Raw genomic sequence first — 57,671 nt, 5'->3', positions numbered from 1 at the left:
GCCGCGTGTTGTTCCGAAACACCCGTAACGGCGTGAAAGGCTTCCCGAAACGCGAGCTGCACACCATCAAACTGCCGCTGCCGACGCAGTACCAAACTGCGATCAAAGTGTCCGGCATCATGGGCGCGCGCAAAAGTGCCGAAGAGCGCGCACGCGACATGCTCTATCCGGAACAAATTTACCAGGAATTTGAAGGTGATACCGGAACCTGGTGGAACTTCGATCCGCGCGTTGAGTGGCTGATGGGCTATCTGACCGCTCACCGCTCACAGAAAGTGCTCGTGATTTGCGCCAAAGCGGCCACCGCACTTCAGCTTGAACAGGTGCTTCGTGAGCGCGAAGGCATCCGTGCCGCCGTGTTCCACGAAGGCATGTCCATCATCGAGCGTGACCGCGCAGCGGCCTGGTTCGGGGAAGAAGACAGCGGTGCGCAGGTGCTCCTCTGCTCCGAAATTGGTTCTGAAGGGCGTAACTTCCAGTTCGCCAGCCAGCTGGTCATGTTCGATCTGCCGTTTAACCCGGATCTGCTGGAGCAGCGTATTGGTCGTCTGGACCGTATCGGCCAGGCGCACGATATTCAAATTCACGTTCCGTATCTGGAGAAAACCGCCCAGTCCGTGCTGGTGCGTTGGTTCCACGAAGGTCTGGATGCGTTTGAGCATACCTGCCCGACCGGACGCACCATTTACGATCAGGTGTATAGCGATTTGACCGCGTTCCTCGCCTCTCCGGAAGAGACCGAAGGTTTTGACGAGCTGATTAAATCCTGCCGTGAGCAGCACGAGGCGCTGAAACTGCAGCTTGAGCAAGGCCGCGACCGTCTGCTGGAGATCCACTCCAACGGCGGCGAGAAGGCACAGCAACTAGCCGAAAGCATTGAAGAACAGGATGATGACACCAGCCTTATCAGCTTCGCCATGAACCTGTTTGATATCGTCGGTATCAATCAGGACGATCGCGGTGAAAACATGATTGTCCTGACGCCGTCCGATCATATGCTGGTCCCGGACTTCCCTGGCCTGCCGGAAGATGGCTGCACGATCACCTTCGAGCGTGACGTTGCGCTGTCGCGTGAAGATGCGCAGTTCATTACCTGGGAACACCCGCTGATCCGTAACGGTCTGGATCTGATTTTGTCCGGCGATACCGGCAGCAGCACCATTTCGCTGTTGAAAAATAAAGCCCTGCCGGTCGGGACGTTGCTGCTGGAGTTGATCTACGTGGTTGAAGCGCAGGCGCCGAAACAGCTGCAGCTCAACCGCTTCCTGCCGGCAACACCGGTGCGTCTGATGCTGGATAAAAACGGCACCAATCTGGCGGCTCAGGTTGAGTTTGAAAGCTTTAACCGTCAGCTCAGCGCCGTTAACCGTCACACCGGTAGCAAGCTGGTGAATGCGGTGCAACAGGACGTTCATGCCATTTTGCAGCAGGGTGAAGCGCAGATTGAGAAAGCCGCGCGAGCACTTATCGACGCTGCGCGCAGCGAAGCTGACGAAAAACTCTCGGCAGAGCTGTCGCGTCTGGAAGCCCTCAGAGCGGTGAACCCAAACATTCGTGACGATGAGCTGGCTGCGATTGAGAGCAACCGTCAGCAGGTGCTGGAAAGCCTGGATCAGGCGAGCTGGCGACTGGACGCGTTGCGTCTGATTGTTGTCACGCATCAGTAAACGGAGCGCGACATGATCATGGAAACCTACAATCCGCCAATGGAACCCTGGCTGGTCATTCTGTATCAGGATGAACACATCATGGTGGTCAACAAGCCCAGCGGCTTGTTGTCCGTGCCGGGACGTCTGGAGGAGCACAAAGACAGCGTGATGACGCGCGTCCAGCGCGACTATCCGCAGGCTGAGTCCGTGCACCGTCTGGATATGGCAACCAGCGGTGTGATTGTGGTGGCCCTGACCAAGGCGGCTGAACGTGAGCTGAAGCGCCAGTTCCGCGAACGTGAACCGAAGAAACAGTACATCGCACGGATCTGGGGACACCCGGAAAAAGCAGAAGGTCTGGTGGATTTACCGCTGATTTGCGACTGGCCTAACCGCCCGAAGCAAAAGGTGTGTTATGAAACCGGCAAGGCGGCGCAGACCGAGTATGAAGTGCTGGAATACGCGACGGATAATACCGCGCGTATTCTGCTCAAGCCGATTACCGGTCGCTCGCACCAGCTGCGCGTGCATATGCAGGCGATGGGCCATCCGATTCTGGGAGATCGTTTCTACGCGACGCCAGAGGCCCTGGCAATGGCTCCACGCCTGCAGTTACACGCTCAGATGCTGACGATCACTCATCCGGAGTTTGGCAATCTGATGACGTTTAAAGCGCCAGCAGATTTTTAACGTAGTGCCCGGCGCTTGCCGGGCTTACGATTACTTAAAGCCCTTCTGCTCTTTAATCAGCTCGTAGGCTTTCTGGATTTCCTGCGCTTTCTGCTTCGCCATTTCCATCATTTCCGGCGGTAACCCTTTCGCGACCAGCTTATCCGGGTGATGTTCACTCATCAGCTTGCGATAGGCGCGTTTAATGGTGGTCGCATCGTCAGTGGGTTTCACACCTAAAACATTACAGGCATCTTCCAGCGTTGGCCCTCGCTGCGCCTGCTGCCATCCCCCGCCTGATGATTGCTGCTGTTGATAGCCACCGCCAAATTGCGCGCCACCCTGCATCATGCGCAGGAACTGATCGAACTGCATGCGGGAAATACCCAGCTCTTCTGCAATCACATACAGAACATCACGCTCATTAGGATGCAGTGAACCATCTGCGAACGCCGCCTGAATCTGGATTTCAAGAAACATCCTGATTAAATCAAAGCGTCCGAAGCAGATGCTACGAAACTGACGCATTTTTTCACGCAGGGGATAGTTATCCGCTTTGCCGATCCGAAATGCGTTTTGCGCAGCGACTCGCGACTCGCCGTGCAGGCTCATCCGATCCATAAAGACGCTGGCGATTTGGATATCCGCTTCAGTGACTCTCCCCTTGGATTTGGTTAAATGCCCCATGACTTCAAAGGTGGTGGAGAAAAAGAGCGCCTGACGCTCGCGCTGGTTGGCAAACCAGGCCATCTTGCGGCTGCGAGCTTTATCAAACATATGCCCGATAATGAGGCCCAGCACGATGCCCCAGAATCCAGCGCCCATCATTAATGCGAACGCGACGCCAATAATTTTACCCCAATACTGCATATACTCCCCGTATGGTCATGTTCCAGGTATCGACGTAACTCCATCATCACAGTGGTCGAGCCACGGTCATTTGAGGGACATCGCCTATAATTTGCATTATCATACTCGTCATTCGATAGCGAGCCTAACACTCTGACTCGCAAACGGGCAGGATTAACGCTGGCACTGCGCTGATGAGTAAGATAGTCTCTGACCGTTTGTAAGCCGTAGCCACTGATGACGGAACACTAAATACAACGTATGAAAAAACGTATCCCCACCCTCCTGGCCACCATGATCGGCGCGGCTCTGTATAGCCAACAGGGAATGGCCGCCGATCTTGCCTCGCAGTGTAAGCTTGGCATCCCAAGTTATAATCGCCCGCTGGTACAGGGCGATCCCAACAGCTTGCCTGTGACGATTACTGCTGACCAATCAAAAGGTAACTACCCTGATAACGCCACTTTTACGGGCAACGTCGATATCAACCAGGGTAATAGCCGTCTGCAGGCAGATGAAGTTCAGCTGCATCAGAAACAACCAGAGGGCGCGGCGGAGCCGGTTCGTACGGTCGATGCACTGGGCAATGTGCACTATGACGACAATCAGGTCATCCTGAAAGGTCCGAAAGGCTGGGCAAACCTGAATACTAAAGATACCAACGTCTGGGAAGGTGATTACCAGATGGTGGGTCGTCAGGGCCGCGGAAATGCGGATCTGATGAAACAGCGTGGCGAAAACCGCTATACCATCCTTGAGAATGGTTCATTCACCTCGTGCCTGCCGGGTTCCGATACCTGGAGCGTCGTTGGCAGCGAAGTGATCCATGACCGCGAAGAGCAGGTCGCTGAGATCTGGAATGCGCGTTTTAAACTCGGGCCAGTGCCTGTTTTCTACAGCCCTTACCTGCAGTTGCCGGTCGGTGATAAGCGCCGGTCAGGCTTCCTGATCCCGAATGCCAGATACAGCACCAGCAACTATTTTGAGTTCTACCTGCCGTATTACTGGAACATCGCGCCCAATATGGACGCCACAATTACCCCGCACTATATCCATAAGCGCGGGAACATCATGTGGGAAAACGAGTTCCGCTATCTGACCAAAGCAGGCACTGGCCTGATGGAGCTGGATTATCTGCCGTCGGATAAAGTGTTCCAGGATGAACATCAGTCAGAAGGCGATCGCCATCGCTGGCTATATTACTGGCAGCATGCTGGGGTGATGGACCAGGTATGGCGTTTTAACGTCAACTACACCAAGGTTAGCGATCCTTATTATTTCAGCGACTTCGATACCAAATATGGTTCAAGTACTGATGGCTATGCGACGCAGAAATTCAGCGTCGGTTATGCCATTCAGAACTTCAACGCCACAGTATCTACGAAGCAGTTCCAGGTTTTCAGCAATCAGACCCGCAGCACTTACGGTGCTGAACCGCAGCTGGACGTGAACTGGTATCAGAATGACGTCGGTCCGTTCGACACCCGAGTGTATGCCCAGGCCGTGCATTTCGTGAATACCAATTCGGATATGCCGGAAGCGACGCGTCTTCACATTGAGCCGACGATCGACCTGCCATGGTCGAATGACTGGGCAAGTCTGGATACCGAAGCCAAGCTGATGGCAACTCACTATCAGCAGAAAAATATTGAAAATTACAACACTGATAATGACGCCGATCTGAAAGATTCCGTTAACCGTACTCTCCCGCAGTTTAAGATGGACGGTAAACTCATTTTCGAACGCGATATGAATCTGGCGGAGGGGTATACCCAAACGCTGGAACCACGTATGCAGTACCTGTACGTCCCCTATCGCGACCAAAGCCATATCAATAACTACGACTCATCGTTGCTGCAATCTGACTATAGCGGCCTGTTCCGTGACCGTACCTATGGTGGTCTTGACCGCATTGCTTCAGCTAACCAGGTTACAACAGGGGTCACATCCCGTCTTTATGATGAAGCTTCCGTTGAACGTTTTAACGTTTCCGTTGGTCAAATCTACTACTTCACCGAATCTCGTACCGGTGATGACAACATCAACTGGGAAAAAGATAACAAAACGGGATCGCTGGTGTGGGCGGGTGATACCTACTGGCGCATGACCGATCGCTGGGGTCTGCGTGGTGGTCTCCAGTACGATACGCGCCTGAATAATGTCGCGACAAGCAGTAGTGCTCTCGAATACCGTCGTGATGAAAATCGGATGGTACAGTTGACCTATCGCTATGCCAGCCCGGAATATATTCAGGCGACATTACCGAGCTTCACCGCCGAGCAGTATAAAGAAGGCATCTCACAGGTGGGTGGAGCTGCAAGCTGGCCAATCGCCGATCGCTGGTCAATTGTGGGCGCCTATTACTTTGACACCAATACCAGCAAGCCAGCGGATCAGATGGTTGGCTTGCAATATAACTCCTGCTGTTACGCGCTTCGCGTTGGCTACGAGCGCAAACTTAACGGCTGGGATACCGATAACAATCAGAGCAAATACGATAAGGTCATTGGCTTTAATATCGAATTACGCGGCCTCAGCTCTAACTATGGACTGGGCACTCAGCAGATGCTGCGTTCGAATATTCTGCCGTACCGTAGTTCCTTGTAATGAGCTTGATTTACAACGTAATCCGCTTTGCGGTTAATTGAAATGGAAAAAGTATGAAGAACTGGAAAACGCTGCTGCTCGGTATCGCCATGGTTGCGAACACCAGCTTTGCTGCGCCACAGGTTGTTGATAAGGTCGCCGCCGTTGTGAACAACGGTGTTGTGCTCGAAAGCGACGTTGATGGTTTGATGCAATCTGTAAAGCTCAATTCGGGCCAGGCAGGTCAGCAGCTTCCAGATGACGCTACGCTGCGTCATCAGATCCTCGAACGTCTGATCATGGATCAGATTGTTCTGCAGATGGGTCAGAAAATGGGTGTAAAAATCACTGACGAGCAGCTCGATCAGGCGATCGCCAATATTTCTAAGCAGAACAATATGACGCTGGATCAGATGCGCAGCCGTCTGGCGTACGATGGAATCAGCTACGCGACCTACCGCAATCAGATCCGCAAAGAGATGCTGATTTCTGAAGTGCGCAACAACGAAGTTCGTCGTCGCGTAACGATCCTGCCGCAGGAAGTTGATCAACTGGCGCAGCAGGTTGGCAATCAGAACGATGCCAGCACCGAGCTGAATCTGAGCCACATTCTGATCCCGCTTTCGGAAAATCCAACGTCCGATCAGGCTGCTGAAGCAGAAAGCCAGGCGCGCGCTGTCGTTGAGCAGGCACGTAAGGGCGAAGATTTTGGCAAACTGGCGATCACGTATTCTGCCGACCAACAGGCGCTTAAAGGTGGCCAGATGGGCTGGGGGCGTATCCAGGAGCTGCCATCGATCTTCGCTCAAGCGCTGAGTACGGCGAAAAAAGGCGATATCGTGGGTCCAATTCGTTCCGGCGTTGGCTTCCATATTCTGAAAGTGAACGATCTGCGCGGCCAGAGCCAGAGCATTTCCGTAACGGAAGTCCATGCCCGCCATATCCTGCTTAAGCCATCACCGATCATGACGGACGATCAGGCCCGCGTGAAACTGGAACAGATCGCAGCGGATATCAAGAGCGGCAAAACATCGTTCGCAAACGCAGCGAAAGAGTTCTCTCAGGATCCGGGTTCTGCCAACCAGGGCGGCGATCTTGGCTGGGCTGCTGCGGATATCTACGATCCGGCATTCCGCGACGCACTGATGAAACTGAACAAAGGCCAGATGAGTACTCCGGTACACTCTTCATTCGGCTGGCATCTGATCGAACTGATGGATACCCGCAACGTGGATAAAACTGACGCGGCACAGAAAGACAGAGCCTACCGTATGCTGTTCAACCGTAAATTCTCTGAAGAAGCGGCAACCTGGATGCAGGAACAACGCGCCAGCGCTTACGTGAAAGTACTGAGCAACTAATGAAACAACACCGTGTTGTTATCACTCCCGGCGAACCCGCCGGGATTGGTCCCGACCTCGTCGTCCAGCTCGCTCAGCGAAGCTGGCCGGTGGAACTGGTCGTCTGTGCTGACGCAACACTACTACAAGACCGGGCAAAATTGCTCGGTCTGCCTTTAACGCTCCTGCCGTATGATTCGAGCCAACATCCCGTTCCGCAGCCGCAAGGCACATTAACGCTCCTTCCGGTTCCCCTGCGAACAGCGGTCACGCCTGGTCAGCTCAGCGCTGAAAACGGCCTCTATGTCGTGGATACGCTGGCTCGCGCCTGTGATGGTTGCCTGAATGGCGAGTTTGCAGCGCTGATTACCGGCCCGGTGCATAAAGGCGTTATCAATGAAGCGGGTGTTCCCTTTACCGGACATACCGAATTCTTTGAAGAGCGTTCTCATAGCGACAAAGTTGTGATGATGCTGGCGACAGAAGAGCTGCGCGTTGCGCTTGTCACCACCCATCTGCCTGTCAAAGCGATTTCAGAGGCCATCACGCCCGCGTTGCTGCGTGAAATCATCACCATTTTGCATCACGATTTGCAAACCAAATTCGGTATCAAAGCGCCGCATGTGCTTGTCTGCGGGTTAAATCCGCATGCAGGCGAAGGCGGGCATATGGGTACTGAAGAGATTGATACCATCATTCCGGTGCTGGACGAAATGCGTGCCAAAGGGATGAATCTCAGCGGGCCCCTGCCCGCCGATACCCTTTTTCAGGCCAAATATCTTGATAGTGCCGATGCAGTGCTTGCGATGTACCACGATCAGGGCCTGCCCGTGCTAAAATACCAGGGATTTGGCCGCGCTGTGAATATCACGCTCGGTTTACCCTTTATTCGAACGTCCGTTGACCACGGTACTGCACTGGATCTGGCAGGAAAAGGCAAAGCGGATGTCGGCAGTTTTATTACGGCGCTTAATCTCGCCATCAAAATGATTATTAATACTCAATGAATACTAGAGTCCATCAGGGCCACTTAGCCCGCAAACGCTTCGGGCAAAACTTCCTTAACGATCAGTTTGTTATCGAAAGCATCGTTTCAGCTATTAATCCACAAAAAGGCCAGGCCATGGTCGAAATTGGTCCGGGTCTTGCCGCTCTGACTGAGCCTGTGGGTGAACGTCTTGACGAAATGACCGTTATTGAGCTGGACCGCGATCTGGCTGCTCGCCTGCAAACACACCCGTTCCTGGGGCCAAAGCTGACCATTTATCAGCAAGACGCCATGACCATGAACTTTGCCGAGCTGTCGGAGAAACTGGGTCAGCCGCTGCGCGTCTTTGGTAACCTGCCGTATAACATCTCTACGCCGCTGATGTTCCATCTGTTTAGCTATACTGATGCCATCGCCGACATGCACTTTATGCTGCAAAAAGAGGTCGTCAACCGACTGGTTGCAGGGCCGAACAGTAAAGCGTATGGTCGATTAAGCGTCATGGCGCAGTACTACTGTCAGATTATCCCGGTGCTTGAAGTGCCGCCAACGGCCTTTACTCCAGCGCCGAAAGTGGATTCTGCGGTCGTTCGTCTGGTACCACACGCTGTGATGCCGTACCCGGTCAAAGAGCTGCGCGTACTGAGCCGCATCACCACCGAGGCCTTTAACCAGCGCCGTAAAACGATTCGTAACAGCCTTGGTAACTCGTTTAGCGTCGAGGTGTTGACCGAATTAGGTATCGATCCGGCAATGCGTGCGGAAAACATTTCCGTTGAGCAGTATTGTAAGTTAGCTAATTACATCAGCGATAACGCGCCGCCCAAGGAGTAAGCCATGATTGATTCGCCCCGCGTATGTGTTCAGGTGCAAAGCGTCTATATCGAGTCTCAGTCCACCCCGGACGACGAACGTTTTGTTTTTGCCTACACCGTCACTGTTCGCAATCTGGGGCGGATGCCTGTACAACTCATCGGGCGCTATTGGCTGATTACTAACGGCAATGGCCGTGAGATCGAAGTCCAGGGTGAAGGTGTGGTCGGAGAACAACCCCACATCGCCCCTGGCGAAGAGTTTCAATACACCAGCGGTGCCGTCATAGAAACACCGATGGGCACGATGCAGGGCCATTATGAAATGGTTGATGCAGACGGTAATACGTTCCGCGTTGCCATTCCTGTTTTCCGTCTCGCCGTTCCTACTTTCATTCATTAATGACATGTCTACATATCTGATTGGCGACGTTCACGGTTGCTACGATGAACTGATCGCACTGTTAAAGCAGGTGGAGTTTACGCCTGGGCAAGACACGCTATGGCTGACGGGCGATCTCGTTGCACGCGGTCCCGGCTCGCTGGACGTTTTACGCTACGTTAAATCGTTGGGCGATAACGTGCGCGTTGTTCTCGGCAACCACGATCTGCATCTGCTGGCGGTGTTTGCAGGTATCAGCCGCAACAAACCCAAAGATCGTGTGACACCTCTGCTTGAAGCGCCCGATGCCGACGAGTTACTCAACTGGCTGCGTCGTCAGCCATTGTTGCAGGTCGACGAAGAGAAAAAGCTGGTGATGGCGCATGCCGGCATTACCCCACAGTGGGATCTCGCGACGGCAAAAGAGTGCGCCCGCGACGTGGAAGCCGTGCTTGCCAGCGACTCCTATCCGTTCTTCCTGGATGCGATGTATGGTGATATGCCCAACAACTGGAGCCCGGAGTTAAGCGGGCTGGCGCGTCTGCGCTTCGTGACTAACGCGTTCACGCGCATGCGTTACTGTTTCCCTAATGGGCAACTGGATATGTACTGTAAAGACACGCCGGAAAATGCTCCCACGCCGCTTAAGCCGTGGTTTGCCATCCCGGGTCCGGTGACAGAAGAGTACAGCGTCGTGTTCGGTCATTGGGCCTCCCTTGAAGGCAAGGGAACGCCGGAGAATATTTACGGGCTGGATACAGGATGTTGCTGGGGCGGCGATCTGACTTGCCTGCGCTGGGAAGATAAAAAGATCTTTGTTCAGCCGTCGAACCGGCAACTGGACTTAGGAGAAGGTGAGGCTGTCGCCTCCTGAGAGCGTTCACCCTCCCCCGTCGGGAGAGGGTGACAAACTTACCGACGTTCCAGAACTTCGAAGCAGTAGCTATGCGAGTTTTGCGCATCAGCGTCGTGGAATTCGCTAAATACGGATTCCCACTCGTCCGGATCGTAGTCCGGGAAATGCGTATCCCCTTCCACTTCCGCATCAATGTGAGTCAAATACAGCTTCTGCGCCTTTGGCAGAAACTGCTCATACACTCGACCACCGCCAATCACCATAATCTCTTCGGCGTCGCCGCATGCGGCAATCGCGTCATCGACAGATTTTACCCACTCAACGCGATCGTCGGTACCGGGTTGGCTACTGATGACGATATTCTTACGGCCCGGCAAGGGGCGTCCAATTGACTCCCAGGTCAGGCGGCCCATGACGACGGGCTTATTTAACGTTGTACGTTTAAACCATGCGAGATCGGCAGGCAGGTTCCACGGCATGGCGTTCTCCATACCGATAACGCGGTCTACCGCCAGCGCTGCAATCAGACTGATCATTGAAAATTTCCCGGATGCAAAAAATTGCCGCCACTATACGGAAAGCTTAATCTTTCGTCGACTGGCGGTAGAGTAAAGAACGTGAAATTTTTCAAAATTGCTGGCAACTCCACTTCACGTAGCAGGTTTACTCTCGGGTTCATCCTGCGGATCGCCGGTATGTTTCCCCTCTTCCGTGCCTTGCCAGCCATGGCGCTGAGTCAGCGAAAGATGATTGCGATCCTCGTTGATGATCTCGGTTAACATCGCACTGGTGCGCTTGACCACTGCAGCGCGAGAGGAGGCATCGCCCTCTGCCATTTCCACCATCTCTTCGACCATATCAGTGTTAAAACGACGGAACAGGTCAGCGCGCTCGCGCGCTTCATAAGCGCCCAGCCCCAGTCCTTCCAGCGCCAGACGACCGGATTTAAGCGCGCCTTCAAATGTTTCACGTTCCGGCGCCTCAACCCCAGCCTGACGCAGTTTGATGTAGTGATCGACATCGCGAGCGCGAGAAATGATTTTCAGATTCGGGAAGTGCTCCAGCGCCAGTTCCGCCAGTTGCAGGCTGGCCTGAGGATCGTCAATCGCATTAATCAGCACTTCCGCTTTGGCGGCCCCGGCGGACTCCAGCAAATCGACGCGCGTTGCATCGCCGTAAAAGACTTTCATACCGAATTTACGCAGGGTTTCGATATGGTCAGGATCGTGATCAAGAATGACCATTTTCACGCCGCTGGAGAGCAGTAAACGGCCGGTAATTTGTCCAAAGCGTCCAAATCCGGCAATAATCACCCGCGGCTGCTCTTCATCGATCTCATCGGCTTCGCGATCCTCCCCGCTGCCGGATTGTTCCAGCCGGGTCAGTAATACCAGCAGAATCGGCGTGGCGGCCATCGACAACGCTACCGCCAGCGTCAACGCCTTCGCCCATTCCGGCTCCAGCACATTCGCCATCTGCGCTGCGCCAAACACCACGAAGGCGAACTCACTGCCCTGCCCCAGCAGCACGGCAAACCAGCGGCGCTGTTTATTCGGCACATTCAGCGGACGGGCGATCAGCCACAGCATGCCCATTTTGATCACCAAAAAACCGACCAGCAGAATGAGAATGCGCAGCGGGTGCGTCACCAGGGTCCCGAAGTCGACAGACATCCCGACGCCGATGAAAAACAGCCCCAGCAGCAACCCCTTGAACGGTTCAATATCGCTTTCAAGCGCATGGCGATATTCGGAGCTGGCCAGCAGAACGCCCGCCAGGAACGCCCCCATGGCCATCGACAAGCCCGCTTCTTCGAGCAGCAGACCAAAGCCAAACACCAGGAACAGCGCGACGGCGCTGAACACTTCGCGCAAACCCGAACGCGCAACAAAACGCAGAAGCGGACGCGTCACGTAGCGGCCTAACAGGATCACCAGCGCCAGCGCTCCCACGACTTTCAGTGCCGACAGGGCAAACGCCACCAGCGTGGTTGACGAACCGCTGGCCGCCAGCAGCGGGATCATTGCCACCAGCGGGATTGCGGCAATGTCCTGAAAAAGTAAGACGGAAAAAGTGCTGCGCCCCATCTGAGAAACCGTCAGGTTGCGCTCATTCATCGCCTGCATCGCAATCGCCGTCGAGGAGAGCGCCAGCGTCATGCCGATTAATTCCGCCACCTTCCAGTCCATGCCGAGCAAAATGCAAAAACCGCCCAGCAGCGCGCCGCAGGCGACCATCTGCAATGCCCCGCCGCCGAATACCGAGGCGCGCAGTTTCCATAGCCGCTGCGGATCCAGTTCAAGACCAATGACAAACAGCATCAGCACCACGCCGATTTCGGCGAAATGCAAAATCGACTCGGCGTCAGTCACCAGCCGCAGTCCCCACGGCCCAATGACACAGCCAGCAATCAGGTAACCCAGTACCGAGCCCAGGCCCAGACGCACGGCAACCGGCACTATCAGCGCCGCCGCCCCCAGGTAGATCAGCGCCTGTATCAGCGTATGACTATCCATGGTGGGTCTCCTGCCAGTCGAGTAAACGTTGTTTGTAGTGACGAGCCTGCGCCTGCAACGTTTCATCGTCACACACAAAGGTGCAGTGCATCGCAAAAGGAGGAAGCCACGTTAATCCGCAGTAGATCGCCGTCGCCTGCAGCGGCTGCGCCAGGCTCTCAAACCCCGGATGCGAGCCGATATCGAAATGGCTTTCGCCCCCGCCGGTGGTGACAGCCCACAACAGGCTTTTGCCTTTGAGCGCGTGGCCGTTATGCCCGTACGCCCAGCCGTGGGAGAAGACTTTGTCGATCCACAGTTTGAGCAGCGGCGGCGTGCTATACCACTGCATGGGATGCTGCCAGACGATCAGATCCGCGCGCGATATCGCCTCCTGTTCGGCGGCGATATCAATATTGAAGTCGGGATAGAGTTGATAAAGGGAGCGAATTTCCACCCCTTCGAGCGTCCTTACCTGGTCAAGCATTCGCTTATTCGCATGCGAGTGCTGCGGATAAGGATGCGCATAAATTATCAGAATCATGGTAATGCCTGTGTAAACACTTGTTGTAATGAGCAAGAGTGTAGACAGTTAATTGAACCGCTTACAATGATAACTGTTATTTATGTATTCATGACTGATGCGCGCCCTGCTGGAACGCATTTATGGGGAGGATTGTAGCCTTGAGGAAAAGCGGGAGGAAAAGAGTGAATACGGCGCGCCGGTCTGTTCCGCACTGAAAACATGATGCACTGGCCCCACACTCGCACGCGGGGCCACGGAAAACGATTAGTTATCCAGCTCACCCATCGACTTCACCTGATCGCGATTAATCTGCTCAGTCTGGCCATTTTCGGCATTTTTATAGGAAACCAGTCCGGTATCGTCATCCACCTGCGGCTTGCCGTCGGTGACGATCGTTTTACCGTCAGTGGTTTTCACGGCCTGGTTGGATGAACAACCGGCAACGGTAAAGAGGGCTGCGGCAGCAAAAAGTGAGGTAGCCAGAAGTTTATTTCGCATGGTGTTCTCCCTGCTTTTCAGTTGAATTTAATTATCGACTTAACCATTTTAGGCTAACTGACTGAAGAGAGATGGAAAACCAGAAGACTCTGAAGACGAACGAAGAGATGTGTTGCCGGGTGGCGGCTATACCTTATCCGGCCTACAAAACTGAAGACAGTAAAAGCAAAACGGCAACCAGGTTGCCGTTTTTAACGTGTTCTCCCTCTCCCTGTGGGAGAGGGGCGGGGTGAGGGCATCAGGCCGCACACCCCATTGTGCCGGGTGACAGCTTTACCTTACCCGGCCTACAACTCGCTTATTTGTTAATTTGCGCGTGCATTTCCTGCACCGAAATCACCTTCTCGGTGGCATCCGCATTCAGCGCCATGGCTGTCGCGAAACCGCCGTTCAGGGTGGTGTCGTAATGCACTTTGTACTGCAGCGCGCTGCGGCGAATCAGCTTGGAGTCTTCAATCGCCTGACGACCGGCCGTGGTATTGATGATGTAAGTGTACTCGCCATTCTTGATACGGTCCTGAATGTGCGGACGACCTTCATGCACCTTATTGACCAGGCGCGGGTTGATGCCTGCTTCACCCAGCACGATGGCGGTCCCGTGGGTCGCATCCAGTTCAAAGCCCTGTTTCAGCAGCTTCGCGGCCAGATCCACCACGCGCTCTTTGTCGCCTTCGCGGACGGAGAGCAATGCGCGCCCCTGTTTTTTCATGGTGGAGTTACTGCCCAGTTGCGCCTTGGCAAACGCTTCTGCAAAGGTGCGTCCCACGCCCATCACTTCACCGGTTGAGCGCATTTCAGGCCCTAACAGCGGGTCAACGCCCGGGAATTTGTTGAACGGCAGAACCACTTCTTTTACCGAGTAGTACGGCGGAATTATCTCTTTCGTCACGCCCTGCTGGGTCAGCGTCTGGCCCGCCATCACACGCGCCGCCACTTTCGCCAGCGGAACGCCGGTCGCTTTGGAAACGAACGGTACGGTACGCGCCGCACGCGGGTTAACTTCAATCAGGTAGACTTCGTTATCTTTCACCGCGAACTGGACGTTCATCAGGCCGCGTACCTGAAGTTCAAAGGCCAGTTTCTGCACCTGCTGGCGCATCACATCCTGAATTTCCTGACTGAGTGTGTACGCTGGCAGAGAACATGCGGAGTCACCGGAGTGAACGCCAGCCTGTTCAATATGCTCCATGATGCCGCCAATCAGCACCATTTCGCCGTCGCAGATCGCATCCACATCCACTTCAACCGCATCATCAAGGAAGCGGTCCAGCAGCACTGGCGCATCGTTAGAGACGCTCACCGCCGTCTGGAAGTAACGACGCAGGTCGGCTTCGTCGTAGACGATTTCCATCGCGCGGCCACCCAGCACATAGGACGGGCGCACCACCAGCGGATAGCCGATGTCTTTGGCTTTCTCAACGGCCATTTCAATCGCGGTGACAGTGGCATTTGCGGGTTGTTTCAGCTTCAGACGGTCAACCGCCTGCTGGAAACGTTCGCGGTCTTCCGCACGGTCAATCGCATCCGGGCTGGTGCCGATAACCGGTACGCCTGCGGCTTCCAGCGCGCGCGCCAGCTTCAGCGGAGTCTGGCCACCGTACTGCACGATAACGCCTTTTGGCTTCTCGATACGCACGATTTCCAGCACGTCTTCCAGGGTGACTGGCTCAAAGTAGAGGCGGTCAGAGGTGTCGTAGTCGGTCGATACGGTTTCCGGGTTACAGTTGACCATAATGGTTTCGTAACCGTCTTCACGCAGCGCCAGAGAGGCGTGTACGCAGCAGTAGTCAAATTCGATGCCCTGGCCGATACGGTTTGGACCGCCGCCGAGGACCATAATCTTATCGCGATCGACCGATGGGTTGGCTTCGCACTCGTCTTCATAGGTGGAGTACATGTAGGCGGTGTCGGTGGCAAACTCTGCCGCACAGGTGTCCACGCGTTTGTAGACCGGGTGCAGATTGTACTGGTCACGCAGTTTGCGGATTTCCGCTTCACGAACGCCCGCCAGTTTAGCCAGACGCGCATCGGCAAAACCTTTCCGCTTCAGCATGCGCAGGAAGTCAGCGTCCAGACCGTTAATGCCCATCTCGGCCACTTTTTCTTCCAGGCGAATCAGCTCTTCGATTTGCACCAGGAACCAGCGGTCGATGTTGGTCAGGTTAAAGACGCCGTCCACGGAGAGACCTGCGCGGAACGCATCGGCGATGTACCAGATACGCTCGGCGCCTGCGTCTTTCAGTTCGCGACGGATTTTGGTCAGTGCTTCCGGATCGTCGAGGCTCACTTTCGGGTCGAAGCCCATTGCGCCCACTTCCAGGCCGCGCAGCGCTTTTTGCAGGGATTCCTGCTGAGTGCGGCCAATCGCCATCACTTCGCCGACGGATTTCATCTGGGTGGTCAGACGGTCGTTTGCGCCCGCGAATTTCTCGAAGTTAAAGCGAGGGATTTTGGTGACGACGTAATCGATGGACGGCTCAAACGAAGCCGGAGTGCGGCCACCGGTGATGTCGTTCATCAGCTCGTCGAGGGTGTAACCTACCGCCAGTTTCGCCGCCACTTTCGCAATCGGGAAACCCGTCGCTTTAGAAGCCAGCGCCGAGGAACGTGATACGCGCGGGTTCATTTCGATAACAATCAGACGACCGTTTTTCGGGTTCACGGAGAACTGCACGTTAGAACCGCCGGTTTCAACGCCGATTTCACGCAGTACCGCCATCGAGGCGTTACGCATGATTTGATACTCTTTATCGGTCAGGGTCTGGGCTGGCGCGACGGTGATGGAGTCACCGGTGTGGATGCCCATGGCATCAAAGTTTTCGATAGAGCAGACGATGATGCAGTTGTCGTTTTTATCACGCACCACTTCCATCTCGTACTCTTTCCAGCCAATCAGCGACTCGTCAATCAGCAGCTCTTTGGTTGGGGAGAGATCCAGACCGCGTTCGCAAATCTCTTCAAACTCTTCGCGGTTGTAGGCGATCCCGCCGCCTGTACCGCCCATGGTGAAGGACGGACGGATGATGCACGGATAGCCCACGTCAGCGGCAACCGCCAGCGCCTCTTCCATGGTGTGCGCAATTCCAGAGCGCGCGGTGTCGAGGCCAATTTTCTTCATCGCCACGTCGAAACGGCGACGGTCTTCCGCTTTATCAATCGCGTCAGCGGTGGCGCCAATCATGGTAACGCCAAACTCCGCCAGTACGCCCTGACGCTCCAGCTCCAGTGCGCAGTTCAGCGCGGTCTGGCCGCCCATGGTTGGCAGCACGGCATCCGGACGCTCTTTTTCGATGATTTTACGTACCACTTCCCAGTGAATTGGTTCGATATACGTCGCATCAGCCATTTCCGGGTCGGTCATGATGGTGGCCGGGTTGGAGTTAACCAGAATGACGCGGTAACCCTCTTCACGCAGGGCTTTACACGCCTGTGCGCCAGAGTAGTCGAATTCGCAGGCCTGGCCGATCACAATCGGGCCAGCGCCAAGGATCAGGATGCTTTTTATGTCTGTACGTTTTGGCATTTTCTTCTCGGCTCCTGATTATTTAGCGGTCTTACGGTACTGCTCGATAAGTTCGATAAAGTGATCGAACAGCGGCGCGGCATCGTGCGGGCCGGGGCTGGCTTCAGGGTGTCCCTGGAAGCTAAACGCCGGTTTGTCGGTGCGATGGATACCCTGAAGGGTATGGTCGAACAGCGACTTGTGCGTGACGCGCAGGTTCGCAGGCATGGACGCTTCGTCCACCGCAAAACCGTGGTTCTGTGCGGTAATCATTACCGTGTTGTTGTCGATATCTTTTACCGGATGGTTACCACCGTGGTGGCCAAATTTCATCTTCACGGTTTTCGCACCGCTCGCCAGCGCTAACAGCTGATGGCCGAGGCAGATACCAAATACCGGAATATCGGTTTCAAGGAAGGTTTTAATCGCGTCGATAGCGTAATCACACGGTGCCGGGTCGCCCGGGCCGTTTGACAGGAAGATCCCGTCCGGATTCATCTTCAGCACTTCGTCCGCTGGCGTTTGTGCCGGTACGACGGTCAGGCGGCAGCCGCGGTCCACCAGCATGCGCAGGATGTTGCGTTTGGCGCCGTAGTCGTAAGCCACCACGTGGAACGGCAGTTCGTCTTCTTTCTTCGCTTCTGGCAGCTCGCCTGCCAGCGTCCAGCTCCCCTGCGTCCAGCTGTAGGCTTCTGCCGTTGTGACTTCTTTCGCCAGATCCATGCCGTTAAGCCCCGGGAAGGCTTTTGCTTTTTCCTGCGCCAGCGCGGCATCAAGGTTATCACCTGCGATGATGCAGCCGTTCTGTGCGCCCTTCTCGCGAAGGATGCGGGTCAGCTTACGGGTATCAATATCGGCAATCGCCACGATGTTATGGCGCTTCAGGTAAGAAGAGAGGTCTTCCGTATTGCGGTAGTTGCTGGCAATCAGCGGCAGGTCGCGAATAATCAAACCTTGCGCATGAACCTGAGAGGACTCTTCATCGGCGGCGTTGGTGCCGACATTACCAATATGGGGATAAGTAAGGGTGACGATTTGGCGGGAATAGGAAGGATCAGTGAGGATTTCTTGATAACCGGTCATTGAAGTATTGAAAACGACTTCCCCAACCGCCGAACCTGTTGCCCCTATGGCCCGACCGATAAACTGGGTTCCGTCTTCCAGAACCAATAGCGCTGACTTAATCAAAACACCCTCCAGAGAATATTCACTCACTTTATCTGCATATTAATTCACAACCACGTTATGAATCAATGCAAATTTGTTGCCAGCGGATTTTCGGCAAACGGCGGCATTCTGGAGATTTAGAGCCTTAAAGTCAACTTAAAACGGATATTTTGTTTATTGTTTCGCAGTGCCCGGGTCTTTAAAGCCGTTTAAGCCGTAAAAAGATCAACAAAATCACATTAGAAAACGTTTGAATGGCAAGTTTAGTAGAATTTGTGGGGTGGGCACTGGAAAAATCAGACCAAATGGTCAAAATTTACATATGAGCAACACAAAATAAGAGGATAATGTTTATTTATTAGGGTTAAAGCCAGAAATCCAAACCAACAAGATAAAATATAAGGGCAATAAAATATTGCCCTGTGCAATCAATCAATTATGACTGCAATAACCACATCACGAAGGGTAACAACTTCTACAAATTATTGAGATCGAGCACATCTCGCATATCAAAAAGACCGTTATCAAAGCTTTTTAACCACAATGCGGAACGGACAGCGCCATTGGCAAACGTCATTCGACTGGATGCCTTATGCGTAATTTCAACGCGCTCGCCAATATCGGCGAAGATCGCCGTATGTTCCCCGACGATGTCGCCAGCACGAACTGTTGCAAAGCCAATTGTTCCTGGGACGCGTTCGCCAGTATGTCCTTCACGCGCATAGACCGCGCAATCCTTTAAATCTTTATCAAGTGCATAAGCAATCGCTTCGCCCATCGCGAGAGCAGTCCCCGACGGGGCATCCACTTTGTGGCGATGATGCGCTTCGATAATCTCGATATCAGTGTAGTCGCCCATCACTTTGGCGGCTTTTTCCAGCAGCTTGAGCATCACGTTAACGCCCACGCTAAAGTTGGCGGCGAAGACGATGGCAATATCCTGCGAAGCCTCTTTGATGGCTTGCTTGCCGGCGTCATCAAATCCGGTTGTGCCAATCACCATGCCTTTACCATGCTGACGACAAAATGCGAGATGGTTCAGCGTGCCTTCCGGGCGCGTAAAATCAATGAAAACGTCAAAATCATCTTTCACCGCATCCAGACTGCTTTGTACGGTGACGCCCGTCTTTCCTGCACCTGCCAGTTCACCGGCATCCGTACCGAGGAGTGAGGAGCCTTCGCGCTCCAGCGCAGCACCAAGCGCAACGCCATCCAACTGCAGCGCTGCCTGAATTAACTGGCGACCCATACGGCCACCCGCGCCCGCTATCGCGACACGGACCTGTGCATCATGCATAGTTATTCTCTTACGTTAAAAGTATGTAAATCGTTTTCAGAGTAACCAGCCTTTGCCGAGGCTGCCATCTGAAAACGCCGATAATTAGAATTTTATGATAAACAGGCAGCAGTATCAGTAAAAGACATGATTTCTCTGCCTGCAGGGAACGACCTTGTGCCTGTCGGCACGCTTTCGTATGCAGGGCGTTTTGGATATGGCAAAGAGGGGAAATGCGCGGTGGCGGAGCCGTCACCGACCTGTCGCCACCAGAATATGGGCGAGGATCAATACCCGAAATGAAAAATGCCAGTCATTAAATGACTGGCATCAGCAATGCTTTACTCGACTTCTTTCGCGTCGATACGCAGCTCTTTCGGCACTTCAAAAACAATGTTCTCTTCGCGGCCTTCCAGAGGAATGGCTTCGCCACCGCCGAGTTCCTGCAGGCGAGCGATCACGTTCTGTACCAAAATGTCGGGCGCGGAAGCCCCCGCCGTGACGCCGACGCACTTCGCCTCTTTCACCCACTCTTCCTGGATGTCGGTGGCATCGTCAATCAGAAACGCGGCTTTGCCCATCCGCTGTGCCAGTTCAGCCAGACGGTTGGAGTTGGAGGAGTTTTTAGAACCGACCACCAGCACAACATCGGCCTGCTCAGCCAGCGCACGGACGGCCTCCTGACGATTCGTAGTGGCGTAGCAGATATCATCTTTGCGCGGCCCAACGATTTTCGGGAAGCGGCTGCGCAGCGCGTCAATGACATCTGACGTATCATCCACAGAGAGCGTCGTCTGCGTCATAAATGACAGCCGGGCTTCGTTTTTCACATTAAGTGTAAGCACATCGTCCGGTGATTCGACCAGGTACATGCCCCCTTCCGGATTGCTGTACTGGCCCATCGTGCCTTCGACTTCCGGGTGGCCCGCATGGCCAATCAGAATAGACTCTTCGCCACGACGACTGGCGCGGGCGACTTCCATATGGACTTTGGTCACCAGCGGACAAGTGGCGTCAAACACGGTCAGATCGCGGTTTTTGGCTTCGTTACGAACGGCCTGAGAAACACCGTGCGCTGAGAAAATCAGGATTGCCCCATCGGGCACTTCGCTGATCTGCTCAATAAAGATCGCGCCACGCTCGCGCAGGCTGTCCACCACGTAGCGGTTGTGTACCACTTCGTGACGCACATAAATTGGCGCGCCGTAAATCTCCAGCGCGTTTTCAACAATGCTGATAGCGCGGTCTACACCGGCGCAGAAACCGCGCGGGTTAGCCAACAGGATCTGCATTCACTTCCTCCAGTGCCGGGTCGATCTCCAGCACTTCAACATCAAAATGAACGGTACGCCCGGCCAGCGGATGGTTGAAATCCACGGTGATGGAATCACCATTGATTTCGCGGATCACGCCAGGCATTTCGCTGCCATCCATTGCGGTAAAGAGCATAATCGCCCCAATTTCCGGCTCGCCTGCATCCATAAATTCACGACGAGAGAAATACTGAATCAGATCCGGAGTCGGCACGCCAAACGCAGCATCTGGTTCAAGGGAAAACGCTTTTTTCTCGCCTTCTTTTAGCCCCAGGAGTTGCTGTTCAAGGCCTTCCGAAAGAGAGGTATCGCCCAGGCGAAACAGCGCAGGTTTGCCATTATTGCGGGTGGATTCTGCGGTGGAACCATCGTCAAGTTTCAACGTAAAGTGAACCAGCACCGCGCTATTGCTCTGTATGGATTTAGACATGCAAATCGTCCAGTTGTTTTGCCCGGCGGCGAAACGCCTGCCGGGCATCAGGGATCACGCCTGTTTTTTCGTCGCGGCGCCCGGTAAAAAGCCTTCGAGCACAATCAGCGCGGCACCGATGCAAATTGCGCTATCAGCCAGGTTGAAAGTGGCGAAATGCCAGTTACCCACGTAGAAGTCGATCATATCGACGACAAAGCCGTGCCACAGACGGTCAAACAGGTTGCCGAGCGCGCCGCCAATGATCAGCGCGTAGGCGATGTTATTCAGCTTCTGCGTCGCTTTCGAGCGGTACATCAGCACCGCAAGGATCACACAGATACCGATAGCAATACCCGCGAAGAACCAACGCTGCCAGCCGCCGCTGTCGGCGAGGAAGCTAAACGCCGCGCCATAGTTGCGCGCATAGTGCAGATTCAGTGACGGGAACAGCGGCACCGTATCCCCCAGAGCAAAGTTCTGGAGGATCAGGAATTTGCTGCCCAAATCAATAATCAGCACGACTACAACCAGCCACAGCCAGCGTAGTCCTGTTGAACAGAGAGATTGGCTCATCAGGCAAACTTACGTTTTTCGCCGCTACCGGCGATGTTGCTAACACAGCGTCCACAGATTTCTGCGTGTTCCGCCACCTGACCGACATCGGTGGTGTAATGCCAGCAGCGCGGGCATTTCTCACCTTCGGCTTTGCTCAGTGCCACTTTCAGACCTTTGAGCAGTTCGCTCTGCTGGGCATCCGCAGTCGCCTGTGCATAATCGGCAACGCTGGCACCCGAGGTCAACAGGACAAATCGCAATTCGTCGCCGAGAGCCGTCAGCTTCGCGGCCAGTTCAGGTTCTGCGTACAGAGTGACCGCCGCTTCCAGTGAACCGCCCACTTTCTTATCAGCACGCGCCTGCTCGATCACTTTGTTGACTTCGCCGCGCACTTTCAGCAGCTCGTCCCAGTAGGTATCGTTCATCGCTTCAGTCTCAGCCAGACCAAACAGGCCCTGGTACCACTCGCCGGTGAACACATACTTCTCGCGATCGCCTGGCAGATAGCCCCAGATTTCGTCTGCGGTGAAAGACATGATCGGCGCCATCCAGCGCACCAACGCTTCAGCGATGTGATACAGCGCGGTCTGGCAGCTGCGTCGCGCCACGCTGTCTGCTTTCGCGGTGTACTGACGGTCTTTAATGATGTCGAGGTAGAACGAGCCCATCTCGATGGAGCAGAAACGCATTAAACGCTGCACCACTTCGTGGAAATCATATGACTCGTAGGCCTTCAGGATATCTTCCTGCGCCGCTTGCGCGCAGCCTACAGCCCAACGATCCAGTACCACCATCTCTTCCGGTTTCACCATGTCTTTGACCGGATCAAAACCGTTCAGGTTAGCGAGCAGGAAGCGCGCGGTGTTACGGATACGACGATAGCTGTCGGCAGCACGTTTGAGGATCTCATCCGATACGGCCATTTCGCCGGTGTAGTCGGTCGAGGCGACCCACAGACGCAGAATATCCGCGCCCAGTTTGTTCATCACGTCCTGCGGAGAAACGGTGTTACCGATAGATTTGGACATCTTGCGTCCCTGACCATCGACGGTAAAGCCGTGAGTCAGAACCTGACGGTAAGGCGCTTTGCCCTTCATCGCCGTGGAGATCATCAGAGATGACATAAACCAGCCGCGGTGTTGGTCAGAACCTTCCAGATACATATCGGCAGCGTGTCCCGCAAACTCAGGACGCACATCCACCACCGAGGAGTGGGTGGAACCCGAGTCGAACCACACATCGAGGGTGTCTGGCACTTTCTCGTAGTTGGCCGCGTCGTCGCCCAGGATCTCTTTGGAATCAAGATCCCACCACGCCTGGATGCCATCCGCTTCAACGCGTTTAGCCACGTCTTCCATCAGTTCCAGCGTGCGCGGATGCAGTTCCTGCGTCTCTTTATGGACGAACAGCGACATCGGCACACCCCAGGTACGCTGACGGGAGATACACCAGTCAGGACGGTTAGCGACCATGGATTCGATACGCGCCTGACCCCAGTCCGGGATCCATTGCACGCCTTTGATCTCTTTCAGCGACTGCGCGCGCAGGCCTTTCTGATCCATGCTGATGAACCACTGCGGGGTCGCACGGAAGATGATGGGCGACTTGTGACGCCAGCAGCACGGATAGCTGTGCTGCATCTTCTCAACGTGCAGCAGCGCGCCGCTGGTGCGCAGCATGTCGACAATGATGTCATTCGCTTTAAAGACGTTGATCCCGTCCAGCGCCGGATAAGTCCCCGGCAGGTAAGAACCGTCCGGACCAACCGGGTTAGCGATTTCCAGACCATATTTCAGGCTGATGTTGTAGTCGTCCGGGCCGTGGCCACCGGCGGTATGTACCGCACCGGTACCGGCGTCCAGCGTAACGTGATCGCCAAGAATTGCCGGCACGTCGAAATCGAGGAACGGATGCTTAAAGCGCATCAGCTCAAGCTCAGCGCCTTTTACCTTTTTCAGGCTGGGAGCAACACCTTCAAAAGCATCCTTTCCTAATGTCAGGATCTGAATGAGCTGGTGTGATAATCCATCAGCAACGATGTAATTTTTTCCCTGGAAATTCAACATTACGTAATCAAAATCAGGGCTTAGTGTGATGGCCCTGTTTGCAGGTAAAGTCCAAGGAGTTGTTGTCCATATAACTAGGGATACGGGACCTTCAACTGAATCAGCATCAAATTTTGACTTCACAGCAATCGGGTCGACTGCATTAAAAGCGACATAAATAGACGGAGAGGTTTTGTCGTAATACTCCACTTCCGCTTCTGCCAGCGCAGAACGGCAGTCAACGCACCAGTGCACTGGCTTGGCGCCTTTATGCAGATGGCCGTTACCGATGATTTTACCCAGCGCGCGGATGATGTTGGCTTCTGTTTTGAAGTCCATGGTCAGATACGGACGCGACCAGTCGCCCAGCACGCCCAGGCGGATAAAGTCTTTACGCTGACCATCAACCTGCGCGGCCGCGTATTCGCGACATTTTGCGCGGAACTCAGCGGCGGTGAATTTCTCACCCGGCTTACCGTATTCCTGCTCCACTTTCAGCTCAATCGGCAGACCGTGGCAGTCCCAGCCCGGAACGTAAGGCGAGTCAAAACCGGTGAGTCCTTTGGACTTCACGATAATGTCTTTCAGAATCTTGTTTACAGAGTGACCAATATGAATGCTGCCATTCGCATATGGAGGGCCATCATGCAGAATGAAGGTTTTTTTGCCTTTTTTGGCTGCACGAATGATGCCGTACAGGTCATCATCGGTCCAACGCGCCAGCATTCCCGGTTCACGCTTGGCGAGATCGCCGCGCATCGGGAACCCTGTTTCCGGCAAATTCAGGGTTGATTTATAGTCACTCATCAGATTCTCGGTTCCGTATTTAAAACTCGTTCAGGCATTAAGCCGGGTTCGATAGCCCAAAAAATTCGCGGGCCGTTAACTCATCGCGCGCAATTTGTGCTTTCAGCTCATCAAGCGAAGCAAATCGCTGCTCATTGCGTATTTTTTTACGCAGGATTACATCTATATGGCGACCATAAAGGTCCATTACAACGTCCAGCAAATGCACTTCCAGCTGCTGACGCACGCCAGCAACTGTCGGACGGGTGCCAATATTGGCAACGCCGGGCAAAGGCTTATCACCCAACCCGACCACTTCTACCGCATAAACCCCTTTTACCGGGGAAACCTGACGACGCAGCGGTACATTCGCCGTCGGGAAACCTATTGTGCGGCCAAGCGCATCGCCATGCACTACGCGTCCGGAGATGGCAAACGGATGCCCCAGTAGATTCTCAGCCACGTCCAGTTGATCGTCGGCCAGCGCCTGACGAACCGCAGTGCTGCTCACGCGTACGCCACCTTCGCAGAAGGTCATGGTGCTGGTGACATCAAATCCGAATTCCAGGCCAGCCTTCTGTAATAACAAGAAATCGCCCTGACGACCAGCGCCAAAACGGAAATCATCACCCACGGCCAGAAACTGCACGCCAAGCCGTTTTACCAGCAGGTCGCCGACAAAATTTTGCGCCGTCAGTGCAGCGAAACGCCGGTCAAAGCGCAAACACAGCACATAGTCCACGCCGCAGTCAGCCAGATAGCGCAACTTCTCGCGCAGGCGAGTTAAACGCGCGGGCGCTTTATCACCGGCAAACAGTTCCAGCGGCTGCGGTTCAAAAATCATGACCACAACGGGCAGTCCGCGGGCCTGGCCCTCTTTACGCAATCCTTGCAACAGCGCCTGATGCCCACGATGCACGCCGTCGAAATTACCAATGGTCAGTACGCACCCGTGAGGGGCTTGACTGAGATTATGTATGCCGCGTATCAGCTTCATGACAGGCTCAAAACAGTGAAAATCGCCCGAGTATACCTTGTACAGCGGTTAAGGTTAACCGGCGATTGTGCCCTCAAATCAGAAAGCCGTAATGATTTCAGGATGGTGACCATTCAGAGGGAAAAAAACTGTCAGTAAACTGCGTTTTTTACACCGAAAGACTGTATTCAGGTGAGACAAGCTGGTAGAATCCTGCGCCATCACTACGTAACGTAGCGTCGCCATTCAACGGCGCTTATTTGCACAAATCCATTGACAAAAGAAGGTATAGAGGGCATATTCCTCGGCCTTTGAATTGTCCACATAGATCATATTTGGGAGTTGGACTTGGCTAATATCAAATCAGCTAAGAAACGTGCCATCCAGTCTGAAAAGGCTCGTAAGCACAATGCAAGCCGTCGCTCTATGATGCGTACTTTCATCAAGAAAGTATACGCAGCAATCGAAGCTGGCGACAAAGCTGCAGCACAGAACGCATTTAACGAAATGCAACCAATCGTGGATCGTCAGGCTGCTAAAGGTCTGATCCATAAGAACAAAGCAGCGCGTCATAAAGCAAACCTGACTGCGCAGATCAGCAAACTGGCTTAATCGCCACTTGTTGTTGCTTGTTTTAAAGAACCCGCTTAATGCGGGTTTTTTTATTGGCTTAACGTGATACAGGCGAAGCAAACAGCGCCGAGTAGTCGCCGTTACAGATGCGCTGCACCGCCGGATGCTGAATCATTCTTTCGGCAAATATCGCGTGATACTCTTCCATGACGTTATCGACCCGTCCAATCTCCGTCACCTTGTCATCAAAATAAAGATCGTGCGCGTACAGCGTCGGTGCAACGAAAATCGCATTATGCGCTTCGCCAAAGGCTTTCATTAGTGCGGCGTCATCAAACTCGCCCAGAATTTCCACCTTCAGCCCTTGCGAGTTAAACCAGTTCAGCAGCTTGCGACCCAGCATCGAACGCCGCCCAGGGACTAACAGGCGTCGCTCCTCAAGGCAGGCTGGAAACGGTTTTTCCGGCGGCGGATTGATGCACCAGAAACTAACGCCACACTCGCCAATCTTCACCGAGAACAGCCCTTCCTGCTGAGTGGAATCAATCGGGCAGTCAGAGATAATGATATCCAGCTTGTGCTGGCTCAGTTGCTCAAGCAGCATTTCATGCGTGGATTCAAAACAGCGCAGATGAATTTGCTCATCCTTAACGACCGCAGCATCCAGCACGCCGCTGACCAGACGCTTGGACAGTGCATCGGCTACGCCCACATCAAAGAGCAAATTCGACTCTTTGCGGTAATTCACAATATCGAGCATTTCCTGGCTTAAGGTGAACATTTTGTCCGCGTAGCGAAAAACCAGCTCTCCCAGTTCGCTCGGCTCAATTCCCCGACCTTTCCGTTTGAACAGCTTTCCCTGCAGACGCTCTTCGAGCGCCTTAATCTGGCCCGTAATGGTCTGAGGCGTCAGATAGAGCGCTTCCGCCGCTCCCACCACGGAACCCTCTTTATAGACATGCCAGAAATAGTACAGATGGTTGTAATTGATGTGAGACATAGTGTCTTCGCTCCCTGAGTCTGTTTTCGAAAGAGGGCCTCTGCCCTCTTTCGTTTTCCTGTTATGCCGTCTGCGCCTGTGCCGACAACTTCATCTTCAACAGGCCATAGCCGGTAAACGCGGCAAGTAACGAGCCGGTCAGGATGCCCAGCTTAGCCCATACGATGAGCTGCGGATCCAGCGATGCAAAGGCCAGCGTCGAGATGAAAATCGACATCGTGAACCCAATTCCACACAGCACGCCCACCGCCATGATCTGCCGGAACGTCGTTCCCTGCGGCAAGGAAGCAAGTCTGAACTTCAGCGCCAGCCAGCAGAACAGCGTGATGCCCAGCGGTTTACCAATAAACAGGCCAGCGATAATCCCCAGCGGTAACATGGAGGTCAGACCGGCAAAAGTCACGCCTTCCAGCGAAACGCCCGCGTTAGCAAAGGCAAACAGCGGCAGGATCATAAAGGCAACCCACGGGTGCAGCACATGCTCTAACTGTTTGGCCGGCGATTTGCCGTGCTCCGCCTTCAGCGGCACAAAGAAGCCGACGATAACGCCTGCCAGCGTCGCATGTACGCCAGACTTCAGCACCGCCGTCCACAGGATGACCCCTACCAGCACGTAAATGCCCGTTCTGCGCACATTACAGATATTCAGCAGCGCCAGCACCGCGATAGCGCCAGCCGCTACGCTTAGCGACAGGATCGACAGTTCGCTGGTATAGAACAGGGCGATAATGACGATTGCGCCGAGGTCATCAATAATCGCCAGCGCCATCAGGAAGATCTTCAACGCAACAGGGACGCGACTGCCCAACAGCGCCAGCACGCCGAGCGCAAAGGCGATATCGGTCGCCGCCGGGATCGCCCAGCCGTGGCGAGCAACAGGATCCTGATAGTTAAATGCCAGATAGAGCAGTGCCGGAACCACCATACCGCCAATCGCGGCGATAACCGGGAATGCCGCTCGCTGGCGACTGGCCAGTGAACCCAGCACAAGTTCGCGCTTCACTTCCAGACCAACAAGCAGGAAGAAGACCGCCATCAGCGCATCATTAATCCATAACAGCATGTTCTTGTTGATTTCCAGCGCACCCACTCGCAATTCTACGGGCGTTTCCAGGAAGGCGTGATAAAGCCCCTGTGTTGCTCCCAGGTTCGCCAGAACCATTGCAGCCACTGCGGCGATAATCAAAATCACGCCGCCGGATGCTTCATTGCTGAAGAATCGTTGTAAAAGTTTCACTTTAGTTCTCTCTCTAAGACCATACCTCGATAAAACCATAATACCAAGGCAAACAGCTCGAAAAAATCAGATTAATGTTGCGGATAAGCTCGGTTTTATCGAGTCATTCGCCACAAAAGAAAAAGCCCGGAATCGCTTCCGGGCTTTAGAAATTGACACCTGCAGTCAACTTAGCGGGTCAAATCATCAAAGAACTTTTTCACGCCATCGAAGAAGCTTTTAGAACGCGGGCTGTTATTCTCGCCCGTTGGACCGCCGAAGCTTTCACGCAACTCTTTCAACAGCTGTTTCTGTTTGTCATTCAAGCCGACCGGCGTTTCTACCACCACGCGGCACAGCAGGTCGCCCTGAGCACCACCGCGTACCGATTTCACGCCTTTTCCGCGCATGCGGAACAGCTTGCCGGTTTGGGTTTCACCCGGAACTTTCAGATTCACGCGGCCATCCAGGGTAGGGACTTCGATCTCACCACCCAGCGCTGCCATGGCGAAGTTAATCGGCACTTCGCAGTACAGGTTGTTGCCTTCACGCTCAAAAATGGCGTGCTGTTTGACCTGCACCTGAACGTACAGATCGCCTGCCTGTGCGCCGTGCTCACCGGCTTCACCTTCACCTGCCAGACGAATACGATCGCCCGTATCCACGCCTGCCGGGATTTTCACGGACAGGGTTTTGGTTTTCTCAATCCGACCGTGACCGTGACATTTGTTGCACGGATCTTTAATCAGCGTACCGCGACCATGACAGTGCGGACACGCCTGCTGCACGGCGAAGAAGCCCTGGCGAATCTGCACCTGACCGGAACCGTGACAGGTTGGACAGGTCTGTGGTTTGGTGCCCACTTTCGCGCCGCTGCCGTGGCAGATATCACACTCTTCCAGAGTTGGAATGCGGATCTCTTTCGTGACGCCACGCACCGCTTCTTCCAGTGACAGCTCCATGTTGTAGCGCAGATCTGCGCCGCGAGCTGCACGCTGACGACCACGGCCACCGCCGAAGATATCGCCGAAAACGTCGCCAAAGATATCGCCAAAATCAGCGCCGCCGCCACCAAAGCCACCGCCATATCCGCCGCCGCCCATGCCGCCTTGTTCAAACGCAGCATGACCGTACTGATCGTAGGCCGCACGTTTCTGAGCATCGGTCAGAATTTCATAGGCTTCTTTGATCTCTTTAAATTTGGCTTCGGCCTCTTTATCACCCTGGTTACGGTCCGGGTGAAATTTCATGGCCAGGCGCTTGTACGCCTTTTTGATTTCACGCTCTTCCGCGGTTTTCGGAACGCCTAAAATCTCGTAGTAATCTTGCTTTGCCATTGTTTTTTTTCAGCCCCTTAACATGCGAGCACGGGCGGAGAGGAAACCTCTACGCCCGTGCCGATTAATTACCCTGCATCAGGGCGATTATTTTTTGTCTTTTACTTCTTCGAACTCAGCGTCGACAACGTCGTCGTCTTTCGCGTTGTTCGCGGAAGCACCAGCTTCAGCGCCAGCCTGCTGCTGTGCGTGCTGTTGCTGAGCAATTTCCATCAGCTTCTGGGACGCCTGTGCCAGTTCCTGCATCTTCGCTTCGATATCCGCTTTATCTTCGCCTTTCAGAGAAGTTTCCAGCGCGCTCAGTGCAGTCTCGATAGCAGTTTTGTCTTCAGCTGGCAGCTGTTCGCCGACTTCTTCAACCTGCTTACGAGTGCTGTGCAGCAGATGGTCACCCTGGTTACGGGTCTGAACCAGCTCTTCGAATTTACGGTCAGATTCAGCATTCGCTTCTGCTTCACGAACCATTTTTTCGATCTCTTCTTCGTTCAGACCAGAAGAAGCTTTGATGGTGATTTTCTGCTCTTTACCGCTGTTTTTGTCTTTCGCGGAAACGTGCAGGATACCGTCAGCGTCGATGTCAAAGGTAACTTCGATCTGAGGCATACCGCGCGGAGCCGGGCTGATACCGTCGAGGTTAAACTGGCCCAGATCTTTGTTATCCGCAGCACGTTTACGCTCACCCTGCAGCACATGGATGGTTACCGCAGACTGGTTGTCTTCAGCGGTAGAGAACACCTGGCTGTGCTTAGTCGGGATGGTGGTGTTTTTGCTGATCAGCGCAGTCATCACGCCACCCATGGTTTCGATACCCAGAGACAACGGGGTAACGTCCAGCAGCAGAACGTCTTTCACTTCACCTGTCAGTACACCACCCTGAACGGCAGCACCGATTGCCACAGCTTCGTCCGGGTTAACGTCTTTACGCGGCTCTTTACCAAAGAATTCAGCCACTTTCTTCTGAACCATTGGCATACGCGTCTGACCACCCACCAGGATAACGTCCTGAATGTCAGAGACAGACAGACCAGCATCCTGCAGAGCAACTTTCAGCGGCTCGATGGAACGGTTGACCAGGTCTTCGACCAGGCTTTCCAGTTTCGCGCGAGTCACTTTGATGTTCATGTGTTTTGGACCGGTCGCGTCTGCAGTGATATACGGCAGGTTCACGTCGGTCTGCTGCGCAGAAGAAAGCTCGATTTTCGCTTTTTCTGCCGCTTCTTTCAGGCGCTGCATCGCCAGCGGATCGTTACGCAGGTCGATGCCCTGATCTTTCTTAAATTCATCAACGAGGTAGTTGATCATACGGCTATCGAAGTCTTCACCACCCAGGTGGGTATCACCGTTGGTAGCCAAAACTTCGAAGGTTTTTTCACCGTCAACTTCGTCGATTTCGATAATAGAGATATCGAAAGTACCACCACCGAGGTCGTAAACCGCGATAGTACGGTTGCCGACTTCTTTATCCAGACCGTAAGCCAGTGCAGCTGCGGTTGGTTCGTTGATGATACGTTTGACTTCCAGACCCGCGATACGACCGGCATCTTTGGTTGCCTGACGCTGAGCATCGTTGAAGTATGCAGGTACAGTGATAACCGCTTCAGTTACCGGTTCGCCCAGATAATCTTCAGCCGTTTTCTTCATTTTCTTCAGTACTTCTGCAGAGATCTGCGGAGGTGCCATTTTCTGGCCCTTCACGTCGATCCATGCATCGCCGTTGTCAGCACCGATAATTTTGTACGGCATGATGGCTTCATCACGCTGTACTTCTTCGTCCTGGAAGCGACGGCCAATCAGGCGTTTAATCGCAAACAGCGTGTTTTGCGGGTTAGTCACGGCCTGACGTTTAGCCGGCTGGCCAACCAGAGTTTCACCATCCTGGGTATAAGCAATGATAGAAGGCGTGGTGCGATCGCCTTCGGCGTTCTCCAGCACACGTGCAGTAGTGCCGTCCATAATCGCTACACAAGAGTTGGTAGTACCCAGGTCGATACCAATAATTTTACCCATCTAAACGTCTCCACTAAAAATTTGTTCATCATGTGGTTGTGAATCTGTAATAAGGGCGAAACGTGCGGTTTCAACTGCCCAGATTTGATTTTTTTCAGCTTCACTCACTGCGGTTGACTACAAGATGGGGTCGTAACGGCATCCATCAAGGGGGAAGGATAAAAAATTTTTTAATTTCACCCTGCTCAGATCATAGACGGCAGGGATCGCGCCGATTATTATGCCGCGCCACGCCTGGGAGAGTAGGCGCGGATTTAACCATTTCACCATACTAATGATGATTTTTTGAGGACTTATGGGCAACACTAAGTTGGCTAATCCGGCTCCGCTGGGCCTGATGGGTTTTGGCATGACCACAATTCTGCTGAACCTGCATAACATCGGTTTTTTCCCGATGGACAGTATTATCCTGGCGATGGGCATTTTTTACGGCGGTATCGCGCAAATCTTCGCGGGGCTGCTGGAGTATAAAAAAGGCAATACCTTCGGTTTAACGGCGTTTACCTCTTATGGTTCATTCTGGCTGACGCTGGTCGCTATTCTGATTATGCCAAAAATGGGTCTGGCAGATGCGGCCAACGCGCACTTCCTCGGCGTTTATTTGGGTCTGTGGGGCGTATTCACCCTGTTCATGTTCTTCGGTACGCTGGTTGCTAACCGCGTGCTGCAGTTCGTCTTCCTGAGCCTGACCGTGCTGTTTGCTCTGCTGGCGATTGGCCATCTGGCCGATAACGAAAGCATCGTTCACGTTGCCGGCTGGATTGGCCTGGTGTGCGGCGCAAGCGCAATCTACCTGGCAATGGGCGAAGTGCTGAACGAACAGTTCGGCCGCACCGTACTGCCGATTGGTGAAAAACACTAATCTCTCTTCGTGCCCGCACTGCGGGCACGATATCTCCCGCGAAATCCCTTCCGATACATTCCTTTTCACAACGTCATATTGAACAGGGGTTGTCAGCAACAGCATCCCCACAGAAATATTTTGGGATAAAACATGGTTCTGGTTACCTGATGTCCCTCTCAGCGCACTCAACCTTAACTATCAATTCCACATTATGGATATCGCCGCCCGTGAAACGCGGATGCGCAACATCGTTACGGTGGTGGTGATCCACGACATCAATATCGCACTGCGCCACGCCGAATATGCCGTGATGTTGAAAGATGGCGCACTGATTGCCAGCGGCGTACCGGGCGACGTGGCCACTTCCGCGAATCTGGCGACAGTTTGTGGCGTAAAAGGTCAGGTAGAATACTGTTCGTAAGGACGACTACAGATGGTGGTCGATGGTTTAACAACATCATCACCATTGAAGCGTTGAGCAAAATGTTCTACCCAACGCCCTTCAATGACGTTTTACCCCTCACTAGCCTGCGCCTGCGCCATCAACTGATGGCGCTCACCCCGCAGCCAAATCCCCAGGCCCAGCCCCATCAGCGACAGCGCCAGTACATACCAGGCCGGAGCCATCGGCGAAACGCCCATCAGCAGCGTAACGGCAATCGGCGTTAATCCGCCAAAAATCGCGTATGACACGTTGTAAGAGAACGAGATCCCGGTAAAACGCACTTCCGCCGGGAAGGCGCGGACCATCACATAAGGCACGGCGCCAACGACGCCGACGCATAAACCGACAACGCCATACAGCAGGAACAGTTGTTCAGGATGCGCCCCTGCCAGGTGATAGAACGCCCAGCTCGATCCTGCGAGCAGCAAACTGCCCACGATGAACGTCAGACTGGCACCGAAACGATCGGCAGTCAGACCGGCCAGCAGGCAGCCAAAGCACAGCATGATGGTCGCAATGCTGTTGGCCTGCAGCGTTATTGCCGGAGCGAATCCGTACTGTTTTTGCAGCCAGACGGGCGACATCAGAATCACCACCACAATCCCGGCAGACAACAGCCAGGTGAGCAGCATGGAGACAGCAACCGCTTTCTGATGGCGTACCACCACGGCTTTAACCGGTAATTCCTGAGCCAGCGCTTTACGTTGCTGCATCTCAAGGAAAACAGGCGTCTCCTGCAACCAGCGGCGCAGGTACATGGCGACCAGGCCAAACGCCCCGCCCAGCAGGAAAGGAATACGCCATCCCCACTCGTGAACCGCTTGCGGTGTCATGCTGGTATTGATGAGAGTCGCCACCACTGAACCGAGCAAAATGCCGACGGTGAGTCCGGCTGTTAAGGTGCCGCAGGCAATCCCGATGCGCCGCGCGGGCACATGTTCAGCGACAAACACCCAGGCTCCCGGCACTTCTCCGCCAATCGCTGCGCCTTGCAGAATACGCATCAGCAGCAATAAGACGGGAGCAACGATGCCCATGGAGGCATACGTCGGCAGCAGACCGATAGCCAGCGTAGGAACAGCCATCAACAGGATACTGAGGGTGAACATCTTTTTGCGCCCGACCAAATCGCCAAAATGGGCCATGATGATGCCCCCCAGCGGTCGCGCCAGATATCCCGCGGCAAAAATGCCGAAGGTCTGCACCTGGCGCAGCCATTCCGGAATGTCGGCCGGGAAGAAGAGCTCTCCCACAACGGCGGCAAAAAAGACAAAGATGATGAAGTCGTAAAACTCCAGCGCGCCGCCAAGGGCAGCGAGGGTAAGCGTTTTGTAGTCCTGACGATTCAGAGGCCGGGTGTAATGTGACATAGGGAGCCTTTCCAGCGATGTTGATTTATTTTTACAGTAATCGTAAAGAAAAAATTACTATACCGTAAAAATATCAACACGCCATTGAGCCTGTAGCTTATGTCACAAACACATTAATTTCAGGATATTGTTTCTCGTCTTGCGCTTTTCGGGCGAAAAGCTGCTACCACTTGCGGATCGGTCTCGACATACGGGCCATCCAGCAACTGTATACAATACGGTACACTGGCAAAGATTCCCGCCACCACGACTTTACCGTCATCCGCTTTTACGCCTTCCAGGGTCTCTTGAATCGACTTCGGCTGGCCTGGCAGATTGAGAATCAACGCCTGCTTACGGATCACCCCAACCTGACGAGAAAGGATAGCCGTAGGAACAAAGTGCAGACTAATCTGGCGCATCTGTTCGCCAAAGCCAGGCATTTCACGGTCGGCGATCGCAAGCGTCGCATCAGGCGTCACGTCGCGGCGCGCGGGCCCCGTTCCGCCAGTGGTCAGCACAAGATGACAGCTCATTTCATCCACCAGCTCGCACAGCGTCTGTTCAATGATCGCCTGTTCATCAGGAATTAAGCGCGTTTGTAGTTCAAAAGGCGTGGTCAGTGCGGCCGCCAGCCACTCTTCTAAGGCAGGAATGCCTTTATCCGCATAAACACCGCTGGATGCGCGGTCAGAAATCGACACTAAGCCGATGCGTAAGGTATTCATATCCATTCCCTTCATAACAATACTGATTAAGGGGAATGATACACGCAGAGGGGAAATTCAGACAGAGGACGAAAGAAGTAACATGGCCGGGAAGAGGTTCCCGGCCATGAAGAATGATTACAGCAGGTCGCCGATCATTTTTTCCAGTTTTTCCTGGTCAACAGCAAACTTACGGATACCATCCGCCAGTTTGTCTACTGCCATTGGATCCTGGTTGTGCTGCCACAGGAACTCGGACTCAGTGATACGCTCCGGACGCGCTTTCACTTCGCCGGTGTAGCTCAGCTTACGCTCCAGCGTACCTTCGCTATCCGCCAGCTCTTTCAGCAGCGCAGGGGCGATGGTCAGACGGTCGCAGCCAGCCAGCTCGATGATTTCGCCTACGTTACGGAAGCTTGCGCCCATCACGACAGTTTCATAGCCGTGCTGTTTGTAGTATTCGTAGATTTCCGTCACGGAAACGACGCCTGGATCTTCAGATGCCGCGTACTCTTTCTTATCGGTGTTGGCTTTGTACCAGTCCAGAATACGGCCTACGAACGGAGAAATCAGGTAAACACCCGCTTCTGCACACGCACGAGCCTGCGCAAAGGAGAACAGCAGCGTCAGGTTACAGTTGATCCCTTCTTTTTCCAGCTGTTCAGCGGCACGAATACCCTGCCAGGTAGAAGCCAGTTTAATCAGGATACGATCGTTGCTGATGCCCGCATCGTTATACAGTTTGATCAGATGTCTGGCTTTCGCGATAGACGCTTCGGTGTCGTAAGACAGGCGCGCGTCAACTTCGGTAGAGATACGACCCGGAACCAGTTTCAGGATTTCCAGACCGATGTTCACAGCCAGTTTATCGGTAGCATCCACAACCTGTTGCGCACGGTCGTTGCTCTGGGCTTTGGCCCAGGTGACAGCTTCGTCGATCAGTTTGCGGTACTCAGGGATCTGCGCGGCGTTAAGAATCAGAGAAGGGTTAGTTGTGGCATCCTGCGGCTGGTACAACTTCATTGCCGCGATATCTCCGGTGTCAGCTACGACAGTGGTGAACTGACGAAGGGAGGTCAATTTATCCGTCATGATAGTGTTTCTCTTTTAACGTGCCCTGGATAATTCGCGCTACCGACAGCGAGCCAGCAGCGGAAAAATGACAGGTTTACTTGTTAGGGGGATGTAACCGGTCTGCCCTGATGATAACACGACGGAATGACAGCGCAACCGCAGACAGTGCGCTTAGCAATAGTATGATAAACTGTAAATATTAACAGCATGCTAATTAACTAAATGGCGTAGTTCACACTCTTGCCTTACATAATTCGGACGGCAGGACATGATACTTGTGTCCTGTACAGCGCTTGCCTGGGTCGCAGAAGGGCGAGTAACGCGGCAGTTGAAGGAACACAGTCAACGCCCCTGCGACACGAAGTATGACGGGTACGTATTTGGCATCAACAAGAGGGACGTTAATGCCTGATTTCTTTTCGTTTATCAATGAAGTCCTGTGGGGCTCGGTGATGATCTATCTGCTACTGGGAGCCGGAGTGTGGTTCACCGTACGCAGTGGTTTTATTCAGTTTCGCTATATTCGCCAGTTTGGCAAAAGTCTGAAAAATAGCGTAACGCCTCATCCCGACGGATTAACCTCCTTTCAGGCGCTATGCACCAGCCTTGCGGCCCGCGTGGGCAGCGGTAATTTGGCCGGCGTGGCTCTGGCTATCGGTGCCGGTGGGCCTGGCGCGGTGTTCTGGATGTGGGTCACCGCCATCATCGGTATGGCGACCTCCTTCGCCGAATGCTCGCTGGCCCAGCTCTACAAAGAGCGGGATCGCCACGGTCATTTTCGCGGTGGCCCGGCCTGGTATATGTCCCGCGGCCTCGGCATGCAATGGATGGGCGTGCTGTTTTCTGTCTTCCTGCTTCTCGCTTACGGGTTCATTTTTAATACGGTACAAGCCAATTCCGTGGCTCATGCGCTGCGATACGCCTGTGACTTCCCGGAATGGATAACGGGCGCGATACTGGCTGTGCTCACGCTACTGGTCATTGTGACGGGCATCAAAGGCGTGGCGCGGTTGATGCAATGGATGGTGCCGACAATGGCGTTGCTGTGGATCACCACCAGTCTGGTCGTGACCCTCATGCATATCGGCCAGCTCCCGGATGTGATCGCCACTATTTTTAAAGCGGCCTTTGGCTGGCGAGAAGCGGCTTCGGGCGCGCTGGGGTATACCATCAGCCAGGCGCTGACGGCCGGGTTTCAGCGCGGCATGTTATCAAATGAAGCCGGAATGGGCTCCACCCCCAATGCCGCAGCAGCGGCGGCATCATGGCCCCCTCACCCGGCGGCGCAAGGCATTGTGCAAATGATAGGTATCTTTATCGACACCATTATTATCTGTTCCGCCAGCGCGATGATCGTCTTGCTGGCTGGTCCCATTTCTCATGCGCCAGATACCGCCGGGATCCAGCTTATCCAACAGGCGCTGGTCACTCTTACCGGCAGCTGGGGAGCGGGATTCGTCTCGTTTATCGTGAGTCTTTTCGCCTTCAGCTCGATCGTGGCGAATTATATCTACGCCGAAAACAACCTGATTTTCTTACGCCTGGACTCGCGCCGCACACTCTGGATGCTGCGAGCCTGCATCGCCGTCATGGTGGCTATCGGATCGGTTATGAGCCTACAGCTGGTGTGGCAGCTGGCGGATGTGATTATGGCGCTGATGGCCATCACTAATCTGACCGCGATTTTACTGCTCTCACCGGTGGTGACGCTCATTGCCCGGGATTATCTTCGCCAGCGCAAACTCGGTATCAAACCCGTATTTGATGCCACGCGTTATCCGGAAATCGAGGCGCAGATTGCACCCGGAAGCTGGGATGATTTACCGCGGCAATAGCAGCCATCGATCAATTCAGGCGGTTTTTTTGGTAAAGTCATCCTAAATTTCCTGCAAGGACTGGATATGCTGATTCTGATTTCACCTGCAAAAACGCTCGATTACCAGAGCCCGCTCGCCACCGAGCGCTATACCCAGCCCGAACTGCTGGATCATTCGCAGCAGCTGATCCGCGTGGCACGTAAACTCACCGCCCCGCAAATCGGTAAGCTGATGAGCATTAGCGATAAACTCGCCGATCTCAACGCCACCCGTTTCCACGACTGGCAGCCAGACTTCACGCCGAAGAATGCCCGTCAGGCGATCCTCGCGTTTAAAGGCGATGTTTACACGGGTTTGCAGGCAGAAGAATTCAGTGAAGCGGATTTCGATTTTGCCCAGCAGCATCTGCGCATGCTTTCCGGCCTTTACGGCGTGCTGCGTCCACTGGACCTGATGCAACCCTATCGCCTGGAGATGGGCATCCGCCTTGAGAATCCTAAAGGCAAAGATTTGTACCATTTCTGGGGCGATACCATCACCGAGAAGCTGAACGACGCGCTGAAAGCGCAGGGCGATAATATCGTTATCAATCTGGCTTCTGATGAATACTACAAATCCGTGAAGCCGAAAAAGCTGAACGCGGAGATCATCAAGCCGGTATTTTTAGATGAGAAAAACGGCAAATTTAAGGTGATTAGTTTCTACGCAAAAAAAGCGCGTGGGCTGATGAGTCGTTACATCATTGAAAATCGTCTGACCAAACCGGAGCAGTTAAGCGCATTTAACAGCGAAGGGTATTTCTTTGACGGCGAGGCTTCAGCGAAAGGCGAGATGGTATTTAAGCGCCACGAGCAGTAACGTCCCCTCATCCCTGCCCCTCTCCCCTGTATGGAGAGGGTCAGGAGAACATCAATGATGCTTCCAGTCTGGCCCCTTGCCATGGTTATCATGTTTATCGCCATGACGGTTATCGTGAGGATCGCGATGCTCATCATGCTGATGCCAGCGGTTATCACGCCATTCGTAATGTGATCTCCACCAGTCATGGTCACGCCAGCGCCCCCCATCCCAGTAGTGACCACTTTTGTCCTGATCGCCAATCTGCAATTTTACCGCCGGGATCAGCGTAATTTCTGATGCCTGTACCGCCATGGGAGCCACCAGCATCAGCGAAAGCGCGAGCAAAGCAGGTTTCAGTGTAGACATAGGTTACTCCTTTTCATTCTTGCCCAACGTGGGCCGATGAAAGGAGATTACGTGAGGGGAACGGGGGATGTTATTCTCTGCAATCCTAATCTCTAAGTGACCGCATTTATTGGGAATTCCTGCTTTTTCCCTGCCAAATCTCTCCTTAATTTCTCCATAAAAAAAGCCGGGCGGTCACCAGACCTTACCCGACTTACAACAGCAGCGGACCCGGCAAGCAAAGTGCCACCGGGTGGACCCCATTTACGCTTTCGTCATCATCAGCTGACGCAGCGCAGCAAAATCTGCTGGCAGATTGTGGGACAGCAGCGGCAGATCGGCGCGATCGGCCAGCTCTTTCGGCAACGGCAGCGATTCACCCAGGATCTCATCCACGCTCTCTTTGAATTTTGCCGGGTGAGCCGTGCCGAGGAACAGGCCATATTCGCCCGGATTCAGCTGGTCGCGCAGCGCACGATAGGCAATTGCCGCATGCGGCTCAGAGGTATAACCGATCGCTTTCAGCTCGCGCATCGTGGTTTTGGTGGTTTCATCGCTCACCGCCGCATACCCCAGATCGCCCAGACGCCAGATTTTACGACGGAACAGCTCTTCCACACGCGGCCAGTTGTTCGGCTGGCTCACGTCCATCGCATTAGACAGCGTGGCCTGAGTGGTATTTGGCGTCCATTTTCCCTCTTTCAGGAAACGCGGCACTGTGTCGTTGGCATTCGTGGCGGCGATAAAGCGCTTCACCGGCAGACCGAGCGATTTAGCCAGCAAGCCCGCGGTCAGGTCACCGAAGTTACCGCTTGGTACGGAGATCACCAGCTGATTACGGGCTTCCTGCGGCAGTTGCGCTACCGCCTCAAAGTAGTAGCAAATCTGTGCCAGCAGGCGGCTGATGTTGATGGAGTTAGCCGAGTTCAGGCCCAGGGCAGATTTCAGCTCTTCATCGTCGAAAGCCTGTTTCACCAGCGCCTGGCAGGCATCAAAATCACCGTCGATGGCTACCGTTTCAATGTTTCCACCCAGCGTACAGAACAGTTTTTCCTGCAGCGGACTGATTTTGCCCTGCGGATAGAGGATCACCACGCGCACGTTTTTCAGGCCGTAAAACGCATGCGCCACCGCGGCCCCGGTATCACCGGATGTGGCGGTCAGAATGGTGACCGGTTTGTCACCGCTGATGTGCGTCAACATCTGCGCCATGAAGCGGCCGCCAAAATCTTTGAATGCCAGCGTCGGGCCGTGGAACAGCTCCAGACAACCGACATCAGGTTCAACCTGGCTTACCGGTGCCGGGAAGGCAAACGCCGCGCGAACACGCTCTTCCAGCAGCTGCTGCGGAATTTCATCGCCGATAAAAGCAGAGAGAATTTTGGCGCTACGGCTGACAAAATCCTGCTTCAGCATCTCGTCCACTTCCGTCAGGCTAAATTCCGGCAGGTCGTGTGGAAAGAACAGCCCCTGATTTTTGCCCAGCCCTTGAGTCACTGCCTGCGCGAAGCTGACCTGCTCGTTATGATCTTTAAGATTGTAGAGTTTCATCGTTTATCCCAGTACTCGTGCGCCTGCCGTGTCCAGACGGCAAATATGAACAAAGCCTTCCTGATTTTGCAGGTAGTTTTTCGTCAGCCACTCAGCCACGCGCTGCGCGGTGTCAGGCTTATCGCATAGTGCAAACAGCGTCGGGCCGGAGCCCGAAATACCGCAGGCCTGCGCGCCAATATCCAGCGATGCCTGGCGCGCTTCATTAAACCCAGGCAGCAGTTTGGTGCGGTACGGCTCGGCAATCACATCTTTCATCAGCTTCGCGGCCAGCGCTGGCTGACGTGTATAGCAAGCGTGAATAAAGCCCGCCAGATGGCGACCGTGCGCGATACAGTCCTGACGACGATACTGCGCAGGCAGGATCGCACGCGCCTCGGCGGTGGAGACTTTAATGCCGGGATAAGCCAGCACCCACAACCACTCGTCAAAGCCCGGCACTTGCTGGCTGATGATGCCGTTCTCTTCAATCATCAACTGCATGCCGCCAAGGAAGCACGGCGCAACGTTATCGTAATGAATACTGCCGGAGATACGCCCTTCCAGCTCGCCCATCAGCGACAGCAGACGGTTGTTATTCAGCGGCTTGCCACAGTGCTCATTCATCGCCACCAGCGCAGCAACAACCGAACAGGCGCTGGAACCCAAACCCGAACCAATCGGCATGCTTTTTTCAAGCGTCATGGCAACGGGCACGTTTTTGCCAATCTCCTGACAGAAACGCTCCCAGCACTGATAAACAATATTCTCGCGCGGTTCCGGCGGCAGTTTGCTGGCGAAACGGCCAATATTATTGAGACTGAAACTGTCCGCCGCTTCCACCGTAACGGTATCACCCAAAAGCGCTCCGTTCACTGGCGTTACCGCCGCACCCAGCACATCAAATCCGACGCTCATATTGGCGCTGGAAGCCGGGGCATAAACTTTCACCATGTTAAACTCCTAACTTCCATGACAGGGTACGCAGCAGATCGGCAAATACGCCCGCTGCCGTCACATCGTTCCCTGCGCCGTAACCGCGAAGAACCAACGGTAAAGGCTGATAATAGTGGCTATAAAACGCCAGAGCGTTTTCGCCGTTTTTCACTTTGAACAGCGGATCGTTACCGTCCACTTCGGCAATCTTCACGCGGCATACGCCGTCGTCTTCGATGTTGCCAACATAACGCAATACTTTACCTTCATCACGGGCTTTCGCCACGCGCGCTGCAAAGTCATCGTCAAGCTGAGGCAATCGGGCCATAAATGCCTCCACCTCGCCGCTATCGTCAAAACTTGCCGGCAGTACCGGCTCGATGACGATATCGGACAACTCCAGCTCACGACCGGTTTCACGGGCGAGGATCAGCAGCTTACGCGCCACGTCCATGCCGGAAAGATCGTCACGCGGGTCCGGTTCGGTATAGCCCAGCTCACGCGCGGCGCGAGTCGCGTCGGACAGACTCATGCCCTCATCCAGCTTGCCGAAAATAAACGACAGCGAACCGGAAAGAATACCGGAGAAGCGCTGAAGCTCATCCCCCGCATTTAGCAGGTTTTGCAGGTTCTCAATGACCGGCAGCCCCGCGCCCACGTTGGTGTCATACAAAAACTTGCGACGAGACTTGCTGGCGGCCGTACGCAGCTGATGGTAGTAGTCCATCGACGAGGTGTTGGCCTTTTTGTTCGGCGTGACCACGTGAAAACCTTCGCGCAGGAAATCAGCATACTGATCGGCAACGGCCTGGTTAGAGGTACAGTCCACAATAACCGGATTCAGCAGGTGATACTCCTTGACCAGACGGATCAGGCGGCCACGATTAAACGGCTCTTTGGCTTCCGCCAGCTCCGACTGCCAGCTTTCCAGATTCAGACCGTGAACGTTGGTCAGTAACGCTTTTGAGTTCGCCACGCCGCAGACGCGCAAATCAATATGCTTATTCTTCAACCAGCCCTGCTGACGCTTCACCTGTTCCAGTAACGCACCGCCGACACCGCCCACACCGATCACGAACACTTCGATAACCTGGTCGGTGTTAAACAGCATCTGATGGGTGACGCGAACGCCGGTGGTCGCGTCGTCGTTACTCACCACCACCGAGATGGAGCGCTCTGAAGAGCCCTGCGCAATGGCGACAATATTGATATTGGCGCGAGCCAGCGCGGCGAAGAATTTGGCGGAAATCCCGCGCAGGGTGCGCATACCATCACCCACCACCGAGATTACGGCCAGACGCTCCTGGATCGACAGCGGTTCCAGCAGTTCTTCTTTCAGCTCAAGATAAAATTCCTCTTCCAGCGCACGACGCGCACGCGGGCAGTCCGCCTGCGGCACGCAGAAGCTGATGCTGTATTCGGAGGAAGACTGGGTGATCAGCACCACAGAGATGCCGTTGCGCGACATCGCGGCAAAAACGCGTGCCGCCATGCCGACCATGCCTTTCATGCCTGGACCGGAAACACTGAACATCGCCATGTTATTCAGATTCGAAATGCCTTTCACCGGCAAATCGTCTTCGTCGTGGCTTGCGCCAATCAGCGTGCCAGGAGCCTGCGGGTTGCCGGTATTTTTGATGAGGCAAGGGATCTGAAACTGCGCAATCGGTGAAATGGTACGCGGATGAAGCACTTTTGCGCCAAAGTAGGAAAGCTCCATCGCTTCCTGATAAGACATCGACTTCAGCAACCGGGCATCCGGGACCTGGCGCGGATCGCAGGTGTAGACCCCGTCAACATCGGTCCAGATTTCGCAACAATCGGCACGCAGGCAAGCAGCCAGAACGGCAGCGGAGTAATCCGAGCCGTTACGGCCCAGCACGACCAGTTCGCCCTTTTCATTACCGGCGGTGAAACCCGCCATCAGGATCATGTGGTCAGCCGGAATTTTACTGGCAGCGATACGGCGGGTGGACTCCGTAATATCGACGGTAGATTCGAGGTAATGCCCCACAGCCAGCAGTTTTTCAACCGGATCGATCACCGTCACACTGTGGCCGCGCGCTTCCAGCAGACCCGCCATGATGGCGATAGAGAGCTTTTCACCACGGCAAATCAGCGCCGCGTTGATGCTGTCCGGGCACTGACCCAGCAGGCTGATTCCATGCAGGACATGTTTGATTTGGGCGAACTCTTGCTCAACAAAGGCTTTCAGCTGTGCAAGTGGGAAACCAGGCTGGATCCCGGCCAGCCCCTGAAGGAGGTCGGCAAAAATCCGCTCGGCATCGCTAATGTTCGGAAGTGCATCCTGGCCACCAATGGTTTTTTCGATCATCGCCACCAGATGGTTAGTGATTTTAGCCGGGGCAGAGAGCACGGTTGCCACCTGCCCCTGCCTGGCATTGCTTTCCAGGATATCGGCAACGCGCAAAAAGCGTTCTGCGTTTGCCACTGATGTACCGCCGAACTTCAAGACTCGCATGGTTTACCTCGTGATCTTTGGTCGAAAAAAAAGCCCGCACTGTTCAGGTGCGGGCTTTTTTCTGTTTTTCCTGTTACGCGTCAGCCCGCATCGTTACCTGTGGTAATGATGATGGTTGTTGTAATGGTGGTGGTGCTAACGCGATTCATGGATGTTGTGTGCTCTGTGTTGTTTTCTGTCTGTCCTGTATTCTTTTAGGGTTAAAGTATCCGGCCCCTTAAGTCAATGAATTTCTGTTTTGGTCGCTTTTCGCGTTGCCTTCATGACCCGCTGCCTGATGATTTATTTTTCTCCGGATAAGACCAGTCACAACCCTGAGTCACAGACAGTTAAACCATATAAAAATCATATGACAGTTTTTTACTCTGCCAGTTTTTTTTCAATATCGTGCAGCAATCGGTGCAACATGGCGGTATCACGTTGCTCAAGCAGTCCAAGTCGCTGATGCAACCAGTCCACCATTTTTTGATCGTCGGCGACACCCAACCGATCCATAAGCGTCTGCGTACGGGCGCGTAAAGCACGCAGCTGATTTTCATCAACACTCTCAGTTTGCGGGGCGGGAGTTTGCATTAATGACGCTAATTGATAGCAATAGACCATCACCGCCTGTCCCAGATTCAGCGAGGGGTAATCGGCCACCATCGGTACTCCCGTCAGCACGTCGGCAAGCTCCAGCTCTTCGTTTGTCAGCCCCGAATCTTCCCGGCCAAAAACCAGCGCGGCCTTATTCAGCCACGCACTTTTTTCCTGCAGCATCGGCACCAGTTCGGGCGGAGTGGCGTAGTAATGGTACTTCGCCCTGCTGCGCGCAGTGGTCGCCACGGTGAAAGAAATATCGTGCAGCGCGTCGGCCAGCGTATCGTAAGTTGTTATATTATCTATTATTTCACCCGAACCATGCGCCACCCAGCGTGTCGCAGGCTCAAGATGCGCTTCGCTGGCAACAATACGTAAATCGGTAAATCCCATCGTCTTCATCGCGCGCGCGGCGGCGCCAATATTTTCGGGTCTGGCTGGCGAAACCAGCACGATTGATAAGTGCATTTATGCTCTCTTTTTAAACAGTTAGCGCGTAAAAGTGTGATACAGCTCAACATATTACGCGGCGCGAATTTACAAAATTGCAACACGAATCACCGAAATAGCGTTTCATAACAAATTAAAAGCGCTAAACTATTCCGGGAGTGAACTACAGGTTTTAATGTTAAAAAACATTACTTATCCATATGTTTATTAATGATAATACGCGTATTGATGGCATTTTCGAATTGGATTCGCGTTGTTTATTAATCCCTATCTGCAACTAGTTGGTTTATTGAAAATTTGTGACAAAGGCTAGCAATCCGATACAGTGATTTCATCAAACTGTTAACGTGCTACAATTGAACTTGATATATGTCAACGAAGCGTAGTTTTATTGGGTGTCCGGTGTCACTTATCCTGTTATGTTGCTGTTAAAATGGTTAGGATGACAGCCGTTTTTGACACTGTCGGGTCCAAAGGGAAAGTACCCACGACCAAGCTAATGATGTTGTTGACGTTGATGGAAAGTGCATCAAGAACGCAATTACGTACTTTAGTCACGTTAGGCCGATCATGTTAATTTGCGACATGTATCAGGCAGGTCAGGGACTTTTGTACTTCCTGTTTCGATTTAGTTGGCAATTTAGGTAGCAAACATGCAGACCCCGCACATTCTTATCGTTGAAGACGAGTTGGTAACACGCAACACGTTAAAGAGCATTTTCGAAGCAGAAGGCTACGATGTCTTTGAAGCGACCGATGGCGCAGAGATGCATCAGATCCTTTCTGAAAATGATATCAACCTGGTCATTATGGATATCAACCTGCCCGGGAAAAACGGCCTTCTTCTGGCACGCGAACTGCGTGAACAGGCGAACGTGGCCTTAATGTTCCTGACAGGCCGTGACAACGAAGTTGATAAAATTCTTGGCCTGGAAATCGGCGCTGATGATTACATCACCAAGCCGTTTAATCCTCGCGAGTTAACTATTCGCGCACGCAACCTGCTGTCCCGCACCATGAATCTGGGTACGGTCAGTGAAGAACGTCGTAGCGTCGATAGCTATAAGTTCAACGGCTGGGAACTTGATATCAATAGCCGTTCGCTGGTAAGCCCGAACGGTGAGCAGTACAAGCTGCCGCGCAGTGAATTCCGCGCCATGCTGCACTTCTGCGAAAACCCGGGTAAAATTCAGTCACGCGCAGAGCTGCTGAAGAAAATGACTGGCCGTGAGCTGAAGCCGCACGATCGTACTGTTGATGTGACTATCCGCCGTATTCGTAAACACTTCGAATCCACGCCGGATACGCCGGAAATTATCGCCACCATTCACGGTGAAGGTTACCGTTTCTGCGGCGATCTGCAGGAATAATCTCCCGCATCCATGCATAAAAAACGGCGCTTAACGCGCCGTTTTTTTTATTTCCAGATCCGCACGGATTCATCGCTCCCGTCACCCTTTGGGGGACGACGCCCGGACTGTGAAAGTGAGTACCAGTCAAAGTGACGGGTCAGGAACATGACCGCAAACAACGCTGTCGCCAGCACGCCCGATCCCAGCAATAACGCACTGTCTTCCGAACGCAGCAAGAACCACATCACGGTATCAAGCCCTAAAAGGGCCACAACAAAAATTGCGCTTCGTTTCCAGCCCTTCAGTACAGCCTGCAGATAAACACCGTTCATTGACGCGCCAGTCAGGCTTGCGATGACCCAGGCAGGAGTAAAACCAACATGTTCAGAGAACGCCAGCAGCACCAGATAGAACAGGACCAGCGACAGCCCCACCAGCAGATACTGCATCGGATGCAGACGAAGATCGGTTAATGTCTCGTAGACAAAGAACGCCATAAAGGTCAGGGCAATCAACAGCACAGCATATTTTATCGCCCGATCCGTCAGCTGATACTGATCGGCAGGTGTCGCCACCGTCACGCTAAATGCCGGTACATTGCGCCATTCTGGCAGTTGATGGGTACTAAACAGGCTCTCCAGATTGTTAGCAAACCAGCTGCTTTGCCAGTGCGCCTGGAAACCAGACGCGCCGATCTCGCGCTTAACGGGTAAATAATCGCCCATAAAACCGGGATGCGGCCAGTTGCTGCGCAGCGTCAACTCACTGTTGCGCCCCACCGGCACCACGGAAAAACTGCCCGTACCATTAAGATTAAGCGTCATTTCCAGAGAAAGTGTTTTTGTCTCAAGCGCCTTTTTCGTGAGCGGAATGTGGATCCCCGGTAACTCACCCGATACGCCGGACCCCGGCTCCACCGCCAGCGTTTCACCATTGACCTGAGTCACGCTCACCGCGCCAATGCCGCGCGCATCTCCCACGCCGATGGCAATAAACGGCTGCCCCAGGGTGATGGTTTCCCCTTTGAGCTGCGCCAGCTTATCGGTATTAAACTGCGCTTTGAGTTTGAGATCGGTGCTCCAGATTTGCCCGTCATAAATGCCGATGTTGCGGGACTCTACCCGCTGACTGCCATCAATCACCAGTGATTCCGGTAGCAAAAAGTGCAGGAAGCTGCGCTTGTGCTCGACCTTTTTTTTGTCTTCAAATTTATAGTAAATCTCCGTGACCGGGACCGCGATTAACGGGCCGGTGAGCTGCTGCGGGCCGCTGGTGCTCTGGCGTAGGGTATCTTCGACATCATCGCGATAGCTGGCTCGCTCCGAAATCAGGTTACTGACCATAAACAGCGGAAGTAGCAACAGTAAAATGCACCCAAGCAAGGTGCTGATTTTCCAGAACAGGGGGGATTTTTTCATAGCCTTCTCCTTTGTGATGGAGAGAGCGTAACGAGGCTATGTGCGGTCAGTTTGAAGCTATGTGAAGGGACGGTGAAGTATCAGCGTCGCCGTGACCCCACCCTCTTCCCGATTGCGCAGCGCGATATCCCCCTGATGCAGTCGAGCCACCTCTTGCACAAACGCCAGCCCGAGCCCGCTGCTTTTCAGCCCGTTTTCGCGCGGAAGAGAATAAAAACGCTCGAAGATGCGGGGCATCGCGTAATCCGGGATCCCGCTGCCGCTATCGGTCACGGTCAGTTGTACCTCTTTGTGCACCGCAGCGGCTACCAGCGCAATATTCCCCCCTTCAGGAGTGAACGCGATGGCATTATCCACCAGATTCCCCAGCGCCTGCTCCAGCAGTTCTTCGTCGCCCTCCACCACCAGCGACTGGCCCTCGCGGGTCAGCGCGATCTTTTTCGCCGCCAGGATTGCAGAGCGCGCATCGACGACACGGGTGAACAGCGCGTCGATGCTTACCCGAACCGGGACTATCTCCACGCGATTTTCCAGCCGCGCCTGCTCAAGCAGTTTTTCAACCAGTGACTGCATCCGCGCATTTTGCAGCAGAATATTGTCAACAAAGCGCGCGGCGACCTGCGGTGACGGCTGTTCAGCCAGGATTTCCGCCGCGCCGCGAATCGCCGCCAGCGGGCTTTTCAGCTCATGAGTCAGCGCATGAACATAGTGCTCAATGTAGTTTTTCCCTTCGAGGCGAATGCGCATATTTTCCAGCGCCTGAGCCAGCTTGCGTAGCTCGCTACTGCCTGGATCGGGTAACGGCAGCGGCGTCTCGTGCGTCACAGAGTCGGCATAACGAGATAACGCACTGATTGAACGGTTAATCCACCAGGCCACCGCCAGCCCTATCAACAGAGCAATCCCCAGCAGGGCGGCGCCTGCCCACAGAATACGACGCTCGCTGCGGTGGATAACCGGGGCCAAAGCGCTGTTCGGTTTCCCCACCGATAACACGCCGATAATCTTGCCCTGGTCGGTTATCGGGGCGGCAACGTACATCACGGTGCTTTGCGGGTCATCGGGGTTGCTCTGTGTACTGCGCGCGCCATACTCACCGCGTAGCGTGAGCCAGACATCATTCCAGCGCGAATAATCTTCTCCCAGCGCTTTTCCGCTGGAATCGAATACCACCTTGCCCTGCAGGTCCGTCATATAGACGTGATATTCGTTACGCACCTTGTGAATGCCACCAATGTTGGCGCGAAACGGCCGCTGGTGGAGCTGTGCGAACGCGTGCGCCAGCCTGCCGTTTTGTGCATCGCCTGCCAGCAGATCGTCACGACCCACTTCGGCCAGCAGCGTAGCGGTATCAATCAACGTCCCTTCCGTTGCTCTGCGCACGCCCGGCTTCACTTCCTGCACAAATATCGACAACACAAACCAGGCGGCAATCGCCACAATCAGGAAATAGCCCAACAGCAGTCGCATACCGATGCGCATTAATGCATTCCCAGACTGTAGCCCATACCGCGATGGGTGCTGATTGGCGAAAGGTCAGCATTTATCGCCCGTAGCTTAGCCCGCAGGGTTTTGATGTGGGTGTCGACCGTGCGGTCGAAGCTCTCCCCGTCATCGCCCCAGACTTTATCCATAAGCTGTTGGCGCGAAAAGACGCGGCCTGGCGCGTGAAGCAGCGTTTTCAGCAACAAGAATTCATAACGGGTCAGCAATAACGGCTGGCCACACCAGCTGATATGCGCCGCAGACTCGTTCAGTTCAAACTGCCCAATACGGACGATCTCAGAGGGAAGCGCAGACTTCTGCATCCGCCGTAAAATCGTCCGCACGCGCGCGCACACTTCGCGGGGTGAAAAGGGTTTAGCCACGTAATCATCCGCCCCCATTTCCAGACCCAGCAGCTTATCCACCTCATCACTGCGGGCGGTGAGAAACAGCACCGGCAGCGACGGATGCTGGGCCAGCAGTTGGCGGCACAGCTCAAAACCGCTGATATCCGGCAGCCCGACGTCCAGAATGGCTAATGCAGGGATCTGGCGTCGCGCCTCGTCCAGCACCGGCAAGCCGCGCTCAAACGCCTTCACCGCAAATCCTTCCTGCGAAAGCATGTAGATCAGCGTCTCAGCGATGCTGATTTCGTCTTCGACCAGCCAAATCATTGGTTGCTGCATAGCCCTTCCCTGAATTAACGCCACGGCATGATAGGCACCGCGCTCAGCGCGTTTTTCGGCGATCCCTCAACCACTTTATCGGAGTACGCCAGATACGCTAGCGTATTGCGTTTCGCATCGTAAAAACGCACAACCTGCAGTTTCTTGAATACCAGCGAAGTCCGTTTCTGGAATACGACGTCGCCCTGCGCTTTACCGTTTTTGATCTTGTCACTCAGCTCAACCGGCCCGACCTGCTGGCAGGAAATGGCGGCGTCAGCGGTATCTTCGGCCAGTCCAAGCCCACCTTTAATGCCGCCCGTTTTGGCGCGACTGATGTAGCAGGTGACGTTTTTCACATCAGGATCGTCAAATGCTTCGACCACAATTTTATGGTCCGGGCCAAACATTTTGAACACGGTATCGACGGAACCGACTTGTTCAGCCAGTGCCGCACGACCAGCCAACAGCATCAGAGCAGAGAAGATCAATGTCTTGTATTTCATATTGTTACCATTTTTTAAAATGACGCTACGCGATTATTCGACATTCAGAACAAAAATGTAGCAAGATCACAGGATTAGAAAATATGTGCCCTTAATGTGCGTTAAAAAGCATTTATGCGCAAAAAAAACACTGAATGCTAAAACATCAAAAAATGCTATGATCCGCTACCCTGTTATCAGGCACCTGCTGTTTTAAGGATGAGGATAGTATATGGATCAGGCTGGAATTATTCGCGATCTGCTTACCTGGCTGGAAGGTCATCTGGACCAGCCTTTGTCACTGGATAATGTGGCGGCAAAAGCAGGCTATTCCAAGTGGCATTTGCAAAGGATGTTTAAAGATGTCACCGGTCACGCCATCGGTGCCTATATTCGTGCACGCCGCCTTTCAAAATCGGCTGTAGCACTTCGCCTTACGGCGCGACCTATTCTGGATATTGCTCTGCAATATCGGTTTGATTCGCAGCAAACTTTTACCCGCGCCTTTAAAAAACAGTTCTCCCTGACGCCAGCGCTCTATCGCCGCTCGCCAGACTGGAGTTCGTTTGGGATGCGCCCGCCGCTACGTCTGGGCGAGTTTGCGATGCCGAAACATGAAATGATCACTTTGCCAGAAACACACCTGATCGGAACGACGCAAAGCTACTCCTGTTCGCTGGAGCAGATTTCCGAGTTCAGGCATCAAATGCGTGTGCAGTTCTGGCGCGACTTCCTTAGCCATTCGCCGGTCATTCCACCGCTGCTGTACGGTCTCAACGAAACGCACCCGAGCCTGGAAAAGGACGACGAGCAGGAGGTGTTCTACACCACCGCGCTCACTCCAGAAATGGCCAATGGCTATATTCAGGGGGCTAAACCGGTGGTTCTGGAAGGCGGTGAATATGTCATGTTCACCTACGAAGGACTGGGCACTGGCGTTCAGGAGTTCATCCTCAACGTTTACGGCACCTGCATGCCGATGCTGAATCTGAACCGCCGTAAAGGTCAGGATATTGAGCGTTACTTCCCGGCGAGCGATGTAAAACCGGAAGAACGCCCAATCGATCTGCGGATGGAATATTTGGTTCCGGTTCGCCGTTAACGCTGCAGCTCATCCAGCGCAGGGGCATCCAGATGCGAGATGTCCCCTGCCATTTCCACCACCCAGCCTGATGCCAGCCATGGACTTTCCTGATAATCGATACGTGAAATCGAGCAGTTACGCAAACGCAGACGGCGTTCCGCGTAAGCGGGCAGTCCAAGAATAGTGCTCACCAGGCAACCCAGCGCAATACCGTGACTGACCAGCAACGGGCGGCTGCCTTCCGGTAGCTTCAGGCACTCTGCCAGCGCCGCCTGCACGCGCACGCTCAGCTCCTGCATGGATTCGCCTTGCGGAATACGACCGTCTTCCGTTCCGTTTACCAGCGTACGCCGCCAGCCTTCTTCCTGTTCGGTCAGCGAATCCACAGGACGCTTTTCCAGCACTCCCATATCGAGTTCGCGCAGGCGAGGATCGAGGGTCACGTCGCAACCGCAGGCCTCAGCGATAATCTGCGCCGTTTGCTGTGTACGACCTAAATCACTGGCAATAACGTGTGTGATGCCTAACGTTCTGGCGCGTTCCGCCACTTGCCACGCTTGTTGCTCACCTTTGGCGGTGAGAGGACTGTCTGACTGCCCTTGAATACGTCGCTCGGCGTTCCACTGCGTTTCACCGTGGCGAACAAGGTATACCTGTAACATGCTTTTTTTCCGTTATACTGCGATGAGTTTTTTTGAATCGAGCTTAATTATGCACCATGTTGTCTCTGCTACCACCAATCCTGCCAAAATTCAGGCAATTCTAAGGGCATTTGAAGAGATCTTCGGCGAAGGATCCTGCCATATTGACGCTGTCGCCGTCGAGAGTGGTGTCCCTGAACAGCCTTTTGGCAGCGAGGAAACGCGGGCTGGCGCACGAAATCGCGTGCTAAATGCCAGGGCCGCGCGCCCGGAGGCAGATTTCTGGGTGGCGATTGAAGCCGGGATTGATGAAGGGGCGACGTTCAGCTGGGTGGTGATCGAAAGTCGCGAACAGCGAGGCGAAGCGCGCTCCGCAACGCTGCCGCTACCGGAAGTCATTCTGCAAAAAGTGCAGGCAGGCGAGGCGCTCGGACCGGTGATGTCGCACTACACCGGCATTGATGAGATCGGCCGCAAAGACGGGGCTATAGGAGTCTTTACCGCCGGCGCGCTGACGCGCTCAAGCGTTTATCATCACGCTGTGATTCTGGCATTAAGTCCGTTTCACAACGCGATTTATCGCTGAACGCCGAGCAGCACAGATTCCAGCCACTGACGCAGTTCCACAGGGGCCGATTTTAAACTGTTGGAGCCTCGGGTAATCGTCGCGATGCCCGCGCCCAACTCGTTTTTCAGCTCCCGCTGGCTCATTTCGCCCCGCAGTAACTCTTCAATAATTCGCACGCGCGTACCCAACGCTTCACGCTCGTCGGGCGTGAGCATCAATTGCATCAACGGTAAATGCAGATCCTGCTCATAGGACTGGCGAAGCAGCTCCACAAAACGAAGCCACTCCTGATTGCGCTGTTCGGCCATCGCCGATGAATAAGGGGAATGCTGGGTCATGTTATGCCGCCATTCGTCGTTGCTTGTACTCATAAACGAGTACAAGCATAACACAACCCGGCCGGATTAATACTTTCTCTGCCACTCCGCGTCGCTCATCAGCGTATCTTTTTGCCCCATGAAGTAACGATAGTACGCATCGTACGCCAGCACGTTTTTCACATAGCCGCGGGTTTCTGAGAACGGAATGCTCTCCACAAACGCCACGGCGTCAAGGCGTCCGGCGCTGTTACCCAGCCAGGTGCGTACCCGCCCAGGACCGGCGTTGTAAGCCGCCGACGAGAAGATACGGTTGTTGCCAAACTGCTGATAAACATACTGTAAGTAGCTGGTACCAATATTGATATTGGTATCCGGATCCAGCAGTTGCGACGGACTGCTGTAGCCTGGAATATTAAACATCTTCACCGTATGCGTGGCGGTTCCCGGCATGATTTGCATCAGACCACTGGCACCCACTGGCGATCGTACTTTCGGGTTCCACGCGCTCTCCTGACGGGCAATCGCCATCGCATAGCTTTGTGGAATATCCTTGCCGCTGGTGTAGCGATCGAACAGATCCTTGTAGGCCAACGGGAAACGCTCTTCCAGATGATCCCACAGTTTTCCGGCGATCGTGGCCTGTACGCTCAGATCCCACCAGCGGTTATCAAAGGCATAGCGCGCGAGCTGCGCCTTCTCATCGGTGGTACGGCTGGTCACCAGATTCGCCCATTCGCTGCGCGCGGTGTTATCCATTCCCCAGTACATCAGTTCGCGGACGCGCGCCATTTCAGCCCCTTGAGTCAGGGCGGTATTCGCGTTCGCAGGTGCTTTATCAATCTTCAGCGTATACTCCTCGCCCAGACGCTGCGCCGCCGCCATCGGATAGAAACCGCGCTGTTGCATCAGGGAATGAAGGATCTCTTTTGCTTCGTCTTCCCGGCCCCGCTCCAGCAGTAAATCAGCCTGCCAGTAGCGCCATTCATCTTTCTCTTTGGCATCCATCGGCAGACGGGAAAGCCAGGTATTCAGGCCGCGGCGATCGCCCGTTCCCAGCGCCATGCGTACCCGGCGCTCCACCAGCGAAGTCGAATTTGAGCGCATAATGGCATCGTCACGCCAGCGCGCCTGCTCATCCGTGACATCTGTTCCCATCAGACGCCAGGCGACGATATCGCGAAGATCCTGGGTCTGATCGTCATTAAGCTGCTGCGCCTGCACCAGCTGCGGAATCATCAGCCGCGCGTTTTCGACATCATCCCGCGCCACGCTGGTAAAGGCCACCGCCGCCATTTGGCGGGTGAAATCCGTTGCCCCCGTTGAACGGGCGAAGGTCAGAACCGAATTAGGATCGTTTGCCAGCTGAATAACGGCCGTGGAGATAGTTTGGTAATCGGCAGGCATTTGCCCCGCCAGCGTGGTCACCAGACGCGTGTTGCCCGCTTTCATCGCCAGGCGAATACGTTCGAGATAGGCCAGCGGATCTTGCTGACCCGATGCGCGCCACGCGCCAAACAGCGAGTCACAGGCGTTAGGCTGATTTTTGCCAGAAAGCCACAGCTCTTTCGCGCCGCTCCAGGCCTCTTGCTGCTGTCCGGTCGCCCATTTGGCGTAATAGAAATTACACTGAGCCTCAGTCGTGCCGGGCTTCTCAGGGCTGAATGCCAGCAGACCGCGCCAGTCTTCGCGTCGCGCCAGTTCGTTGACAAAGCGCGACTGCAACGTGCGAGCGGGCGGAAGCGTCGGGTTTGCCTGAATAAACCCGGCGACAGTAACCGTCGGCTGGTTCATTAAATCGTCGGTTATCTGGCGATATTGCAGATACGGATAGAGCGGATACTCTTTCAGCGTCGGCATCAGTGCCTGCACGGTATCCATCTGCTTACTGTCCCACGCCTGCTTAATTTGCGCATAGCGGTTACGTTGTTCGTCCAGTGAATCGGCGTACGCTGCGTGGCTTATCGTCATCACGCATACGCTGGCAGCCAGCAGACGCCAGACCACCTGTTTGGCTTTTTCCACAAGCTCTTCCTCATTTTGTTGAATACCGTTGCGGCGTCGTGCCACATAAAAATGTAATGGATCTATGCTAACCAGGCATCCCGCAACACGCCACGTCATGGACACTTTTTTACCTTTCTTGCGCGTTTTAACACTCCTGGACTTCCTGGCTGGGATTAGCCAGTGAAAACGGCTACACTTCGCAGCTGAATTCTATTTTCATTACGATAAAAGAGGCGAAGTCCACGTGGCTCAATTCGTTTATACCATGCATCGTGTCGGCAAAGTGGTTCCGCCGAAACGTCATATTCTGAAAAATATCTCGCTGAGCTTCTTCCCGGGCGCAAAAATCGGTGTTCTGGGTCTCAACGGTGCCGGTAAGTCCACCCTGCTGCGCATCATGGCGGGCATCGATACAGATATCGAAGGTGAGGCTCGCCCGCAGCCTGGTCTCAAAATCGGTTACCTGCCGCAGGAACCGAAGCTGAATCCGGAACATACCGTTCGCGAATCCATCGAAGAAGCCGTTTCTGAAGTGGTTAACGCCCTGAAAGGTCTGGATGAAGTTTACGCTAAGTATGCTGAACCGGACGCTGACTTCGACAAACTGGCGGCGCAACAGGGTAAATTTGAAGAAATTATCCAGGCGCATGACGGCCATAACCTGAACGTGCAACTTGAGCGTGCGGCAGATGCCCTGCGCCTGCCGGACTGGGACGCGAAAGTTGAGAAGCTGTCGGGCGGTGAACGCCGCCGCGTCGCGCTGTGCCGTCTGCTGCTGGAAAAGCCAGACATGCTGCTGCTCGACGAACCCACCAACCACCTGGATGCAGAGTCCGTGGCCTGGCTGGAACGCTTCCTGCACGACTTCGAAGGCACCGTTGTGGCGATTACCCACGACCGTTACTTCCTTGATAACGTGGCGGGCTGGATCCTGGAGCTTGACCGCGGCGAAGGTATTCCGTGGGAAGGTAACTACTCCTCCTGGCTGGAACAGAAAGATCAGCGTCTGGCGCAGGAAGCGTCTCAGGAAGCCGCTCGTCGTAAATCTATCGAGAAAGAGCTGGAGTGGGTTCGTCAGGGCGCTAAAGGCCGTCAGTCTAAGGGCAAAGCCCGTCTGGCACGCTTTGAAGAGCTGAACAGTTCCGAATACCAGAAACGTAACGAAACCAACGAACTGTTTATTCCACCAGGCGCGCGTCTGGGCGATAAAGTCGTTGAAGTCAGCAATCTGCGTAAATCTTACGGCGATCGCGTCCTGATTGACGATCTGAGCTTCTCCGTACCCAAAGGGGCGATTGTCGGTATCATCGGTCCGAACGGCGCGGGTAAATCAACGCTGTTCCGCATGATGTCCGGTCAGGAACAGCCTGATAGCGGCACCATTACGCTGGGTGATACCGTGAAACTGGCCTCCGTGGACCAGTTCCGTGACGCAATGGACAACAGCAAAACCGTCTGGGAAGAAGTCTCTGGCGGGCAGGATATCATGCGTATCGGCAACACCGAGATGCCAAGCCGTGCCTACGTTGGCCGCTTCAACTTCAAAGGTGTGGATCAGGGTAAACGCGTGGGCGAGCTGTCCGGTGGTGAGCGTGGCCGTCTGCATCTGGCGAAGCTGCTGCAGGTTGGCGGTAACGTTCTGCTGCTCGATGAACCAACCAACGACCTGGATATCGAAACCCTGCGTGCGCTGGAAAACGCCATGCTGGAGTTCCCGGGCTGCGCGATGGTTATCTCGCACGACCGTTGGTTCCTTGACCGTATTGCCACCCACATTCTGGATTATCAGGATGAGGGCAAAGTGGAGTTCTTCGAAGGTAACTTCACCGAATACGAAGAGTATAAGAAACGCACGCTCGGCGCCGATGCGCTGGAGCCAAAGCGTATCAAGTACAAACGTATCTCCAAATAAAAGCAAAACGGCAACTTCGGTTGCCGTTTTTAGTATTTGCTCTCTCTCCCTGTGGGTGAGGGCATCAGGCCGCACATGACCGGTTTTGTCGGCCCGCCACCCGGCAATCACACCCCAACGTAAAACCGTTTCACCTCATCAAACTGCATCGCAAATTCGATATAGCTCGTTAGCGCAGGTGAATTGAGTTTACGACTCGGATAGGCCAGCCACAGTTCGTTCCCCTCCACTCCGACAACACCTGGATCAGCGTGCCTTGCTATGGCGCCCCTCACCCTAACCCTCTCCCCATAGGGGAGAGGGAACCGCACGGAGCCGTCTTTACTCTCTCACCCCTTTGAGGAGAGGGAACCGCACGGAGCCGTCTTTACTCTCTCGCCCTTTTAAGGAGAGGGAACCGCACGGAGCCGTCTTTACTCTCTCGCCCTTTTAAGGAGAGGGAACCGCGCGGAGCCGTCTTTACTCTCTCGCCCTTTTAAGGAGAGGGAACCGCGCCGAGCCGTCCTTACTCCCTCGCCCCTTTG

At 54.2% G+C, this 57,671-nt stretch carries 52 protein-coding genes, 2 pseudogenes and 1 other annotated feature (2 of these 55 cut by a window edge); of the genes and pseudogenes, 18 read left to right on the top strand and 36 right to left on the bottom strand.

The annotated features are described in order from the left end of the window. Both rapA and rluA read left to right on the top strand, forming a co-directional pair. On the top strand, positions 1-1,667 hold the 3' portion of the coding sequence (gene rapA / locus SOM82_RS03490) for an RNA polymerase-associated protein RapA (protein ID WP_320460348.1). The gene continues 1,240 nt to the left of window position 1, outside the view; only the last 1,667 of its 2,907 coding nucleotides appear in the window; the start codon falls outside the window, past its left edge; its stop codon occupies positions 1,665-1,667. Positions 1,668-1,679: 12 nt separating this feature from the next. After that, a complete protein-coding gene (gene rluA, locus SOM82_RS03485) occupies positions 1,680-2,339 on the top strand; it encodes a bifunctional tRNA pseudouridine(32) synthase/23S rRNA pseudouridine(746) synthase RluA (RefSeq protein WP_320460349.1) in 660 nt (219 codons plus the stop codon). Between the two features lie 30 nt (positions 2,340-2,369). On the opposite strand, the gene djlA is transcribed toward rluA, so the two are convergent. After that, positions 2,370-3,188: a co-chaperone DjlA gene (djlA, locus tag SOM82_RS03480; RefSeq protein WP_154127166.1), complete on the bottom strand. Its 819-nt coding sequence runs from the start codon at positions 3,186-3,188 to the stop codon at positions 2,370-2,372. A gap of 240 nt (positions 3,189-3,428) precedes the next feature. Between djlA and lptD the strand changes: the two genes are divergently transcribed. Genes lptD through apaH form a run of 6 tightly spaced genes read left to right on the top strand, consistent with a single transcriptional unit; the run spans position 3,429 to position 10,149 of the window. Then, positions 3,429-5,774, top strand: coding sequence for an LPS assembly protein LptD (gene lptD / locus SOM82_RS03475; RefSeq protein WP_320460350.1), 2,346 nt, complete (start codon positions 3,429-3,431; stop codon positions 5,772-5,774). Positions 5,775-5,827: 53 nt separating this feature from the next. After that, positions 5,828-7,114 carry a peptidylprolyl isomerase SurA gene (gene surA, locus SOM82_RS03470; protein WP_154127164.1) on the top strand — a complete coding sequence of 429 codons (1,287 nt, stop codon included), beginning with the start codon at positions 5,828-5,830 and terminating at the stop codon, positions 7,112-7,114. Continuing rightward, complete coding sequence (pdxA, locus tag SOM82_RS03465) at positions 7,114-8,100, top strand: 4-hydroxythreonine-4-phosphate dehydrogenase PdxA (protein ID WP_320460351.1); 987 nt, start codon at positions 7,114-7,116, stop codon at positions 8,098-8,100. The genes surA and pdxA overlap by 1 nt, the downstream gene beginning before the upstream one ends. Then, on the top strand, positions 8,097-8,915 hold the full coding sequence (rsmA, locus tag SOM82_RS03460; RefSeq protein WP_320460352.1) for a 16S rRNA (adenine(1518)-N(6)/adenine(1519)-N(6))-dimethyltransferase RsmA: 819 nt from the start codon (positions 8,097-8,099) through the stop codon (positions 8,913-8,915). The genes pdxA and rsmA overlap by 4 nt, the downstream gene beginning before the upstream one ends. A 3-nt stretch (positions 8,916-8,918) precedes the next feature. After that, positions 8,919-9,296 (top strand): Co2+/Mg2+ efflux facilitator ApaG/CorD, encoded by a 378-nt coding sequence (gene apaG, locus SOM82_RS03455; protein WP_320460353.1) that lies wholly within the window; start codon positions 8,919-8,921, stop codon positions 9,294-9,296. 4 nt (positions 9,297-9,300) lie between these two features. After that, positions 9,301-10,149, top strand: coding sequence for a bis(5'-nucleosyl)-tetraphosphatase (symmetrical) ApaH (gene apaH / locus SOM82_RS03450; RefSeq protein ID WP_154127160.1), 849 nt, complete (start codon positions 9,301-9,303; stop codon positions 10,147-10,149). Positions 10,150-10,187: 38 nt separating this feature from the next. Here apaH and folA read toward each other — a convergent pair whose 3' ends face one another. The 7 genes from folA to dapB form a co-directional block, all read right to left on the bottom strand. Further along, positions 10,188-10,667, bottom strand: a complete 480-nt coding sequence (folA, locus tag SOM82_RS03445) for a type 3 dihydrofolate reductase (RefSeq protein WP_100777676.1) — start codon at positions 10,665-10,667, stop codon at positions 10,188-10,190. A 114-nt stretch (positions 10,668-10,781) separates the two neighbouring features. Next, positions 10,782-12,647: a glutathione-regulated potassium-efflux system protein KefC gene (kefC, locus tag SOM82_RS03440; protein ID WP_320460354.1), complete on the bottom strand. Its 1,866-nt coding sequence runs from the start codon at positions 12,645-12,647 to the stop codon at positions 10,782-10,784. Continuing rightward, the gene (gene kefF, locus SOM82_RS03435; RefSeq protein WP_320460355.1) at positions 12,640-13,170 is read right to left on the bottom strand and encodes a glutathione-regulated potassium-efflux system oxidoreductase KefF; all 531 of its coding nucleotides are present in this window, start codon (positions 13,168-13,170) and stop codon (positions 12,640-12,642) included. Before kefF ends, kefC begins: the two co-directional genes overlap by 8 nt. Positions 13,171-13,416: 246 nt before the next feature. Next, a complete protein-coding gene (locus tag SOM82_RS03430) occupies positions 13,417-13,650 on the bottom strand; it encodes a YgdI/YgdR family lipoprotein (protein ID WP_154127157.1) in 234 nt (77 codons plus the stop codon). A gap of 298 nt (positions 13,651-13,948) precedes the next feature. Beyond that, a complete protein-coding gene (gene carB / locus SOM82_RS03425; RefSeq protein ID WP_320460356.1) occupies positions 13,949-17,173 on the bottom strand; it encodes a carbamoyl-phosphate synthase large subunit in 3,225 nt (1,074 codons plus the stop codon). 18 nt (positions 17,174-17,191) lie between these two features. Further along, positions 17,192-18,340: a glutamine-hydrolyzing carbamoyl-phosphate synthase small subunit gene (gene carA, locus SOM82_RS03420; protein ID WP_154127155.1), complete on the bottom strand. Its 1,149-nt coding sequence runs from the start codon at positions 18,338-18,340 to the stop codon at positions 17,192-17,194. Between the two features lie 454 nt (positions 18,341-18,794). After that, positions 18,795-19,616 (bottom strand): 4-hydroxy-tetrahydrodipicolinate reductase, encoded by an 822-nt coding sequence (gene dapB / locus SOM82_RS03415; protein ID WP_320460357.1) that lies wholly within the window; start codon positions 19,614-19,616, stop codon positions 18,795-18,797. A 126-nt stretch (positions 19,617-19,742) separates the two neighbouring features. Here dapB and SOM82_RS03410 point away from each other — a divergent pair, with 126 nt between their 5' ends. Next, the gene (locus tag SOM82_RS03410) at positions 19,743-19,898 is read left to right on the top strand and encodes a hypothetical protein (protein WP_320460358.1); all 156 of its coding nucleotides are present in this window, start codon (positions 19,743-19,745) and stop codon (positions 19,896-19,898) included. Between the two features lie 38 nt (positions 19,899-19,936). Here the strand turns inward: SOM82_RS03410 and ispH are convergent, their stop codons facing one another. The 5 genes from ispH to ribF are packed head-to-tail and all read right to left on the bottom strand — an operon-like array spanning position 19,937 to position 25,703. Continuing rightward, on the bottom strand, positions 19,937-20,887 hold the full coding sequence (gene ispH, locus SOM82_RS03405; RefSeq protein WP_154127153.1) for a 4-hydroxy-3-methylbut-2-enyl diphosphate reductase: 951 nt from the start codon (positions 20,885-20,887) through the stop codon (positions 19,937-19,939). Next, positions 20,868-21,338, bottom strand: a complete 471-nt coding sequence (gene fkpB / locus SOM82_RS03400) for an FKBP-type peptidyl-prolyl cis-trans isomerase (RefSeq protein WP_095280714.1) — start codon at positions 21,336-21,338, stop codon at positions 20,868-20,870. Before fkpB ends, ispH begins: the two co-directional genes overlap by 20 nt. A gap of 54 nt (positions 21,339-21,392) precedes the next feature. Then, positions 21,393-21,893 (bottom strand): signal peptidase II, encoded by a 501-nt coding sequence (gene lspA / locus SOM82_RS03395; protein WP_154127151.1) that lies wholly within the window; start codon positions 21,891-21,893, stop codon positions 21,393-21,395. Next, positions 21,893-24,727: an isoleucine--tRNA ligase gene (gene ileS / locus SOM82_RS03390; protein WP_320460359.1), complete on the bottom strand. Its 2,835-nt coding sequence runs from the start codon at positions 24,725-24,727 to the stop codon at positions 21,893-21,895. The genes lspA and ileS overlap by 1 nt, the downstream gene beginning before the upstream one ends. A gap of 37 nt (positions 24,728-24,764) precedes the next feature. Then, a complete protein-coding gene (ribF, locus tag SOM82_RS03385) occupies positions 24,765-25,703 on the bottom strand; it encodes a bifunctional riboflavin kinase/FAD synthetase (RefSeq protein ID WP_320460360.1) in 939 nt (312 codons plus the stop codon). Between the two features lie 327 nt (positions 25,704-26,030). Here ribF and rpsT point away from each other — a divergent pair, with 327 nt between their 5' ends. Then, positions 26,031-26,294: a 30S ribosomal protein S20 gene (rpsT, locus tag SOM82_RS03380; RefSeq protein ID WP_100777693.1), complete on the top strand. Its 264-nt coding sequence runs from the start codon at positions 26,031-26,033 to the stop codon at positions 26,292-26,294. Positions 26,295-26,352: 58 nt separating this feature from the next. On the opposite strand, the gene nhaR is transcribed toward rpsT, so the two are convergent. The 4 genes from nhaR to dnaK all read right to left on the bottom strand — a co-directional run bounded on the left by nhaR (position 26,353) and on the right by dnaK (position 31,815). Then, a complete protein-coding gene (gene nhaR / locus SOM82_RS03375; protein ID WP_154127148.1) occupies positions 26,353-27,255 on the bottom strand; it encodes a transcriptional activator NhaR in 903 nt (300 codons plus the stop codon). Between the two features lie 61 nt (positions 27,256-27,316). Beyond that, positions 27,317-28,492, bottom strand: coding sequence for a Na+/H+ antiporter NhaA (gene nhaA / locus SOM82_RS03370; RefSeq protein WP_320460361.1), 1,176 nt, complete (start codon positions 28,490-28,492; stop codon positions 27,317-27,319). A 170-nt stretch (positions 28,493-28,662) separates the two neighbouring features. Beyond that, positions 28,663-29,808, bottom strand: a complete 1,146-nt coding sequence (gene dnaJ, locus SOM82_RS03365; RefSeq protein WP_320460362.1) for a molecular chaperone DnaJ — start codon at positions 29,806-29,808, stop codon at positions 28,663-28,665. A gap of 87 nt (positions 29,809-29,895) precedes the next feature. After that, complete coding sequence (dnaK, locus tag SOM82_RS03360) at positions 29,896-31,815, bottom strand: molecular chaperone DnaK (RefSeq protein WP_320460363.1); 1,920 nt, start codon at positions 31,813-31,815, stop codon at positions 29,896-29,898. A gap of 295 nt (positions 31,816-32,110) precedes the next feature. Between dnaK and satP the strand changes: the two genes are divergently transcribed. Together satP and SOM82_RS03350 are read left to right on the top strand one after the other, a co-directional pair. After that, entirely contained in the window at positions 32,111-32,677 is a 567-nt protein-coding gene (gene satP, locus SOM82_RS03355; RefSeq protein WP_320460364.1) for an acetate uptake transporter, read from the top strand. Between the two features lie 142 nt (positions 32,678-32,819). Continuing rightward, positions 32,820-33,080: pseudogene (locus SOM82_RS03350) on the top strand (ABC transporter ATP-binding protein); the annotation flags it as partial. 92 nt (positions 33,081-33,172) lie between these two features. Here the strand turns inward: SOM82_RS03350 and SOM82_RS03345 are convergent. The 3 genes from SOM82_RS03345 to tal form a co-directional block, all read right to left on the bottom strand. Further along, complete coding sequence (locus tag SOM82_RS03345; RefSeq protein ID WP_320460365.1) at positions 33,173-34,474, bottom strand: MFS transporter; 1,302 nt, start codon at positions 34,472-34,474, stop codon at positions 33,173-33,175. Positions 34,475-34,593: 119 nt separating this feature from the next. Then, complete coding sequence (mog, locus tag SOM82_RS03340) at positions 34,594-35,181, bottom strand: molybdopterin adenylyltransferase (RefSeq protein ID WP_320460366.1); 588 nt, start codon at positions 35,179-35,181, stop codon at positions 34,594-34,596. A 117-nt stretch (positions 35,182-35,298) separates the two neighbouring features. Continuing rightward, entirely contained in the window at positions 35,299-36,252 is a 954-nt protein-coding gene (tal, locus tag SOM82_RS03335; RefSeq protein ID WP_154127141.1) for a transaldolase, read from the bottom strand. A gap of 386 nt (positions 36,253-36,638) precedes the next feature. Here tal and SOM82_RS03330 point away from each other — a divergent pair, with 386 nt between their 5' ends. Together SOM82_RS03330 and yaaA are read left to right on the top strand one after the other, a co-directional pair. Then, the gene (locus SOM82_RS03330; protein WP_154127140.1) at positions 36,639-38,069 is read left to right on the top strand and encodes an alanine/glycine:cation symporter family protein; all 1,431 of its coding nucleotides are present in this window, start codon (positions 36,639-36,641) and stop codon (positions 38,067-38,069) included. A 66-nt stretch (positions 38,070-38,135) separates the two neighbouring features. Then, positions 38,136-38,909, top strand: a complete 774-nt coding sequence (gene yaaA / locus SOM82_RS03325; protein WP_320460367.1) for a peroxide stress protein YaaA — start codon at positions 38,136-38,138, stop codon at positions 38,907-38,909. A 51-nt stretch (positions 38,910-38,960) separates the two neighbouring features. Here yaaA and SOM82_RS03320 read toward each other — a convergent pair whose 3' ends face one another. The 7 genes from SOM82_RS03320 to yjjY all read right to left on the bottom strand — a co-directional run bounded on the left by SOM82_RS03320 (position 38,961) and on the right by yjjY (position 45,771). Then, complete coding sequence (locus SOM82_RS03320; RefSeq protein ID WP_154127138.1) at positions 38,961-39,257, bottom strand: DUF2502 domain-containing protein; 297 nt, start codon at positions 39,255-39,257, stop codon at positions 38,961-38,963. A gap of 243 nt (positions 39,258-39,500) precedes the next feature. Then, entirely contained in the window at positions 39,501-40,787 is a 1,287-nt protein-coding gene (gene thrC / locus SOM82_RS03315) for a threonine synthase (RefSeq protein WP_320460368.1), read from the bottom strand. 3 nt (positions 40,788-40,790) lie between these two features. Then, positions 40,791-41,720 carry a homoserine kinase gene (gene thrB, locus SOM82_RS03310; protein WP_154127136.1) on the bottom strand — a complete coding sequence of 310 codons (930 nt, stop codon included), beginning with the start codon at positions 41,718-41,720 and terminating at the stop codon, positions 40,791-40,793. A gap of 1 nt (position 41,721) precedes the next feature. Further along, a complete protein-coding gene (thrA, locus tag SOM82_RS03305) occupies positions 41,722-44,184 on the bottom strand; it encodes a bifunctional aspartate kinase/homoserine dehydrogenase I (RefSeq protein ID WP_154127135.1) in 2,463 nt (820 codons plus the stop codon). Positions 44,185-44,207: 23 nt separating this feature from the next. Next, positions 44,208-44,326, bottom strand: a sequence feature (Thr leader region). Beyond that, positions 44,265-44,333 (bottom strand): thr operon leader peptide, encoded by a 69-nt coding sequence (gene thrL, locus SOM82_RS03300; protein WP_107704209.1) that lies wholly within the window; start codon positions 44,331-44,333, stop codon positions 44,265-44,267. (Overlaps the previous feature by 62 nt.) 211 nt (positions 44,334-44,544) lie before the next feature. Then, a complete protein-coding gene (locus tag SOM82_RS03295; protein WP_320460369.1) occupies positions 44,545-45,231 on the bottom strand; it encodes a tRNA/rRNA methyltransferase in 687 nt (228 codons plus the stop codon). A gap of 399 nt (positions 45,232-45,630) precedes the next feature. After that, positions 45,631-45,771: a YjjY family protein gene (gene yjjY / locus SOM82_RS03290; protein WP_001541509.1), complete on the bottom strand. Its 141-nt coding sequence runs from the start codon at positions 45,769-45,771 to the stop codon at positions 45,631-45,633. Between the two features lie 95 nt (positions 45,772-45,866). Between yjjY and arcA the strand changes: the two genes are divergently transcribed. Further along, positions 45,867-46,583, top strand: coding sequence for a two-component system response regulator ArcA (gene arcA, locus SOM82_RS03285; RefSeq protein WP_006174002.1), 717 nt, complete (start codon positions 45,867-45,869; stop codon positions 46,581-46,583). A 47-nt stretch (positions 46,584-46,630) separates the two neighbouring features. On the opposite strand, the gene creD is transcribed toward arcA, so the two are convergent. The 4 genes from creD to creA are packed head-to-tail and all read right to left on the bottom strand — an operon-like array spanning position 46,631 to position 50,639. Next, a complete protein-coding gene (creD, locus tag SOM82_RS03280; protein WP_320460370.1) occupies positions 46,631-47,983 on the bottom strand; it encodes a cell envelope integrity protein CreD in 1,353 nt (450 codons plus the stop codon). Between the two features lie 57 nt (positions 47,984-48,040). Beyond that, positions 48,041-49,465 carry a two-component system sensor histidine kinase CreC gene (gene creC / locus SOM82_RS03275; protein WP_320460371.1) on the bottom strand — a complete coding sequence of 475 codons (1,425 nt, stop codon included), beginning with the start codon at positions 49,463-49,465 and terminating at the stop codon, positions 48,041-48,043. Next, entirely contained in the window at positions 49,465-50,154 is a 690-nt protein-coding gene (gene creB / locus SOM82_RS03270) for a two-component system response regulator CreB (protein ID WP_320460372.1), read from the bottom strand. The genes creC and creB overlap by 1 nt, the downstream gene beginning before the upstream one ends. A gap of 14 nt (positions 50,155-50,168) precedes the next feature. Further along, on the bottom strand, positions 50,169-50,639 hold the full coding sequence (gene creA / locus SOM82_RS03265) for a protein CreA (protein WP_320460373.1): 471 nt from the start codon (positions 50,637-50,639) through the stop codon (positions 50,169-50,171). Between the two features lie 211 nt (positions 50,640-50,850). On the opposite strand from creA, the gene robA reads away from it, so the two are divergent. Beyond that, positions 50,851-51,720 carry an MDR efflux pump AcrAB transcriptional activator RobA gene (gene robA / locus SOM82_RS03260; RefSeq protein WP_154127129.1) on the top strand — a complete coding sequence of 290 codons (870 nt, stop codon included), beginning with the start codon at positions 50,851-50,853 and terminating at the stop codon, positions 51,718-51,720. Here the strand turns inward: robA and gpmB are convergent. Continuing rightward, positions 51,717-52,364: a 2,3-diphosphoglycerate-dependent phosphoglycerate mutase GpmB gene (gpmB, locus tag SOM82_RS03255; RefSeq protein ID WP_320460374.1), complete on the bottom strand. Its 648-nt coding sequence runs from the start codon at positions 52,362-52,364 to the stop codon at positions 51,717-51,719. The genes robA and gpmB overlap by 4 nt on opposite strands. A gap of 49 nt (positions 52,365-52,413) precedes the next feature. Between gpmB and yjjX the strand changes: the two genes are divergently transcribed. Continuing rightward, on the top strand, positions 52,414-52,929 hold the full coding sequence (gene yjjX, locus SOM82_RS03250; protein WP_320460375.1) for an inosine/xanthosine triphosphatase: 516 nt from the start codon (positions 52,414-52,416) through the stop codon (positions 52,927-52,929). Here yjjX and trpR read toward each other — a convergent pair. Next, positions 52,920-53,249: a trp operon repressor gene (gene trpR, locus SOM82_RS03245; RefSeq protein ID WP_154127126.1), complete on the bottom strand. Its 330-nt coding sequence runs from the start codon at positions 53,247-53,249 to the stop codon at positions 52,920-52,922. The genes yjjX and trpR overlap by 10 nt on opposite strands. Positions 53,250-53,315: 66 nt before the next feature. Continuing rightward, positions 53,316-55,253: a murein transglycosylase gene (sltY, locus tag SOM82_RS03240; protein WP_320460376.1), complete on the bottom strand. Its 1,938-nt coding sequence runs from the start codon at positions 55,251-55,253 to the stop codon at positions 53,316-53,318. 226 nt (positions 55,254-55,479) lie between these two features. Between sltY and ettA the strand changes: the two genes are divergently transcribed. Continuing rightward, positions 55,480-57,147, top strand: a complete 1,668-nt coding sequence (ettA, locus tag SOM82_RS03235; RefSeq protein WP_320460377.1) for an energy-dependent translational throttle protein EttA — start codon at positions 55,480-55,482, stop codon at positions 57,145-57,147. A gap of 107 nt (positions 57,148-57,254) precedes the next feature. On the opposite strand, the pseudogene SOM82_RS03230 reads toward ettA, so the two are convergent. Both SOM82_RS03230 and nadR read right to left on the bottom strand, forming a co-directional pair. Next, a pseudogene (locus SOM82_RS03230) lies at positions 57,255-57,377 on the bottom strand (LysR family transcriptional regulator); the annotation flags it as partial. Between the two features lie 275 nt (positions 57,378-57,652). Next, positions 57,653-57,671: the final stretch of a multifunctional transcriptional regulator/nicotinamide-nucleotide adenylyltransferase/ribosylnicotinamide kinase NadR gene (gene nadR, locus SOM82_RS03225; protein WP_320460378.1), read on the bottom strand. Its footprint extends 1,259 nt past the window's final position; 19 of the gene's 1,278 nt are visible here — the last part of the coding sequence; the start codon falls outside the window, past its right edge; the stop codon is at positions 57,653-57,655.

It is taken from the genome of Lelliottia sp. CFBP8978 (assembly GCF_034046055.2).
Classification (GTDB): Bacteria; Pseudomonadota; Gammaproteobacteria; order Enterobacterales; family Enterobacteriaceae; genus Enterobacter.
The sequence above is the reverse complement of the archived record's forward strand: the minus strand, read 5'-3'. Positions and strand labels throughout refer to the sequence as shown.

What these genes read in the sequence shown, in the direction of transcription:
- rluA (WP_320460349.1), top strand. Translation starts at nt 1,680, where the DNA reads ATGATCATGGAAACCTACAATCCGCCAATGGAACCCTGGCTGGTCATT.
- djlA (WP_154127166.1), bottom strand. Translation starts at nt 3,188, where the DNA reads ATGCAGTATTGGGGTAAAATTATTGGCGTCGCGTTCGCATTAATGATG.
- lptD (WP_320460350.1), top strand. Translation starts at nt 3,429, where the DNA reads ATGAAAAAACGTATCCCCACCCTCCTGGCCACCATGATCGGCGCGGCT.
- surA (WP_154127164.1), top strand. Translation starts at nt 5,828, where the DNA reads ATGAAGAACTGGAAAACGCTGCTGCTCGGTATCGCCATGGTTGCGAAC.
- pdxA (WP_320460351.1), top strand. Translation starts at nt 7,114, where the DNA reads ATGAAACAACACCGTGTTGTTATCACTCCCGGCGAACCCGCCGGGATT.
- rsmA (WP_320460352.1), top strand. Translation starts at nt 8,097, where the DNA reads ATGAATACTAGAGTCCATCAGGGCCACTTAGCCCGCAAACGCTTCGGG.
- apaG (WP_320460353.1), top strand. Translation starts at nt 8,919, where the DNA reads ATGATTGATTCGCCCCGCGTATGTGTTCAGGTGCAAAGCGTCTATATC.
- apaH (WP_154127160.1), top strand. Translation starts at nt 9,301, where the DNA reads ATGTCTACATATCTGATTGGCGACGTTCACGGTTGCTACGATGAACTG.
- folA (WP_100777676.1), bottom strand. Translation starts at nt 10,667, where the DNA reads ATGATCAGTCTGATTGCAGCGCTGGCGGTAGACCGCGTTATCGGTATG.
- kefC (WP_320460354.1), bottom strand. Translation starts at nt 12,647, where the DNA reads ATGGATAGTCATACGCTGATACAGGCGCTGATCTACCTGGGGGCGGCG.
- kefF (WP_320460355.1), bottom strand. Translation starts at nt 13,170, where the DNA reads ATGATTCTGATAATTTATGCGCATCCTTATCCGCAGCACTCGCATGCG.
- SOM82_RS03430 (WP_154127157.1), bottom strand. Translation starts at nt 13,650, where the DNA reads ATGCGAAATAAACTTCTGGCTACCTCACTTTTTGCTGCCGCAGCCCTC.
- carB (WP_320460356.1), bottom strand. Translation starts at nt 17,173, where the DNA reads ATGCCAAAACGTACAGACATAAAAAGCATCCTGATCCTTGGCGCTGGC.
- dapB (WP_320460357.1), bottom strand. Translation starts at nt 19,616, where the DNA reads ATGCATGATGCACAGGTCCGTGTCGCGATAGCGGGCGCGGGTGGCCGT.
- SOM82_RS03410 (WP_320460358.1), top strand. Translation starts at nt 19,743, where the DNA reads ATGATTTCTCTGCCTGCAGGGAACGACCTTGTGCCTGTCGGCACGCTT.
- ispH (WP_154127153.1), bottom strand. Translation starts at nt 20,887, where the DNA reads ATGCAGATCCTGTTGGCTAACCCGCGCGGTTTCTGCGCCGGTGTAGAC.
- fkpB (WP_095280714.1), bottom strand. Translation starts at nt 21,338, where the DNA reads ATGTCTAAATCCATACAGAGCAATAGCGCGGTGCTGGTTCACTTTACG.
- lspA (WP_154127151.1), bottom strand. Translation starts at nt 21,893, where the DNA reads ATGAGCCAATCTCTCTGTTCAACAGGACTACGCTGGCTGTGGCTGGTT.
- ileS (WP_320460359.1), bottom strand. Translation starts at nt 24,727, where the DNA reads ATGAGTGACTATAAATCAACCCTGAATTTGCCGGAAACAGGGTTCCCG.
- ribF (WP_320460360.1), bottom strand. Translation starts at nt 25,703, where the DNA reads ATGAAGCTGATACGCGGCATACATAATCTCAGTCAAGCCCCTCACGGG.
- nhaR (WP_154127148.1), bottom strand. Translation starts at nt 27,255, where the DNA reads ATGTCTCACATCAATTACAACCATCTGTACTATTTCTGGCATGTCTAT.
- dnaJ (WP_320460362.1), bottom strand. Translation starts at nt 29,808, where the DNA reads ATGGCAAAGCAAGATTACTACGAGATTTTAGGCGTTCCGAAAACCGCG.
- dnaK (WP_320460363.1), bottom strand. Translation starts at nt 31,815, where the DNA reads ATGGGTAAAATTATTGGTATCGACCTGGGTACTACCAACTCTTGTGTA.
- satP (WP_320460364.1), top strand. Translation starts at nt 32,111, where the DNA reads ATGGGCAACACTAAGTTGGCTAATCCGGCTCCGCTGGGCCTGATGGGT.
- SOM82_RS03345 (WP_320460365.1), bottom strand. Translation starts at nt 34,474, where the DNA reads ATGTCACATTACACCCGGCCTCTGAATCGTCAGGACTACAAAACGCTT.
- mog (WP_320460366.1), bottom strand. Translation starts at nt 35,181, where the DNA reads ATGAATACCTTACGCATCGGCTTAGTGTCGATTTCTGACCGCGCATCC.
- tal (WP_154127141.1), bottom strand. Translation starts at nt 36,252, where the DNA reads ATGACGGATAAATTGACCTCCCTTCGTCAGTTCACCACTGTCGTAGCT.
- SOM82_RS03330 (WP_154127140.1), top strand. Translation starts at nt 36,639, where the DNA reads ATGCCTGATTTCTTTTCGTTTATCAATGAAGTCCTGTGGGGCTCGGTG.
- yaaA (WP_320460367.1), top strand. Translation starts at nt 38,136, where the DNA reads ATGCTGATTCTGATTTCACCTGCAAAAACGCTCGATTACCAGAGCCCG.
- SOM82_RS03320 (WP_154127138.1), bottom strand. Translation starts at nt 39,257, where the DNA reads ATGTCTACACTGAAACCTGCTTTGCTCGCGCTTTCGCTGATGCTGGTG.
- thrC (WP_320460368.1), bottom strand. Translation starts at nt 40,787, where the DNA reads ATGAAACTCTACAATCTTAAAGATCATAACGAGCAGGTCAGCTTCGCG.
- thrB (WP_154127136.1), bottom strand. Translation starts at nt 41,720, where the DNA reads ATGGTGAAAGTTTATGCCCCGGCTTCCAGCGCCAATATGAGCGTCGGA.
- thrA (WP_154127135.1), bottom strand. Translation starts at nt 44,184, where the DNA reads ATGCGAGTCTTGAAGTTCGGCGGTACATCAGTGGCAAACGCAGAACGC.
- SOM82_RS03295 (WP_320460369.1), bottom strand. Translation starts at nt 45,231, where the DNA reads ATGCACTTATCAATCGTGCTGGTTTCGCCAGCCAGACCCGAAAATATT.
- arcA (WP_006174002.1), top strand. Translation starts at nt 45,867, where the DNA reads ATGCAGACCCCGCACATTCTTATCGTTGAAGACGAGTTGGTAACACGC.
- creD (WP_320460370.1), bottom strand. Translation starts at nt 47,983, where the DNA reads ATGAAAAAATCCCCCCTGTTCTGGAAAATCAGCACCTTGCTTGGGTGC.
- creC (WP_320460371.1), bottom strand. Translation starts at nt 49,465, where the DNA reads ATGCGCATCGGTATGCGACTGCTGTTGGGCTATTTCCTGATTGTGGCG.
- creB (WP_320460372.1), bottom strand. Translation starts at nt 50,154, where the DNA reads ATGCAGCAACCAATGATTTGGCTGGTCGAAGACGAAATCAGCATCGCT.
- creA (WP_320460373.1), bottom strand. Translation starts at nt 50,639, where the DNA reads ATGAAATACAAGACATTGATCTTCTCTGCTCTGATGCTGTTGGCTGGT.
- robA (WP_154127129.1), top strand. Translation starts at nt 50,851, where the DNA reads ATGGATCAGGCTGGAATTATTCGCGATCTGCTTACCTGGCTGGAAGGT.
- gpmB (WP_320460374.1), bottom strand. Translation starts at nt 52,364, where the DNA reads ATGTTACAGGTATACCTTGTTCGCCACGGTGAAACGCAGTGGAACGCC.
- yjjX (WP_320460375.1), top strand. Translation starts at nt 52,414, where the DNA reads ATGCACCATGTTGTCTCTGCTACCACCAATCCTGCCAAAATTCAGGCA.
- trpR (WP_154127126.1), bottom strand. Translation starts at nt 53,249, where the DNA reads ATGACCCAGCATTCCCCTTATTCATCGGCGATGGCCGAACAGCGCAAT.